Origin of the sequence: Bacillus cereus group sp. N31 (assembly GCF_016483245.1) — a bacterium.
GTDB lineage: Bacteria > Bacillota > Bacilli > Bacillales > Bacillaceae_G > Bacillus_A > Bacillus_A toyonensis.
This window is the reverse complement of record NZ_JAEHCH010000012.1, coordinates 57,672-115,342: the sequence shown is the minus strand read 5'-3', so window position 1 is coordinate 115,342 and position 57,671 is coordinate 57,672. Positions and strand designations below refer to the sequence as shown.

The window sequence follows — 57,671 nt, the reverse complement described above, 5'->3', positions numbered from 1 at the left end:
TGAAGGAGAAACTAAGAATGTCTAAATACGATGAGTTATTTCAAGATTACGTTTTTGAACTAATCAAGGCTGTTATCGAAGAAAAAGAACGATTTGAAAGAATTCGTATCATAAATCAGTATAAATTTGAATGTAAGAAAGAGTTAGAAAAATGGATTCAGGAGATATTTGGACCTATCTCTAATCAAGGACGAATTATAGCTGTCTTGAGGGAATATTGGTTGAAATGTGAAGAATTAAATATGCTAGGTGAAGGGTACGCTAATCCGAGAAATTTTGTTACAGATTGGTTATCAGGAACGCACCAAGAACTGTATGAGATTATAAAATCTATGCCATATTATCCAATTGGGATTGATGAAGAAGGAAACTATTGTTAATTTCCGCTAACCGATTTATGTGAATTAGCAATTCTTCATGCGAGGTTTATATAACCTATCATTATTGGTAGTATCCAAAAAAATCTCACTTCTTATCTTTTTTCAGATCAGAAGTGAGATTTGTCGTTTTGGGGGTAATTTGAAATCTTAGGTTGATAGCGATGTGGCGGTACCTCTTAATATAATATTTATGAATCCTTATTATAAAAACTAGTTTTCAATACAAATAAAATTGTTTACTCTCGAAAACATAACAGCCGTATCTTCTCGTTTGAGAAATACGGCTGTTTCCTTTTAATAAATCAATACAAAAAGTAGTCATTACTTAGCTATGTAAATGCGCCTCCCAATTTGTCGATTAATTAACTTAAATAAGTAATTGAATAATTCTCCTGTGTATGGAAATTTTAAGAAAGATATCGATGGTGTATTTTCTTCTTGGTATTTTGCAGACGAATGATTTTACCTTCCGAAAATCATTATTTGTTCAAAACCATTAGGTGGGAAGGTATATAAAAATTTGCTAACAAGGACTCATTAACTTTAAGGTCCAAATATAGAAAATCTACTTTTTATAAAAAACATAAACCGTTCGATAAATGGGGTAGTATGATGAAGAAACTTCGTATGATAAAGCGTTTTAAAAAAGATATTCAGGAACTTGAGAGTGCAAGTATGCTGCTCCAAAATGATCAAGATCGTGAACTTGAACAGAGTGTATCTGCGAATGAAGAAGCTTTGAAACAAGTTTTTGAAAATTGTTCCGATATTGTTTTTCGTCCAATTATAATAAATAGTCAAACTAAAATTCTTTTTATTTATATAGACGGATTAACTGACACTAAGATTTTGGAACAGGTTGTTTTGAAACCAATGATGTTCGAAGGTATGCCTGGTGGATTAAAGGGTTTGGATTCAGTAGGGGAAATCATCCAAAATCAGCTTATTGCTGTTTCTCAAGTAAAGACGGTTTCTAAACTTCGTGAAGTTATAGAGGGAGTATTGAAAGCAAATATCGTCATTTTAACAGATGGAGAGAGTCAAGCCCTGATTGCGGATTTAAAAGGGTTTGAAAAACGTAGTATTGAAGAGCCTGCTGCCGAAATCTCTGTTCGCGGTCCTCGGGACGGTTTTACAGAAACGTTAAGAGTCAATACGAGCCTTATTCGCCGAAGAATTCGGAGCCAAAAACTAAAAATGGAACCCTATACGATTGGGGAATTATCACAGACAGATGTGGTGATTACCTACATTGAGGGGATTGCTCCCTATTCGGTTTTGGACGAAGTTCGCCAAAGGGTACAGCGAATTCAAATTGATGGAGTGTTGGATTCAGCTTTCATTGAAGAGTTTATCGAGGATCAACCTTTTTCTCCCTTTCCGCAAATTCAAAATACCGAGCGGCCAGATGCAGTGTGTGCAAGTCTATTAGAAGGGAAAGTAGCCATTTTAGTGGATAACACACCTTTCGTTTTGATCGTTCCTATGACATTTTGGACAGGTCTGCAAGCAGCGGAGGATTATTATGAACGCTCCATCTACACAACTTTTATTCGATGGATACGTTTAATATTAATCAATATTTCATTATTTCTTCCGTCTCTCTATGTCGCTATTACAACCTTTCATCCGAAATTAATTCCGACAAATTTGCTTATTAGTATTGCAGCTGCGAGAGAAGGCGTTCCTTTCCCGGCTGTCATAGAAGCGCTAATGATGGAATTTATATTTGAAGGTTTGAGGGAAGCGGGCGTTCGGTTACCAAAACCTATTGGATCAGCAGTTAGCATTGTGGGAGCACTTGTTATCGGACAAGCTGCGGTGCAAGCAGGTATTGTTTCGGTACCTTTGGTCATTGTTGTTGCGACAACCGGTATTGCGTCGTTTGCGTTCCCGCGCTACAACTTAGGAACCGCTTACCGGATGTTACGCTTTCCGATGCTGTTATTGGCGGGGATGCTTGGGCTATATGGTATTGCAATAAGCACTCTTGCGATTTTGATTCATGTAACTAACATTCGTTCTTTTGGCATTCCGTATTTAAGTCCGGTTGCGCCTCAGACTCCGAGTGATTTAAAGGATGTTTTACTTCGAACACCTCGTTGGAACATGACGCACCGTCCTATAATGGTATCTGGTGAAGAAAAAGTCCGTTTTCCAGATGGACAAAAGCCAGGTGCGAAACGGGGAGGGGAAACAGAATGAGCCTGTACAAGGCATTTTGTATGATATTGGTCATTTCTTTATTTTTCTTGACGGGCTGCTGGGATCGTACGGAGTTAAATGATCTGGCAATTGAATTAGGATGGGGAATTGATCAAGCGAAGAATAATAAGGTTGAAATTAGCGCTCAGTTTATCATCCCATCAAAAATGGGAATGGGACAGAGCGGAAGAAGTAATGCAGGAAAAGCGGTTTTTATAGAATCCGGAACTGGAAGGGATACACATGAAGCTGTACAAATGATGCAAACAAAAATGTCGAGAGAAATCTTTCGAGGGCACCAGCGTGTAATATTGATTGGAGAAAAAATGGCTAAAAATGGTCTCACGCCAGTTTTAGATGCATATAGCCGCGATCCGGATATTCGATTACGAGCAGGTGCGTTTGTAATAAAGGGGAATACTGCAAAAGAATTTCTGAAAGCATCCCTCCCTTTAGAGTCTATCCCGGCACTTGGGGCACTTAAAGAGCATACGCAAATAGAGGCATTGGGAGACATGTCTTTATTAAATTTTCTTATTGCTGGTACGAGTGATGGAATCACCCCAATTTTGCCTGTTATTAAACTAAATATGTCTCATAAAAAAGGTAAAAACGAGGTCAAAGGGTTTCAAATTGTAGGGGGTGCTATATTTAACAACGATTTCAAATTGGTAGGGTATATAAACATGCAGGAATGGTTAACTACTCTTTGGATAGTGAATCGTTTAAGTAAACAGACGGTTACAGCAAGCGCCTCTAAAGGAAATGGTAGTGCAAGTTTATATATGACAAAAATCAATAGAAAAATTATACCTACTATACAAGGGGACACAATTAAGTGTGATATTGTTTTTTCTGGCGAAGGAACAATTCAGGAGAATAATACGAATTTAGATCTTTCGCAGCCAAAAAATATAACTCTTTTAGAACATGTATTGGAAAAACAATCTGAAAAGCAAGCTCTCCAAACTATTAAAAAGGTTCAAAAACAATACGGAACCGATATCTTTGGATTTGGGGAAGCCATTCATCGAAAATATCCATCCGAATGGAAAGGGCTAAAAAAGAATTGGAGTAAACAATTTCGAAAAGTGCAGGTTTCTGTTCATACAAAGCTTACTATTCGGCGAGTAGGACTGACTGGACCACCGTTGCAGTTAAAGAAAAATGAAATAAAAAAATAAGGAGGAATATAGAGTGTGAGAAATTCAATGAAAATCTCTGGCAGGCAAATCTTTTGGATGATGTTCACATTTGAAGTGGGACAATCACTCCTTCTAGTTATTCCAGCGACGATTCGCACTGCCAAACAAGATGCATGGATTTCAATCTTGATTGCAGGGGGGATAGGGGTTGCTCTTACTTTTTTGGCAACTACACTTGGTTCGCTCTATCCGAAACAAACGCTAATTGAATTTAGTCAAACCATTCTTGGTAAATGGATAGGAAAGCTACTGATGATTCCTTACTTCTTTGGATGGTACATGATAATTTGGATAACCGTCCGTGAATTTGGTGAGTTCATTATTATCGCTTTGTTTCATAATACACCTTTGTGGGTTATTGTCTTGACTGCAATGTTATTGCTCATTTTTATTATTTACCAAGGCGGGGTGGAAGGTATTGGACGTTTAAGTGAAATCATAGGGCCAATTGTACTTTTAATGATAACGTTTGTAATCATTTTGAATGTTGGCAATATGAATTGGAATTATATGCGGCCTATTTATCATGATTCTGGATGGCTTCCCATACTTAAAGGCTCCTATACTCCTGTAGCTGCATTTTTCGGGGAGGCTGTCATGATGATGATGTTTGTTTTCTTTATGGACAAACCAGAACAAGCGTCATCGCGGGCGATGTGGGGAGTAGGACTGGCCGTTTTCATGGTAACGATTGGAACATTAGCGGTCATTTTAACATTTGGTCCGAATTTGCCTTCAAGCTTTTTGTATCCGGTTTACGATTTGAGCCGGTACATATCCGTCATGGAGTTCATTCAAAATGTGGATATTTTGATTGTTATTATTTGGTTTTTTAGTATTTTTGTTAAACTGGCGTTATACATGTTTCTAGCTTGTTATGGAACAGCACAAATGTTTCATTTGAAGGATTGGCGAAAAGTAGCTTGGGTTCTTGCTCCAATTTCGTTTATCTTAGCTGTATCAGTTAAAAATATCCAGACATTTACCCATTATTACTACATATTTTTCGTAATTCCAATTGCATTTCCCGTCTATGAGCTAGGGATTCCCTTATTGTTATTGGTGGTTGGCAAAATCCGAAGAAAATATGCATAAATCCAAATGTTATTGAGTTTTAATCAAATTTTTTTATAAAAACTCAAGTTCATTCCAAAAGAAAAGAACCCATTTGAATTAATCTTAAACAGCTCCCTGTCAAGTAGACAGTGGAAATAATAAAAATACTTTAAGCGGCTTGAACCCTTTATTCCAATGGGCTTAAATCGTTTAATCTTTCTTAGAAACGTTCGTTATTGTAAAATTTTATAGTTCCCCCAGAACGAAATTTTGTGCTAACTTGTAACAAAAAAGCTCATTTTTTCGTTTTGGGGTTAATTCTGAACTCTTAAGTTGATGGGCATGTAGCCGTAACCCTATATAGAAGAAACTTATTCGAAATGGAAAAGTGGAGAAACAACAGCTATCATGTTTATGCAAATGTTGGAGCTAAAGAAAAACACGTTTTATAAAATAATGAAGGAATATAAGGAAATAAAGTAGCATCTCTACTATGAAAAACCTTACTTTTTCTATACTTGTAAGAATCTTTGATTTTTTGCATCAGAATAGTATTATGTATATCGAAAAAAATAAAAGACAACTCCAATTAAGAGTTGTCTTTTTGTGCAATAAAATTCCCAAAATATGAAGATATACAAACGAATATAATACGTTATAGTTGATATTATAACAAAAATAAATAGGATTGCGAATAAAAAGAATATTATATTTTTTTTGGGGTATAGTTAAAAATCTCTTAAAATAAACATTTTATAAAGGTTTATTTTAAATATGATTATTGTATTTGAGGGGCTCCTTATAAATCTTAGCTATATATTTTACAAAATCAATGACGGGATAGTGTATGAGTGAACGATGCTGCGCAAAACTGACCCCTTCTTTTTCCATTTCTGAAATGATTTGTTCGATTTCCAACTCTTTTTGTTGTATTCGATTATAATTTTGATATACAATGTTTTTCCATTTATAAGAAGAACCGTGAAAATAACCTTCTCCTTTTACCATATGGCTGAATATTATTTCTATTTTTTCTCTGCGTTGTTTTTCCTTCATATGCGCTTCCGTTGACTCCATGTTTATCGCCTCTTTCCTTTGTGTGATATACTGTTTCACAAAATTCGGTCTAACTTAGCCAATGTATATTAATCTTGTTGGGAATTGTCGTTTAAGGCTATCTCATCAACTTTATTTGTTTTTCAAGCGCTAAATGGATTTTACATCTAAATAAGTTGATAGTGTGTATAAAATACTATCAATCTTTATTATAAAACGATTCTTTATAGGCTTGCACCTTTTTACACTCACCAAGATTTAAAACATGACAAGTATCTTCATCCATGAATGTTATCCTCAGTATCCCTTTTTATATGAAAAAATTATATAAAAAAATAGCGCTCTTAAAGAATTTTGTTACAAATTTATTATGTTTGACTTTAAAAAAGGAACGTAATATTTATTTGTAGAAAATTTTAAGAGTAAATATAGAATGACTATTTATATGATAAGAAAAGGGGGCACTTATATGCTAACAAATGATTTAGATTTCCAATTAGAACCACGTTTAAAAGAACTGTATGAACAACATAAAATAAGAGCATAGAAGATAGACTGGGGTTATCATGAGTTTTTACCATGGGATAAGGGAATGGACTTTAAAAGAGTTCCTTGGGATGAAAGTCAAGTTACTCTTCCATCTGGTGTAATTACAGCCATTGAAACAGCTTTATTAACAGAAGTGAATTTACCATGGTTTACAACGTATTTATCTGCGACTTTTAAAGGCTCCCTTTCTGTTATTACAGACTTTATTCATACTTGGACCTCAGAAGAGGATCAACATTCGAATTTATTGGAGACATATTTGCTACTCACTCGAAGTGTGAATCCTAAACGAATACATGAATTAAGAAAATCAGTCGTTGAGGGTGGATTTGAGCCTGATTTTCATACACCAATCGAAGCCATGACGTATACGACGCTACAAGAACTTGCAACGATGGTGTTTTACAATAATGTAGCTAAGGTTGCAAGTAAGCATGATCCAGATCTTGCTACATTATTACGCCGTCTCGCCAAAGATGAGACTCTTCATTATGCGTTTTATCGAGACGTCATTCGAACACATTTGGAATTAGAACCTAATTATTGCTACCATATTGCCAATGTGATTAAGAATTTTAAAATGCCAGGTGCCGTCATGCCTGATTTTGAAAATAGAATGGCTGTGATTGCAAAAGAAGCAAACTATGGACCACTACAATATTTTGATCAAGTACTTGATGTAGTGGTTGAGTATTGGGGGTTAAAAGACTTACGACCAATTGCCCCTCTAGCAGAAAAAGCAAGAATTGAGATTTTGGAGTACCATATAAGATTGAAAAAAATACGGGATCGATTTGGCCGTTTTCAAGGAAAAACTGATCTACGTTAATGGGTAGAGATTTCAGAATATACGCGTGGGAATTCCTTTTTCTTCTATTGGAAATCAGGAACGCTCTCTATTATTTTGCGGCTGTTTTACTTGATTTAACTTCCGAAGAAAAAGTGATTGACACGAAAAATAGAGTTATGATATTATTAAATATTTGATAAAAAATAACATGTGTGTTAAGCTTGAGAAGGTTACCACATATGGAGGTGGATTATATGTTTCAAATTGGCGATAACATTGTTTATCCAATGCACGGAGCAGGTATAATTGAAGCCATAGAAGAAAAAGAATTCTCAGGGAAAAAACAACAGTATTATGTTATAAAAATGTCAATCAGTAATATGCAAGTCATGATTCCTACGGGTAAAATATTGAGTTCAAATATACGCCCAGTTATTGATATACTTGCATTAACGCACATTATACAAGTTTTTCAGCATGGAGAATCAGATGAATTACTGCCGTGGAAACAAAGGCATAAAGTAAACACGGATAAAATAAAAACGGGTGAAATACAAGAAGGTGCTGAAGTTATACGTGATTTAATCCGTATGAAGAAGGAAAAAGCACTGAATACAAGCGAAAAAAAATTGTTGGATGATGCATATAAATTTTTGGTCAGTGAGCTAGAATTAATTAAAGGAATCACTGAGAAACAAATAAAAAGTTTCTGTTAAGATTTATTATAAATAATGTATGACATCCCCCAGGAATATCCTGAACTTTCTGGGTATATGATGATTATTAAAAGTAAATTATTTCAAAGACATTCAACTTCTTCAGCTCACTTTTAGAGTAGATACCTCTTTTGTTATTACTTCAATCTAATTCATTTTTATTTTTAAATTTCTTTTACGAACGTTCGAAGTTTCATCAAATAACTCGATTAAATAGTAACTTGATTTTTGCAATCCTGATTCACACTGGCACGGACAAGGAGCCGTAAGGATGAAAGAGAGGTAGGGCTTTCATTGTTTTAGGTAATATACTATCTAAGTCATTATTTCTAGAAGAAAAAACAATCAATCTCACCGCTATCTTTTAGAGTTCCTTACATCTACTGAGACAGTGAATAGTAATTGTTTATCTTCTTTACGTAAAATTGATAAACGAACTGGTAACACCATATGGTCAACTACAAAAAATGGTTTCCAGACTAGGAAACCATTTTAAATTTTATTTACATACAAATAGAAAATTAAGCAGTAAGAAGGAGTGCACACATGAAAAAAATGTTAACAAAAGAATTAAGTAATGAATTAAAGAAGCGAGAAGGGATCATCTCTATTACAGTTGAGCCTTATGAAAAGATTGAAGTTGGTGGAATTCGTGTAGATGGACCAGCTGTTATTCTAATTAATCAAGAATAGCTAAAAATAGTTGCATGCGAGAAGAAAAGGATCAGCCTTTAAGAGAAGGGAGGATCCTTTTTGTTTGCTGCAGCTAATAATGCGATATAGATAACTTTTATCTGATGTGTTGGGGTTAATAGGAAGGAGAGGGTCGGGATTATCATGGTGGAAAGCTTAATATTGGTAGGATTTCTTTTTACGTTATATAAATTAGTTGATAAAAAAACAAACTAATTTATATAACGATATATTGTTTCCTTTTTAAGGGCGAGATTTATTTGATAGTGAAATGGATAATTTAAAGGAGGAATTTAGATGGATGCAAGGAAAGAACGCATAAAATACCAGAAGATGTCAAAGAATTATGACCGTATTTATTTAGTTTCATTTATCCTATTAATTGTGCTTGTTTGTAGTAGTGTAATTATCATAGGAGCTACAGGCGGAAAATATGGAGTGTTTTTATTGTTAGCAATTTTACTTAACGCACGTATTACGAAAGAATCTCAAAAAAAGTATGAGTACTATTCTAATAAAGGGCGTATTTAAAATGATACATATCCTGAAAGGAACAAACTAGATGTACATTCAAAATATTCCTTTATCATCACCTATTAACTAGTAAAAGTAACTTTATATAAATAATGTTTTAGCAATTTAGAAATAGAAACCGTATCTTATTAAAATGTTATTTCCGTTCCTATAATGAAGTATCCTTCTATTTATATCATATATCAGGAGAAAGAATGCAAATTGGAAAGGAGTCTTATAGAATGAGTTATTCGGAAGGAAATGACTTGAGTGAACAACATATGGTAAGTACAACTAATCCCTACGTATATCAGACATTACAATCAGTAATTGGTAAATATGTGGTTATTGAAACTGTAAGAGGTAATGTAAGAGGAAAGTTAAAAGATGATAAACCAGATCATTTGCTCATTGAAGATACGGTACCGTATATTGTACGAATTCAACAAATTGTATGGATTATGCCAAAAAAATGACTAAATTACATCTAATTTGATTTATAACAAATTGGTTTCATAGACGTCCAAATAAAAACACAGGATTTTATCTCTGTGTTTCTTCAAATTTTCTTTTTTGGATATATGCTTGAGCATGGATAATTTCTTTCTGAAGTTCTTTTAATTCTTCCGTAGATCCTGATTCAATCCTCATGTACGTAGTAACTAGACTAATCATCATATCCATCTTCTCTACTATATTTTGAATGACCTGTTCAGAATGCTCTTTTTCAGGATGTTGTATTGCTATTAATATATTTTCTATATAATTGTTTTTTCTTTGCTGGATATCATAAATAAACTGTTTTGTGTTTGAGTTCATTTGTTTTCCCTCCGTTTTGGATATATTTTCATTCTACCATATTTGAATAGAAAATATTGAATAGGCCGTTCTTAGTTGCAACATTCATCGGTCAAAGAGATTGTCACAAGTGAGTTTGGTGAAGAACTCACTTATAAATGGTATGAAGTTAAGAGGTAGCTGAAAAGAGTGATTCTAAACCGAGTCACTCTTTTGTTGTATAATTTTTTAAATCTTAATAGATTAAATGTATTGTAAAGAAGAACAAAGTGATAATAAAGTTGTAAAGAAGTTTCGTTTAAAGGGTTTAGAGGTTGTAGTACAATATCGAACATAAGTAATTGTAAATGGAATTGAATATTCAGCTTCAATCATTGGGTGTAAATCAGAATTATAAGGGGAAACGTAAGGGAACGTGAAAATGATAATAAGTATTATAGCGGGAGTATTCTACTTTGGTGGGGTAATGACAGGATTCTTGCTATGAACCGCAAAGTAAACTCTTCAAAATATATAAAAATTCATTCGATATGATTGAGCATGAATAATTTCTTTCTGAAGTTCTTTTAATTCTTCCGTAGATCCTAATTCAATCCTCATGTACGTAGTAACTAGACTAATCATCATATCCATCTTCTCTACTATATTTTTAAAAAGTAGGGTTCCCTAACGGGGGCAGATTGTTTCAACAGATAAATTTACTGTCGATGGTTCATAGTAGGAAGCAAGTGGTCTACAAACAAATAATCTCCTGAATTATTAAAAATTTTTAGTTCCAGATACAGAATTCTTATTATATAAGGATTCTTTTTTGTATCAAAAGTATACAAAGTAAAAAGATAAGATCGGCGAACACGATCTTATCTTAAGCACAAGGAGTAAACAAAAAGGATAACCATTATATTTTTATTTTGCTTAGATTTTTGCTGATTCTTAATATTAAAACCATAATCAACAATAGTATATATATTGAGAAAGTAATTACAAATTTCGCTGTAAATGTTAAAAAAACGAAAGTAAACTTTCACTTTCCTCTAAATATTGACTTAATAGAATTTTTTTATCGAATTTTTTTAATGTCTTGAACAATTTCGTCATAAGGAGTATTTTCGACACCTGAATATTTTTTTAGAACTTTTCCATTTTTGTCAATCAGATAAAAACTTGTACCATGTATAACTTGTGTGTCATTTTCTGGTTTAGTTACAAGTGATTGGAAATTTTCTTTAGCAAACTTTTCAATATCTGCTCTTTTATATCCCGTGAGGAAATGAGTCCTATTTCCATCCATTTCATAGACCTTCATAAATTCTGTTATTTTTTCTGGTGTGTCTACTTCAGGATCAACACTAAATGATACAAACTCTACATCTTTAATCCCATCCGTATTCAACATTCTCTGGATTTTTGCCATATTTGCTGTCATAGGTGGACAAACTGTTTGGCAACTTGTAAAGAAGAAATCAGCTACCCAAATTTTATCTTGTAACTCAGCTGATCCAAATTGCTTCCCATTTTGATCTGTAAATGAGAACTTTTGTACATCCCAATTTAGTGAATTGTTGAGTTCTGCATCTTTACATGCTCCTAGAGCTATAACTGTGAATATAAGTATAAGTGATCTAATGAAATTCATTTTTTTCATATGTATTTATCTCCTTTCAATTTCTATAGATTTTACGGAATGGTTATATGAACTACCCAATACTCGGTAGTATTTACTTTGGTTAATTTTTATTTTTAATAGCCTCCGAATTAATCTTAACAAAACCGAATAAATCCCCTTGTTTCAGGGTATTTATACTACTATGCGTACAGCTTCCTCTTTGATGTTTATAGTTCACAAGACTGCTTATAATTAAGATTGTTAGGTATGTTATTAGTACATATATTGTTTCTTTATTTTACGGATTATAATAAAAGGTTAAAGGTAAATTAAAACAAGAAGATATTATCTAGTACTTTGTTATACAAAGCGCGATATCTGATAAGAAGTATTATATGTAAGGAAAAATAGATAGTTCATTCAAGAACTTATTTACAATGCTGGTAATAAATTCATCTCGGTGTGATCCTTGAATTAATATCCTTCATAAGAGTGAGAAGACACCATATATTTGGATAATGTGTTAAAAATAGAATTAACTATAGTATAAATTAAAGATTAAATTATACATATTGAGAAAATATTTTAGAGATTGAATATTAAGATTTCCCCTATTAAAATTAAATTTGAAATGAAAGGATAATCTGTAAGCATGGCCTTTATGTAGAAAAGAGATAGGACTATTTCTATCTCTTTTTGTTATGCTGGCAGTTTATATATCTTTAATTAATTCTTTAGACACATGTAAAGGAATTTAGATTATACCTGATATATTCCTTTTATTAAGTTAACTAAGTTAATTGATTCTAGAATTTTATAACATTAGGAGGATAGCAAATGAAAAATTATCAACTTACACAGATTTTAAGAGAAAAAAGAAATATAGACAAAAATTATTATGAATTTTTGCATGAAACGGATCTAAGTATGGGGATTTATGAATTGAAAGCAGGATCTTTAGATATGCAACAACCACATACAGAAGATGAAGTATATTATATTATCAATGGCAGAGCACAACTTGAAGTAGAGAGTGAAAATATTTTTGTGGAATCTGGTTCTATTATTTATGTAAAGGCTAACATGAAACATAGATTTCATACTATTGAAGAAGATCTCACGGTACTAGTTTTCTTTGCACCTGCTGAATACTCTTGCGAAAAAGATTTTTAATTACAACGATAATTGCATAATAAGAAAGGTAAAAATAAATATCTTTTTATCAAGTTTGTTTAAATTAGACAACAACTAATTATAGGCAAGTATGTAATTCCATTAAAGAAAAATAAATTTTTTCAATAAATAATAATCAATAGAAAAAAACATAAATGTTAAAAATAGTAAATTTATGTTTAAAAAAGGTAAACTTTACGGCGTTTTAATGAATTCTTGTTTGTTTTTCTTAAGTAAAAATATCTAGTTGTATGACTTTTGATTTGGGAATTTTTAGTATTTTTTTACATAAAAATATATTTACGGGAAAATATTTCTAAATATTTCTAATCTATTGAACAATTAAAAGTTTTAGTATACGATTACAACGTGATATCAAGATATACAGAGAAGAAAAGGAGATTACATATGAAAAATAAAAAAATTGGAATCATCATGAGAAAAGGTTATAGCATTCATGGTGATCATATTGAAACTGCAGGAAGAATATCTGATGAACTTTACTTGTTTACGAGTGTACCAAGTAAAACAATGGATGCGCGCTTTAAAGAAGTAATTGTACTTGAAGAGGCTTCTGAAATAGATGCTGAAAATTATATTTTTGCAAAAGGAAAAGATATAGGAATTAGCTTTTTTGTCACTTGGCAAGAAACTGATATTGTCTTAACTGCTAAAATTAATGAACGCTTTGGGAATAAAGCGTTATCTGTTGAAGCTGCTACGACATCTCGAGATAAATCAAAGCAGAGAGAATTTATGTTAAAGAATTCTATTGCTAGTCCTAAATTTGCAAAAGTTAATTCTATAGAGGATGCAGAGAAAGAAATAGAAAATATTCCTTTCCCTGTAATCATTAAGCCTACTATGGCTGCTAGCAGTGAATCTGTATATTTAGTTAACAACTTAGAAGAATTGAATAATTCATTAGAAAAAATTATTAATCTTTCTAAAACAAATAAAGGATTCTACTTTAACCAAACACAACAATGTGTGGCATTAGTAGAAGAATTTCTGATTGGTGAAGAAATTACAGTTGATGGAGTCGTTTTAAATGGAGAATTTTACCTTGGTGGAATTCACAATAAAAATAAAATGATGGGTCCATATTTCGAGGAAGATGAATACACTTTACCGTATGTTGGTGTAGATGAAGACATAGTTGTTAATATTGCTAAAGAAATATGTGGAAAATTAGCTATTGAAAACAGTTTATTTAATGTAGAACTACGCCGAGATACGCAAGGGAATTTTAAAGTTGTAGAATTTAGTACTAGAATCAGTGGCGGACATGTTTATCGTAATATACGTGATGTACATGGAATTGATTTAGTAGCCGTTAATATTCTTGGTTTATTAGATTGTAAAGGGGATATTATGGAATTCTTCTTAACTAGATCTACAACACCAAAATCTTGTACTTGTATTAAATTTGTATATAGATCTGGAATTATAAAGAAAAATGAATTGGGAATTGTTGCTGAACAGCCAGAGTATAAGGCTTACTATCCTGTAGCAAAAGTAGGAGCTGAAGTATATCATGCTCCAAAAGGATTTGATATAACGGGCTTACTTTCATTAAGAGCACCATATAATGATAAATCTGATGTAGAAAAATTGCGCCAAAGAGCTAGAGTATTAGATAATCAATTAGATATAGAATTAGAAATTCCGGTACATGCATAAAAACTTAAGTAAACCTGGTTGTTATATTCCTTGTTTTTAATGAGGAATATAACCGCTAGATTTATCGATAAATTATTTAATAGTATCATTTTAAAACCTAGTAATCATATGTGTATTCTTATAGAAATGGAGTGGAAAATATTATGAATAAGAAAGTATCTATTTTGGGAGCACCTACTTACTTCGGAGCTAGTATAGGAGGGGTTGACCTTGGACCATATGTTGTAAGATATGGCGGTATGTCTAAACAATTAACTGAAATCGGAATTGATTTTGTTGATCTAGGAGACATTTCTCTTCCTTCAACCAATAATGAAAATTATGGAATTGTCAAACAAGAGTTTTCAAATGAAGTAATTGATATATGTAAAAATATTGCTTCGACAGTTGAGAACGAATTGGAAAAAGGGCATTTCCCATTAGTTTTAGGAGGAGATCATAGTATTGCAATTGGTACTGTTACTGGAATTCTTAGAAAAATACCACGATTGGGAGTAATCTGGTTTGATGCTCATGGGGATGCAAATACATTTGAAACATCGATTTCTGGTAATATTCATGGGATGTCTTTAGCAATTCTCTTAGGATACGGTAACGAAAAATTTAAAGATTTTCTAGAGAAAGAAACTAAAATTGATCCAAAGAATATCGTACAAATAGGAATTCGTGATTTAGACCCGGGGGAAGAAGAGTTTCTCAAAAATTTAGGAGTAACAATTTTTACAGCAGAAGATGTGAGAAAACAAGGAATAAAAAGTATTATGGAAAAAGCAATTAAGATTCTCAATAATAATACAGATGCAGTTCATCTAACATTTGATTTAGATGCTTTAGATCCTGAATTTGCTCCTGGAGGAGGATTGGCAGTTCCACATGGTTTAAGTTTAGATGATACAAAAGAGGCAATTGATATGCTAAGAAATAATACAAACCTAGTAGCTGCAGAGTTCACGGAAATAAACCCTATATTAGACAAGGATAATATTACTGTCAACACAACAATTGAACTTATCACTGAACTTTTAAGTAAGAAAGTTACTATGTCTAAATAAGATTTTTTCTGAAATTATTTTTAAAACTATAAAAAAACTATAAAAAAAACTATAAAAAAACTATAAAAAAACTATAAAAAAATATAAAAAATATAAAAAAGCAAAATTATATACGAGAATTTAAAAAAACGAAAAGGACGAGTCAAATGAATAATAAAATCTATGACGTTATTGGAATTGGATTTGGGCCAGCGAACCTAGCTTTAGCAACTGCTATTGAAGAAGAAAATAATTCAATGGAAAGAATTTTTCTAGAAGAAAAAACGCACTATCAATGGCATCCGGGGATGCTTTTAGATAATACAAATATTCAAATTTCATTTTTGAAAGACCTTGTAACTCTAAAAAATCCTAAAAGTAAATTCTCCTTTTTAAATTATCTACATGAAAATGAAAGACTAAGCGATTTTATTAATCTCTCAGAGTTTTATCCGTCACGACTTGAATACAATGATTACATGTCTTGGGTTGCTTCTCAATTAGAAGAACACGTTTATTATAGTCGAACAGTAATTTCAGTAGACCCTATTATGTCTGAAGATTCTGTCGAATTATTAGAAGTTATTGTGCAAAATACAAAAACTAATCAATTAGAGAGCTATATTACTAAAAATATTGTTTTGGCTACGGGTGGAACACCAAGAACGCCAATAAATATTGAAATGAATAATAGTAGAGTATTTCATTCAAGTCAATTTAAAAACAAAATTAATAACTTTGAACAAAATGATGCTCATAAGTTTTTAGTTGTAGGATCGGGACAAAGTTCAGCTGAATTATTTTTCCATCTAATCAATAATTATCCGAAATCAGATATTACGGCAACGATGAGACCTTTCTCATATAAAGCTGTAAATGAAAGTAAGCTTGTTAATCGTATATTTGACGCTAATATGATTGACTTTATTTATTCTTTACCAGAAAAAAATCGAGATGCTTTATTAAAACACCACAGTGATACTAATTATGCAGCTGCGGATGGAAGTTTAATAAGCCAAATTAATAAAGCTTTATATAACCAAAAATTTCATGGAGAAGATCGTTTTAGAATAAAGCCATTTTTAGAATTAACGGAGATAAAAACACTGTCTGATAAAGCGGTTGTTTATTACAAAGACATAGTAAAACATACAGAAGTTGTTATTGAAGCTGATGCTGTAATTCTTGCTACTGGGTACGAAAGTAAAAAGAACCATCCTTTATTAAAAAATCTTAACTCGTACATTTCAGATAATATTGAAGTTTCCCGAAATTATCGTTTAGAAACAACGGATAAATTTAAACCTGGTATTTATTTGCAGGGTGTAAATGAAAGCACTCATGGACTGAGTGACACTTTATTATCCAATTTATCTATTCGATCAAATGAGATTTTAAAAACCGTACAAGAAAATAATTCATTAACAGAAGAAAAAACTAAAAACGTGGTTTCATAATATAGGGGGTCTAAAGATGCATATTGAAAAGATAAATCCACAGATTTTCACAAATGAATATGATATTATGTGTCAACGATTATTTCCGCATTCTAATAAATTATATGATTCACCATTTGGTGCAATGTGGGGAATCATAGAACCTGGAGAAATTTCTAAAATTCATGGACATCATGAAGTTGAAACTTTTATTATCTTTAAGGGTGAAGGAATAGTTAAAGTGGGTAAAAAAGAAGAACCTGTTACGCAAGGGGACGCCATCTTTATTCCACCATTTGAAGAACATAGTTTGAAAAATACATCAGATGAAAATTTGATATTCTTCACCATATGGTGGGAAAATACTTTTAGTAAAAAAAATAGCAAGAAGTTAGATTCAGGTAAAAAGAAATATTTAATAACGGCCACACCACCAACGCCTAATGGTGATTTACATGTGGGGCACCTATCTGGTCCATATACAGGAGCTGACATTTTAACTAGATATTTAAAACTTAAAGGAAATGAAGTCTTTTATATGAGTGGAGCGGATGATCATCAAAGCTATGTGCCGTTTAAGGCGGGACAATTAGAAAAATCTCCTAGAGAAACGGCAGATCATTTTGCTAATGAAATTGAAAAAACATTAAGACTAGCAGAAATTAATCCGGATATTTTTGTAAAACCTCATTTTTCAACATTCCATATCGAGTTTGTTAAAGAGTTTTTTGAAAAACTGTGGAATGAAGGTAAATTAGTAGAAAAAGAAGTCGATATTCTATTCTGTAAGCAATGCGATAAGCACCTTTATGAAGCTTATGTGAGAGGTAATTGTCCACATTGTGATGAATTATCAGATGGCAACGCTTGTGAAAAATGTGGTAGACCTAATTTGTGTATAGATTTATTAAATCCAAGCTGTAAATGTTGTGGCAGCGAACCAGAGAAATCTAAAATTAAACAACTATTTTTCCCATTAAGTAATTATAAAACACAATTAAAACAGTACTACAAAGAATTAAAAATAGGGCCACATCTAACCGCATTATGTGAGAGAATGCTAGATGAGGATTTTCCTGATATTCCTATTTCACATGTATCTGATTGGGGAATTCCAGTTCCGGTAGAAGGATATGAAAATCAAACTATATATGTATGGTTTGAAATGGCACCTGGATATTTATCTGCAACAAACGAATTAATTCAGGATAAAAATCTTTCGTATACGTTAAGCGATTTTTGGAATAATCAAGATACAACTATCATTAATTTCTTTGGATATGATAATGGTTATTTCCATTCAGTGCTTTTCCCAGCTATTTGGCTAGCATATAGTGAAGATATAACTCTTCCTAAAACAATGATAACAAATGAATTTTATCAACTAGAGGGGCTTAAGTTTTCAACAAGCAGGGGACATGCTGTATGGGGCAAAGAATTATTAGAAAATGCTTCACATGATGTTGTAAGGTACTATTTATCTTATAGTAGACCGGAAACGGTTGAAACAAACTTCACTATGGAAGAATTTAATCATATTGTAGATACGAACTTAAACCAAGAATGGGGATCATGGTTACATGATTTAAAATGCAAGTTAGAAGCAGAGTTTCCAAATGGTGCTCCAGAATTAGAGACACTATCAGGTAACTATTTAATGTATTATCAACATGTAAATCGAATTATGAATGAAATTATGAATGCATATGAACCAAATACATTTTCACCGCAAAAGGTAGTTAGGTTATTAAATGAATTAGTCAGAATTGCTAAAAAATTCTCGGCAGGAGAAGAATTTTTAACGGTATTAAAGAATAATCAACAAAGAAGAAATACTGCTATTGCCCTAGAATTATATACTGCAAAAATTTTAGCAATATTTTCTAGCCCAATCATGCCTACATTTGGTAAAATGCTATGGGGGGATTTGGGATTTAATGTTGACATGCAGTTGGATGAGGAAGTAAGCTTTTTGCCTGCTGGACAGAAAGTGGATCTTCAAGAGAATTATTTTTCAAAAACAAACGACAGTTTTTATCTTCAGAATATTTGATAATATGAGGAGGTAGTACTTACCTCCTCATATTTCCTAATAAAAAATATGTAGGGAGCTCAAATTATGAAAGAGAAAATAAAAATTGGAGTAGTAGGCCCTTTTTCAGGTCCTAGGTCTGTATACGGACAAATGTTAATTGAGGGTGTAAATCGTGCGAAGTTAAATTATGCTGATAACATCGAATGGGTTTATCAAGATGATAAAGGAGATCCAAATACCATCAAAGATATTTCTAAAAAAATGATTGAATCAGGGGTTGTTGCTGTAATTGGACACTTTAATAGTGCATGTGCTTTAAAAGCAATACCGTTTTATTCCAAGGCGAAAATTCCATTCTTAGTTCCTGCATCAACTAATTTAGAAGTTACGCTTAATAGCGAGGAATTAGTATTTAGATTTTGTTCTAATGATTTGGTACAAGCTGAAACTGTTATTAATTTTTTGAAAACTAAAGATATTCAAACGATTATAGCAGTTTCTGATGAAACATTTTACGGGAAAAGCCTAGCAGATTTACTGTATCAAAGTGCAAATTCTTTATTTAAAGAAGTTACTAGAATTGAAGATTTTAATAGTGAAAATAATAAGCATAGCGATGCAATATTCTTTGCTGGGACACACTTTAACTCCGCAACTTATCTAAGGGAACTAAGGATGAGAGGGTATAAAGGGATTTTTATAGCTTCAGATGATTCTTATGTAGATGAATTTATAGAATTAGCCCAAGATTATTCTAACGATGCTTTTACCATAAAAGCAAAAGAGGATTATGTAGAAACATCATTTCTTGCAGCTTCGTATCTATTAGAATGTATTGAATCTAATGTAGAAAACTTAATTAGTGAATTAGCAACAGGCAATTCTACAATTAAATTTTCAAGCAATGGAGATCGTTTAGGAGCTTCATGGATAATTGCACAAGTTATTGATAAATCTTTTGTTGAGGTGAATTATCATAAAACATTCAGCTGATGTAGTTATTATTGGCGGCGGTATTATTGGTGCAGCTGTACAGTATTATTTAACCAAGCAAAATATTACAAATACAATTTTATTAGAGAAAAATTCCTTTAGTAGTGGATCAACAGGCCAATCCGGAGGTTTTATAAGGGTCTATCATAATGATCCTTATCTAACTGAAATAGCAAAAGAAGGAATAAATGATTTTTTTAGTATTAGTGAAGAGGTTAAATTTAAGCAGACTGGAATGTTATATGTTGAAAATGAAACACAACATATAAAAATGGAAAAGCAAATTGGAGAACTTGAAAAATCTGGGCATAAAATTAGTATCCTTTCACCTGAAGTATTAAAGAAAGAATTTAAATTTATAAATTTCCCTAAAAACAGCTGTGTGGCTTACGAGGAACAAGCAGGGTACATTAGCCCATCGTTAGCCACGAATACATGGATTGAAACATCTAGAACTAAAGGTGCATTAGCTTGTGAAGGAATCGAAGTGAAAGAAATTCTAATGGATAATAACTGTGTTGTAGGTGTTAAAACCTCCTATGGGACTATACATTGTAAACATGTTGTTGTTGCAGCTGGAGCCTGGAGTGGAAATATATTAGATACTATAGGCATTAAAATTCCAGTAAGAAGTAAAATTATTCAAATTCATTTCTTTGATGGAATAGGACAAACAGACCATCCAATTTTTATAGATGATAGTACTGGATTATATGGCAGACCTGATAATCTAGGTACTTCTCTAGTAGGATATCCAGTAGATAAGTATGATATTGATCCGGACAAAAAAATGTCAATTGACCCAAATGACTTTGAAGAAATGCTTCAAAACTCAAAAAATAGATTACCATATCTAAATAAAAAATTATTTATAGGTGGAAGAAGAAGCTTTGATGCATATACATCAGATAATCGAGGAATTATAGAACAATTTCCACAAGCACAAGGCTTAATCGTTGCAACTGGCTGGAGTGGTGGTGGAGTAAAGTTGGCTCCTGGTATTGGTAAGAGAATAGCGAAAATGATTACTGGAGTATAAGGGGAGAAAAGACTATGAACAATCTCGAGAATATTGAAATTTTTGAAGCGACCTATGATGATAGAGAGACTGTTATCAATTTAATTAGAATGTATATGGAATTCTATGAAAAACCTGTGCATGAAAAAAGTTCTTTAGATACATTAGTAAATACGATAATAAAAAATAAAGATTTGGGATTATTCTACGTTTGTACGGTTAATAAAGAGCCAGTAGGATTTGCTACTTTATATACCACTTTCAGTACATTAAGTATGGGAAGAGCAATGATTTTAAATGATTTATTTGTTATCCCTGATTATAGAAAATTGGGTGTTGGGGATATGTTATTTAATACTTGTAAAAAGTACGTCCAAGACAATAATTATGCATATATGGAATGGGTTACCGCAAAAGATAATATAGTTGCCCAAAATTTCTATAAAAAACAAAAAGCAAATAAGAGTGATTGGATTGTTTACAGTATTTAAATAGCAATCTAATAGTATTTAGGGCGGATATAACAGAATATTTTCAATGTGCAATTTTGTTATGTATTTTCCAAATCCCTTTCTTTAAACAAGTTAAAACAAATTTAAGGTCAAACAACCGATATAAGAAAGAAGGAATGTATAATGCCAATTCAATTTATATTTATAGTACTATTGGCGCTGACTCTTTGTGGGGAAGGTATGTTAACAGTAACTCTAACCTGGACAATTTTGGATAAAGGGGGATCAGTTACTCATTTAGGAATTATATTAACATTAATGAGTTTGTTACCATTCTTTATGCAAAAGTATTCGAAAAGTCTTAAGATGTGGTTAACAAAAAGTCCATTGTTAATTTTCTCTGGTGTCCGTTGCATCGGTATTATTCTGATTATAATAAGTCTTTTAAATAGTGAGCATATTAATGTTTTTACTTTATATATTTTTGCAGGTGTTTTTTCTATTATTTTATTTTTATCTACGCAAAGCTTGGAAACTTATATGTCTCAAATGGTATTATCAGGAGAAATTCCAGCAGGAAAGGCTTCAAATATGTTACAAACTGCAATACAAATTGGAGCATTTGGTGGGAACGCAATAGCAGGATTTATGATGAATGTAGGTGGATTTAATAATGTGCTTTATGGTTTAGCATTCTCTTTAGGTATTGGGGTATTTTTACCTCTTCTAATGCCGCTATTAAAAAGTAAAGATGTTCAGCAAAATAAAAAACCTGTATCAAATCATATTGAAAAAATAAATCCAATAGATAATTCAAAAATATTATGGATTACAATTACTGGTATTGCTGTTTTAACAATACAACTTGCATCATTTAATTTTTTAGTACCAATTTTATTTCACGATGTATATCGTTGGGATCCTATGCAGTATGGATTTGTTAGTGCTGCAGCAGGTTTAGGGGCTTTATTAGCTACACTTGTTGGGAAATTTGAAAAATTTATTCCAAGGTCAATTTTTCTATTAATTGCTGTTTTTGATATTACTTTAGGATTAGTGCATTCCTGGTATCTAGCAATTGCCGTTTCATTTATGCTTGGTTTTGTTTTTAATCGTTCACGTATCAATCAAAGAACTGTCATGTTTGACTTTATTAAAACAAAAGAAGAAACGGTTATTTGGTCTAGTCGATCTACACTAGCATTCCAGTTTACCAAAGCCGCTTTACCTTTATCATTAGCATTACCTATTCAATGGATTGGGATTATGAATGCAGGCCATCTGTTTGGAGTGATAGGTACGGTTGTTGCTGCTACTATGATGGTAATTTATCTTAACGAACTAAATCATAGAAAGAAAATAGAGGTTTTACAACAAGAAGTTGCTCCGAAATCATTTTAATAGTAGCGTATTAAATGAAAAGAATAGCTAATGAAGTGAATTTTATAACGTCGAAACAACTTATAAATAACTATGTAGAAATGAGTACTGTATTATACAGTACTCATTTCTTTTAGTTCGTCTTTAATTATAATTAAAATAGTCAATATCATTTCCTAATTCCAATTCAAATAAGCAATTAAATTTCAACTAATCTATTAATAGATTTCTCAAATGAAACAATATCAACATTAATTCCTTATATAGATATGAGAGTATTAGATCCATTTTACTATGCATTTTGTGTAGTAATGTATTTATATTATGTTTTAGAGTGGTGACTTAAATTTAATTTATATCGTCAAAAAACTACACCCAAATTGTTAGGAGTGTAGTTTTTAGTTATGGTGTTTATTATTAGGAAAAGTCGCTTATAACCTTAATTCTCTGTCAAATCATAATTAGTATTTGTTTTGAATATTATAAGATTAGATACTATTTGAGCCACAGAAATATAATTATCAACAAATTCTTCTAATTCTCTCAAATCAGCTATTATGATTTTAGCAATAAAGTCAGTCTTTCCTGTAACTCTATAACAAAATTCAATATTTGTTTCAAGCTGTATACAATCCATAAATTCCTGGAATTGTCCTTCTTTTACTTTTATTTCTAATATTGCTTGTAAAGAATTTGTAGTTGCTTCTTTATTGCTATTTTCCGTTCCAATCATGTTAGTGGATTTAGTTTGAATAACGGTATTTTTCATTTGATAAAAAATCCTTTCAAATTAGTTTCAAATAGAAAAAATATAACCTTTTTCCATTACAGGTGAAATGGTAAGTCGAAGTAGGGTTTAGTATTATAAAGGTATTCAGATATAGATATAAAATATTATATGGTAAAAAATTTTAAAAGGAGGAATTTATATTATGAAAAAAGCATCGGATGATCAAAAGTTATTGAGTATCTATTTTCAGCAAATTGTAAAAGCAATTATACTCATGAAATAGTATAACATTCTATCATTCATTAAGAAGTATATTATTGAAAAAATTTAATAGATTTTGGTAATTGTAATAGTTTTCCAAAAGATAAAGAACAATTTTATAAGACTGAAAATATTGAGAAATAAGAAAAGTTAGTCACTTGATATTGGATTTATTACGCAAAATGTTATAATACATATATAAGCATTATTTAAAAAAGCAACTCGAACCCCAATCCGAGTTGCTTTTTTATCGTTTTCCGACAGAAGACTCCTTCCTCAAAAATGTGAAGGCGTGAAACACCAATTTTTAGGTGGGAGATGAATGTCGGTTGGCATAGGCCAACATGTTTGCTATCATTTACTTGTACAGATTGCTCTTTGAAAACTGAAGATATGAGGTTGGTTGCAGAAAAACGTTGCAACCGTAAAATCTTCAACGTTCTATCGCCCACACTTGCCGAAGTTGCGAAAACCAAGCTAAAGTAGGGAGTGTGGTGAGTTAACGTACAAGATACTTATGTTCTCAACGTAGGGACTACGGGTAGAGCCTGCTAAGATAACCGGTGGATAATCGGTGTTCGCAGGAATCTCCCACTTCAAACAGTCCGTTAGGACGTTAAGTGGTGAGTAGTTCAATATCTGTTTAATTATAAAATAACAACTAATTGAGTTGTTATTTTATAATATGTGATTGTTTGAAAATTGAATTTTTATATGCAATATTGCATATAAAAGCCTTTGTTTAACATGTTATAATTTTGTTAGTAAATTATTCATCCATTAATTTACTGCTATTCATATCAATAGATATGAAAACCCTAAATTTATAAATAAAAAGAGAAGAACTATGGTGGGTTCTTCTCTTTTTATTTATAATTACTTAGTACTTTTAAAAGGTCTATAGAATCTCAGTTATTTTAAATTTGCTAATAACCATTTTCAAATCTTAGAATATTTAGCAAATTTAAATTCTAATCAAGTGTTTTTGTACAAGTAGCAGATATAACAATTCAATTAAAATATGACATGCATAGTGAGAAATTTTTAAGTTGAAGTATGTGAGAATAATGATTATACCTATGGAATAGGTTTAGATGGAACAAATACATGATTTTTATTTATTTGTTCCAAATTTAATAGATCTTTAAAAATGAAGTTTATTTTTAAGGTATTGATTATTGTGATTCTGTAAAATTAGAAAAACTAATATGCCACTTATACGTGCATTCGATTAGGAGTCTTATTTGTGTTTCTACTATTCTCCATTTGTTTATCAATATTTGATAAACAAATGGAGAATTAACAAGGCAATCATCGTAGCAGTTTAATTTTTTGCAGAAAAACGGACAAAAATCCTATAGAAATGAGAAGAAAACAATCTTGTTATTCTAAAGATTTGTGTAAAATTTTAATTTGTTCCACATTTGTGTATCTTAATTTTAATAATATATTATTAATTGTTTATATTCATATCTGGTATTTAAGACTTAGGGATTTGCTAGCTTATTAAGGTTATATCTGATTAAAGATTAGAATGAATTTGAAATAAATGGGGTGTTTATGAAAATTTAGGTGTACAAAAAACGAAACCTTTATTTCATAGCAAGTAGGAAGAATAAGCGTATAAGCATGCTCATAAAAAAGGTAGGTTTTTATGAGTTAAGAGTCTTTATAAAATAACATATGTCTATCTAGTTGAAAAATATTATCTTATTAGTGAGAAAATTAAGAAGGACCTGATGTATTAAATCAGGCCCTTCAATTAAAGCACTAGAAAACAAACTGTCACCATTATAATAGCAATAAAGAGAATTTAATTCAATATGTTAAATGTTGAGAAATAAACGATAATAATTCCATTGTACCGTAAATAAAAGAGTACTTACTTCTCGTAAGTATTGCCACAATAGGTAAAGGGGTTATACCAGCAATAATTAGACGCCTGTGAATTAGCATCACTATTTAAATTTTTACCAGAGAGCAATTTGTTTAATTGGAAGAAAAAAAGAAGGGTCCTATTTGACTCCTTCCTTTTTCTCATACATACATAACGCTTGTTGACAACTTATGAAATAATAGCATTCATCGCTATTAAAATATAACACTAAAAGTAATTAATTAGATATGTAATTATGCATAAATTGTACTATTTCATGAATGGAAATAAAACAATTTATCGCTTTCGGGTTGGTAAATAAATAGACTCAGGTATACTTAGGGTAAAAACACCTGATCATTGATTGCTGGTTAAACCATATTTCTACATATCTTAAACAAATTATTTCACTGGATTGCATGTTAAAGAGGGGCAGGGCTTTATGAAATGTAGATTGTTCCTTAGTTTCTTGCTCGTGATTTTACTAGTCGGATGCATCGGAAAAGAAGTCACGTTATATACGATTCCAAAAGGGGTATTAGTCAGTGCCCCCCAAAAACACGCTCCGTTTACGGTTTCCTATCCTACTAAATTATCATTCTAAGTAGATTCCTTCTCTTTCAAACAATTCCATTGAATAAAGTTAATTCCGCCATACGTATCGCGTGGCATGGTAAAGGGGAGCACATATATCGATGCAATCATTGAAAAAGTCAGGAAAAAATAATTGTGTTCTTAGTGAGATGTAACATAGTACCAATTTTTTTCTATTTTCTTTATATCTTTAAAGATACTATTAAAATCGTCTTCATTTGGTTTTACATCATTGGGCGCGTAAATAAATCCAGAAAAGTTGTCTATTAGGCCACGATAAGTATAGAAGAAAACTGAAGCATTTTTCTTTCCATAGTGGACAATTACATCTCCTCCCCCCTTTGAGGTAGCTTTAAATTTTGGAGGCAAATGAATTTGGTTATTATCATAGGATACATTAGGGATTAATTTTTTATGTTCTATAAGTTCTATAACTTGTTTACGATCATCTTTGTAAATTAAAAAATCTAATTTTGTATATATCTTTGTAAAGGGGGTATATATCCAAATAATTATTATGATTAATTGAATAATTAAAGGTTTCGGATTTTTATATCTAGCAAGATGTAAAATTGATAAAATTAATACTATGAAAAACCATCCATGAATTGCTATTGAAAGAAGTGGCATAACAAATGGAGTAAGGAATTGAGTTAAATACCATTTTAAAAAGTGATAGAATATTAATACAATACCGCTTATCATTGTAATTTTGGTTAAATTTTTTTTCATGTTTTGTATGTCCTTTCACTCTTAAATAATATGTGATTTTAGTGATTGATTTTTTATTTATTCCTTGAATGCCGAATATATATCAGTTTAATAATATTTTAAACTAAAAAAGAACAAGTTAAAAATAAACTTGTTCTTTTTTTTAAAATGTATATAAATTAATATCCTTTATTATAATAATCTATGCCTACTTGAATCATTTCTTGGTCTCTAGGGTCATCAAAAAACGTTTTGTAGTATTCCCATTCCCAAGTATTGGAGAGTACCTGATAAAAACCAGCTCCACCTTTAAGTTCAATGTCAGTAAAACCAATTGCTTTACCAACATATCCATAGTGGAAGTTTCCAAGATCCTCCCCAGTTAGTGTTCTGTTATCAAATGTATATGTAGTTTTAGGCCCATATTTCAATTTATAATCCCAAGGACCTCCAGATTTCACTAATTTAGTGAAAACTGTGTATCTGTATGCTCTAGATGCAACAGCACCTTCAACGGGATTACCACTACTTTTTGCAATTTTTTCAGCTGATGCATTTATAATCTTCATACGATTCTTATTTGCCTTCATTATACTAGTAAAATCATTGGTAAGATCAGTATAAGTTGGTTTAACCCCATCACTTCCTGGATTAAAGTTATATGGCTGTAACTTTAGCCTAAGTCCCAACGATGCTTCTTGTCTTAGGACATCCTGTGCAATCTCATCTGCTAATTGCTCAGCTTGATGTTCTAATTCGGGTGATAGTTTGTAATTTGTTAAATCTGGTAATTGTTGATCTGTAGCAATTGTTGTTGTAGATTTTGTTGCTGCTGAAACTGGCGTTAAAGCAAAACTAGATAAGAAAACACATGATAATCCTAAAACTGCAATACTTTTCTTCATGACTCCACTCCTATTAATCTAATTATTTACCATAAATTGTATTATATTTTAAGTTTATAATATTTTCAATATATTTATTTTAATAAAATATCTGACTATTATTTTCAATATCTATTTATTTAATAAAACAATTATGGTATATTCAGGATATTAATGTAAAATAATAGAATTTAGGGAAGAGGAACATGTATGAATAAGAATCGTTTATTTGTTTCTGTTAGCGCGCTTTTATTAGGATTTTTCTTAAGTGATCCAGTTAATTCAAGAGCAGACGAAACAGTAGAAATTGTAACAAAAGAAGATGCACAAATTAAAGCAGGGTTTTATTTAAAAGGTATAAGTAATAAATCTTATCCAGAATGGAAAGAGGCTAATTTTAGTGAAAGTAAAACTTTATATGATTTAGAGGGAAAAGTTAAAGGGTATGTATTTCAAGTAAAAAAAGATAATAAAGATTTTGGATACATTATTGTTAACAGCGATAAAAATGGTACTCCAATTATAGAGTCTACAAGGGAAGGTACTAATCCATATAAAGGGGTAGAAGAGGGAAAAGCAATATATACAGGACCTATTCAATATTTAAAGAAAGAAAAAGAGAATGTTACAAGTATTTCAGGCGATCAAACTCTAAGCATTAAAGAAGCTAAAAAAAATGGGGAAGAAAAAGAGTTACAGCATAATAATAATAATAATAATGATTCCAACAAAAAAAATAAGACCTTTATGAAATCTGCACCTGCATCCGATAATGAAGAATTCAAAAAAATAGAAGGTGTACCAGATTATAATTGGTATAAAGGATGTACACCTACAGCGCTAGCAAATTTAGTTGCTTATTGGGATAAGCATGGATATCATAATTTAGTAGCAGATAATGTAAATGTTGATCAATTGATAAGTAATTTAGCAATTGAATTAGAAACAGATGATAAAGGATCTACATACTCATCTAAAGTTGCTCCAGCAGTGTGGAAATATTTTTCTAATCTTGGATATTTCCCACAGGCTTATCAGGATAATAGTCCGTCATACGATAGATTTGTAGGAGAGATTGATATGGGAAGACCACTCTTAGTCGCTACACAATCTGACCCAATTTATAAAAATCATATGATGACTGGTGTAGGATATCAAAAAGTCTTTATTCCTGAACTGAATGAAGAGTTTAAAGAACTAATTGTTCATGATACCTGGAATACGACTCCAGTAGATGTACATATAAACTATGATCAATATTCTAAATATATTTCGAATTATCAAATTATTAATCCATTCCCAACTGGTTGGCTTACAAATTCTATTTATCAAGAGGTAAAAAAGGAACTGGAATATAATTATCTTAATGGTAGTCCGTTTGGTGTTAGAAATGATGATTTTATGGCTAAATATGATCAATCGCAGACATTACGGGCTGGAGACTATTTTTTCCAAGCTCTTGCAGATGATTATGTAAGAGTTAATTTTGATGGGAACTTAATTATCGATGGATGGAGTGATAGTTCTACTGGGGTTATTCAACGTGCATTAGTTACAAACTTAAACAAAGGGCACCATTATATTACTACAGCATTCCAAGAGAATAAGGGAATTGCAGCAATCTTTTCCCACGTTGTACCCTTTGATTCTTGGTTGGCCTATTATTATAATAATAAGGATCTCGTAGGGGCACCTTATAAGTCGAAAATAATTGCTCCACAAGGCCTAGAAAAAAGCCTTATTGAAGATAATGGAACTGGATTTCCAATTTGGGGTATTAACCCTGATAATTTCTCTGCAAAATATACAACAGTAAAGCGCTTACCTGCAGGGGATTATATAATTCGAGGGAAAGCTGACGACGGTATTCGTGTATTTGTTGATGGAAAACTTGTTATCGATCGTTTTTATGCAGCTGGTGGATTCGTTGAAGATGCTAGAAAAATTAACATTCAAGATAATGCAGCAAATGGATTATTTGGGAAGAAAAATGAGAAAGATGTACATCTTATAGAAGTACAGTATTTAGAAGAAGGCGGTAACAGTAATTTAGAGTTTAACATTGAACCATACAAAGAATCTGTGGAACACCCTACTTGGACAGCAGAATACTATAATAATACTGAATTAAGTGGTACTGCAATAGTGACTGGAGGAGAAAACTCTAATGCAAGAATTGATAAATTGAACTTTGATTGGGGGGCCAAATCACCAGGTGCAGTACAAGTAGATAATTTCTCTGCAAGATTTACAAAAACAGAGACATTTGAACAAGGAAATTATTATTTTGAAGCAATGGCAGATGATGGAGTCCGTGTATACGTAGATGATAAAAAAATTATTGATTCCTGGGGATCAATGGGCGGGAACGACGTAAGATCGGTGACAGTCCCTATTACAGCTGGGGATCATAAAGTAAAAGTAGAATATTTAGAGTTAAGTGGAAACGCTAAGTTACGCGTAGATTATAGAAAAGTAAACTAATATTTATAAGTCTTTTAATGGAAATAAAGGGGGAAGCGATTCTCTCTTTTTTCTGTGAAAGGAATTGAGTTAAAATAGCTTTAATTTTTCAAGAATTATCATTAGAAATCTTCATTGGGATAAACTTTCATATAATCAAAATGGGAAAGAAGTACTAACACATATTACTTGGGGAGGAAACAACGAAGATAAAATGGTTCATTACTCTACAGTAATACCACTTCCACCGAATTCAAAAAATGTAAAAGTCGTAGCGAGAGAATGTACAGGTCTTGCATGGGAATGGTGGAGAACCATTATTAATGAACAAAATGTTCCAGTAACAAATGAAATAAAAGTTTCAATTGGAGGAACAACTCTATACCCAACTGCTAATAGTAGTCATTAGGTAGAAATGAAGCACCCTGTAAACAGGGTGCTTTTTTACATGGTCACAAGTATATCGGGATTTTTTGCAAATATAGCATACTCATCAGATAGCGATTGAGTGTAGACTCATTTAGTAAACTTTGCAACTGAACCACTAATTTTAATTTTTATAGATTTGCAAGAATTTTGTTATATTCAAGTTAGCGTTTTTTGTATATCTATTTCTGTATCTGATGAATTACTACATATCAATACACTTCGGTATTGATATAAAATCCTGTATGTTATTCGAGGTTTTAAATAGTTTAAATAAATTTATGAGAGAACTGAGATGGAACAATGATTTTTTTAAAAGTTATTGCATATATTTTATTAATTGATACTCCTACCCCTAAAGGATCAGCTGACTAACGTCAGTGGGGTTCTTGCTACCAAAGGCGAAGTCCATTTCTGGTATCGCTGACATGCAAGATTGCGGTGTGCTATCACCTAACTAAGAAAAATCTGATATGTATCAAAGTGTGTACCTATCTTCAAAAATTATAATTGTAATCAACAAATAAGAATGATCTGTGGGAAAACTTAGGGAAAAAGGAGTGGAGAAATCTTGATACATCAATATGAATTGAATTTTTCAGTGATGTATAGTGGTAAAGTATCAAGCTCACAATCTACGGTGATTCCAGCAAGTTCTTTAGAGGAAGCAAATGAAAAATTACTATCAGAAGTAAAACGGCGATTAGGGGATTGTAGTATAGAAATTAATTCAAAAAGTTTATATGTTTCAGAAGATAGTCGATATACCATTGAATAAGATAATGAAAAAGTTCCCTAGAAAGGGAGTTTTTTTATAGCAATCTCACAAAATAGAAGTATATATTAATAGATTTTTTTATACTTCTTATAATATCTATTTGAGTATTTCACTGGAGTGGTCCTCATAACAAGAATCATTTCCGTCCCTAATAGATAAAAATTTGTTTTCTTCATCTTTTGTAGCTGTACGACCAAAGTAATATCTATTCAAGGATTACCTTAAAATAACATTTTCACATGTAATTTTAAAAATATATATAGATTTATTTATGAGTTATTTGTATAGTTTAATTGTCTGTTATTTTTTTTAATTCATTTTTTTTGAGTGCTCCAGAAATGGAGCCTTTTTTATGCAATAATCCACTCTCCTTAGGTTATTAAGTAGATCCATATGTGCTTTACTTTCTCTAATTAAGGAATCCGTCATATGTTCATCAACTTCATATTTTGAGATATTCCCAAAATCAAAAAAGAAAACTTTATAACTCTACAGTTATTTATGAGGATTCAGCTCATCTTTTACATTTTAGGGAAGAGTGTATTTCTTAGTTTGATGGCAATGCGATATATTAAATTTTATGAATAATTTAGAAGTATTTTATGAGAAGTATAAGTTGACTAAAATAACCATCTTATACTCCTTGCTACAAAAGTAATGACAATATTGAATTTCTCTTATTTTTTTATGGAATAAATTTTGTAGCTAATCAAAACTTAGAAGAAACGATAGAAAAACTCAAAAAAATAACGAGTAAATTTAAAGTATAATAACAGCTTACTTATTCTATATTTACCAAAGATCGCGTAGAAGAATTAGAGGAGTCAATGAAGAGATGAAAAAAAAGAAAAAACTATTGGACTTATGGAAGACAATCACATTATTAGTGTGTACAGTTGTAATGTTTTCTTTACTTGTGACAGACATATTAATTAGTCATAATGTAGAACGGGCAACGGAGGATAGCCAAGCAGAGAAAGCAAAAACGATTGCACGTATTGTGGCGAATGATTCAGTTGTAATCGATGGTTTAACAGGCAAATCAGATACTTCCGCAATCCAAACGTATACAAATAGGCTATTAAAAAATACAGATGTTCAATTTATTGTCGTTATGGACATGGGCGGAATAAGAAAGTCTCACCCAGATCCCCAAAAAATAGGTCATCATTTTATTGGAGGAGATGAGGGACCTGCATTGAAGGGACAAGAACATGTTTCACTTGCAGAAGGAACTTTAGGGGTTTCTATGCGAGTATTCGTACCTATTTTTGCTGAAACAGGTGAGCAACTTGGTGCGGTCGCTGTTGGCATTTCAGCTGATAATGTGAAAGAGAGTGTGAAAAAAAGTAGACATATTATTTATATAGGTGTTGGAGTAGGAATATTAGTTGGTATTATAGGGGCGATATTGCTAGCTAGACATATAAAGAAAAGTTTATTTGGTCTTGAGCCACATAGGATAGCGAAAATTCTTGAAGAAAGAAATGCAATGTTACTTTCGGTGAAAGAGGGTATTATTGCTGTAGATAAAGATGCCAATGTAACTTTAATAAATAATGAAGCAAAACGAATATTAAAGAAAGGTGGACTCACAGGAGATATTATCGGTAAAAATCTTGAATTGTATACGCCGAATTCACGTATAAAAGAAGTGTTGCAAACGGGAGAGGTACAATTAAACGAAGAACAAAATATTTATGGAATTACGATTGTGACGAATCGTGTTCCTTTATATGTAAAAGGAGAAATAGTTGGCGCGATTGCAACATTTCGTGATAAAACAGAGATTAGACAATTAGCGGAAGAACTAACTGGTATTAAGCTATATGCGGAAGCATTACGGGCACAATCTCATGAATTTATGAATAAAATGCATGTCGTCTTAGGGCTTACACATATGAAACAGTATGAAGAATTGCAGAAATATGTAAGTCGTATGGTATCAGAGCATCAATATGAAATTGGTGGGGTTATGAAAAGAATTAAAAGTCCTGTATTTGCTGGTTTTCTACTGGGTAAACTTAGCTATGCTAGGGAGAAAAATATAAAGTTAATTATAAGTGAAGAATCGGACTTACCAGATATATATGATGATTGTATCATCCATGAACTTATTACGATTGTTGGAAATTTAATCAATAATGCATTTGACGCAGTAATGAATTGTGAGAAAAAACAAGTTGAAGTTGGAATACAACATGGAGATGCCTTAATGATAACAGTACAAGATACAGGAAGTGGAATACCAGAAGATATGCTGGATAAATTGTTTACAAAAGGTTACTCCACAAAGGGAGATAATCGCGGTTATGGCTTATATCTTGTAAAAGAAAGTACACAGCGAATAAATGGAAAGATTTATATCCATTCATCGTTAGGAGAGGGAACAAAGATAACAATTGAAATACCTAATAGTAGGGATGAGGGGCAAATATGATTAAAGTTTTAATTGTAGAAGATGATCCGATGGTAGCAATGTTAAATACACATTATTTAGAACAAGTAGGAGGGTTTGAACTTGTTCAAGCAGTTAACTCAGTAAAATCGGCAATAGAAGTATTAGAGAAATCCCGAGTAGATTTAGTCTTACTTGATATTTTTATGCCTGAAGAGACTGGATTTGAGCTTTTAATGTATATTCGAAATCAAGAGAAAGAAATTGATATTATAATGATTTCAGCTGTACATGATATGGGGAGTATTAAAAAAGCATTACATTATGGCGTAGTAGATTATTTAATTAAACCCTTTACATTTGAACGATTTAAAGAGGCATTAACTATATATCGAGAAAAACTTACTTTCATGACAGAACAACAAAAAATTAGTCAATCGGAATTAGATTCATTAATTTTACAAAAGGAAAAAAGAGAGCCTATTGTCACTAAAGAGCTTCCAAAAGGATTAACGAAACAAACGTTACAATTAATTTGGGAGAAAATTGAGTCACTGAATGGACGGACGTTTACAACAGATGAAATGGCGCAATTAGTAGGGGTTTCAAGAGTTTCTATTCGAAAGTATGTCATGTTTTTGACTGAAATCGGAATATTAGAGAATAAAATGGTGTATCAGCATGTGGGAAGACCTGTGAGTCAATTGAGATGTATTGACCAAAATAAAATAAGTTTTTACGTATAAGCGACTTATGATAAGTCGCTTATATTTTTAAATTTTTTATTGATAGATGTGAGACCACTATTTTAGTACGATAAGAAAATTGTCGAAAAAAAGATATAATTGTCAAATTTTGTTGCAGTAAGATTTGTTCGATGTTAAATTCTTATTAATAAGAAAAAAAGATATGGGTTCGTTTCATTCTCATACCCTATCTTTTGTAATTATTTAGTATGAACAAGGTTGAAAATTTCTTTCTTCTGGTATGTTTTATATTTATCAAAATATAGCAATATTTACGAAAATTAATTTCTTAAATTTCTGAAAATACACCGACAGAAAATCGAAATTAATTACATTCATTTCACGAAAGAATTTTAATGGAACTAATTGAAAAAGAGAGGATTATTTATATGCAGAAAAGGAATCATTATAGATTTCAAAAACCGATGAAAGTGCTTGCGACAGCTGCTATTTTGACAACTACATTATTTACACCTATTATAACAAACAATTTAAATGTACACGCTGAAACAGTGAATCAACCAACTACAAATCAATATGAACTAAGGGAGTTTGACCTACCAGCTACAGGAAGCTATCAGGATGAAGCAACAAGAGAGAGAAGAAGTGAACAAAAAACCTATATACCAACTGGAATTTATATACAACCGAATGAAGAAGTTACAGTTGAAGTATCAGGAACGAATAAGATTAGAGCAATTATTGGAACACATGGCTATGATAAAGAATGGGGAAAAGAAATTAAACTTTCACCTGGTACGAATAAGATTTCATCTCCAAATGGTGGGTTATTAGGACTTGATAATAATCAAACAACAGGAACAGTTAAGGTGAAAGTCACACAAGGCGGGAGCCATGTCCCGTTCTTTGAATTAGGAAAGCATACGAAAGCAGACTGGATTGCGATGATGGACAAGTATCCAAATGCACATGCTGTTCAATTAAAATCAAAGAAAGCAGTGCTTACGGTTACTCAAGATAGTGCTAAGAAGCATATAGTGAATCAAGATCCTATCCCGTTATTAGAAACATATGATGAAATGATTCGAGCGCAAGATAAAATATCTGGATTATCTGAAACAGATCCTAATCCTTTACATCGTTCGACTGAACGTATTTGGGCCTTTATAGAAAATCCTAACAGACCAACATGGGGCATGTATGCAAGTCTAGATGGAGCTGCATTTACTACTGCTGGTAACGCAATTGAAAGTGCTTTAAATGTAAATAAATTTGGATGGGGACAAATGCACGAAGCGGGACATGCAAGACAACAATACCCATGGACGTGGAATGATTTAAGAGGGATGGGTGAAGTAACTGTTAATCTATATTCTTTAGCTGCACAAAAGCGATTATTCCCGAATCAACCGACGCGTTTAGAAAAATCCGGTGATTACGATAAAGCCTTTGTATACTTAAAACAAACAGATAAAGACTATAAAAATATTAATGACTTGTTTGTGAAACTTGTTATGCTTTGGCAACTTCATCTCGCATATGGTGAGGATTTTTATCCGAATCTTCACAAACTATATCGAGAGTTACCAAAGGATCAACTTCCAAAAACGGATGAAGAGAAAATTCAAGCATTTATTTACAATACATCCAAAGTAGCGAAACAAAATGTACTCCCGTTTTTTGATCAATGGGGACTGAAAGCATCGCAAGAAACGCGACAAAAAATAGAAGCTTTGAACTATCCAATATTAACCGCACCTATTTGGGAAGCCACAGATTCTAAACCTGTAATTGTAGAAGAAATTCCAGATATGGAACCGAATTTTACAGTACCTGTTGGAGCGACAGTTAATATAGGTAATTCATTCGACCCAATGTCAGGAGTGTCTGCTACTGATAAGGAAGACGGAGACCTTACTAATAAAATAACAGTTGACGGTAAAGTAGATACCTCTAAAGCAGGCACTTACGAGTTAACTTACACAGTTAAAGACTCTAAAAGTCATAAAGTAAACGCAAAACAAACGGTAACGGTTAAAGAGAAAGAAGAAATAAAAGATGAGCCGCCATTACTAAAAGTACCCTCAGAAACTACAATTTCGGAAGGGGATGAATTCGATCCAATGAGAGATGTAAGTGCTACTGATAAAGAAGATGGTGACCTTACATCAGAAGTAAAATATGAAGGTGAAGTAGATACAAATACACCTGGCACTTGCACGATTAAATACACAGTTAGAGATTCTGCAGGTCATTTGGCAACTCAAATACAAACTGTAACAGTTAAAGAAAAAGAAAAACCTATTGAGATTCAAGAGCCTGAGTTAACTGTACCTACTGAAGGGAAGATGAATGTAGAAGAAAAATTCGCACCAATGACTGGGGTTAAAGCTATTGAGAAAGAAGATGGTAATATTACTGATAAAGTAAGACATTTTGGTGAAATAGATATATTTAAAACTGGTATTTTCGAGGTAAAATTCCTTGGTCGTGACTCCGGTAGTAATGAGGTAACTACAATACAAAAAGTGGTAGTGACAGATAAAGAAAATGGTATTAATAATATCCCTAACAACAGTAATTCTGATGAAAAAGAAGATACGTATAAAGAGCTTCCAAAAGCAGGTACAAGTACAAATAACAGTGCAGCAATAGGCATATTGATGGTTCTTGTAGGTATGATAATTACTTTTGGTTGCAAATTTAAAAGGGTACTAAAATAGTTGTACCTCAGTGCATTAAATAAAAGTAAGACTGAATCAGGAGTTCGAATTGAAACAATGGAGAGATTGACACTCCCACGTCTAAAGAAGGACTAAAGTCCTGCGTGGGCTTTCTCGTATCGTAAATTCTGTAATTTTTTTGTTACCTTCAAATGAATCAGCTATATGTTAAAATGTTTATATTCCTCCTAATCAATTCATGTGATTAGGTGAGCCCTAAGGAGCCCCTATCTCCTAAGGGCTCTTTCATAATCTATTATTCTATCTTATTTACCTACTCTATAAAGCAAATTAATCTCCCTTTCATACCCACAAATTATCCTCCTCAAGATCAGATGCCTTGAAATCTCTCTTCAAGATATTAGGACTTCCATGACGAGAAGTATTAAGCCATTATTAATACTGTTTATAGGTATGTATTTTTTACACAATTAAAATTGATTAACTATCTGTTTTTCAATATTTATTCTTATAAAGATCAAGTATACATTAATTCTTCGCCAAGATTCCCTAAATGAAAATATATCCATAGGGAAGCGTGTAGAACCTTGCTATAACGATAATAAGAAAATACAGCCAATATATGTTAGCTATATGCCTACATTGCAATTGTAGGATTAGCAAAAACAAAATAATAATTTGGAAATGCTGCATAAATTGTATGAACAAATATTAATAATCCTATCTATTGTTGAAGAGAACTAAAAAAAGAAGTTGTCCCTAAAAAGTCGTTTTTTAACGAATTTTTGAGACAACTTCTTTTCTTACATATTGTAAGTTAAATTTGAGAGTAAAATAAAATTAAGCACGTTATTATTTTGTAGAAATTCCTACATACGATGAAATATCAACATTTAATGCTTCTGCTAAGCGAATACCATATTCGCGATCTGCACGGAAGAAGTTACAAATAGCTAGTAGTTTCGTACGCTCATTTACGTCTTTCAAGTCATTAGTTAAGTTTGCAATTAAGTTGTCTTGCTCTTCTTTAGAGAATGAACGATAACGCTCACCGGCTTGTTTGAAGTCGTTCGGTTTCTCATTTTTTTCACGAGATACATAGCCTCCTACTCTCATAGTTGAATCGCGGTATGTTGGGTCTTCAACTGGATTTTCAGTATGGCGGCTCGGTTCATAGTTTATTGTAGATGGGTTTTGATTTACTTGCATCGCACCATCACGTTGTTGATTACGAACAGTTGCGTATGGGCAGTTTACAGGGATTTGTAAATAATTTGCACCAAGTCGGTAACGCTGTGTATCTGGGTAAGAGAATAAACGACCTTGTAATAGTTTATCTTCAGATGGTTCAATACCAGGTATAGTTGCACTTGGTGTAAAGGCCACTTGCTCTACTTCCGCAAAAAAGTTTTGTGGGTTACGATTTAGTGTCATTGTCCCTACTTCAATGAGTGGGAAACAATTTTCTGGCCATACTTTTGTTGGATCTAATGGGTCGAAATCTAAAGAATCCATTTGATCTAATTGCATCACTTGTACGTATAGATCCCATTTTGGATGATTTCCTTTTTCAATCGCATCGAATAAATCGCGAGTTGCATGATTGAAATCTTTACCTTGTACTTGTTCCACTTCTTTTGCACTTAAATTTCGTACACCCTGCTGTGGTTTCCAATGATATTTAATGTAAACAATTTTACCTTTTGCATTAATCCATTTAAATGAATGGACCCCGAAACCTTCCATTTCACGATAGTTTGCTGGTGTACCATAATCAGAAAATACCCATGTCATCATATGAGTAGATTCTGGTGTTAACGTCATAAAATCCCAATAACGATCTGGCGTTTGAATATTTGTATCAGGTGCTGGCTTTAAAGAATGCACCATGTCAGGGAATTTAATTGCATCACGAATGAAGAAAACTGGTAAATGGTTACCTACGATATCGTAGTTTCCTTCTTCTGTATAAAATTTAACAGCGAACCCACGCGGATCACGTGCTGTCTCCGGAGAGCCTTGGCCATGAATAACTGTTGAGAAACGAACGAATACGGGCGTTTCAGTTCCTTCATTTTGTAAAAATGCTGCCTTCGTATATTGCTTCATACTGTTTTTAGTTACAAATACACCGTGAGCACCTGCACCACGTGCATGTACAACACGCTCTGGAATACGCTCACGATCAAAATGGGCAAGCTTTTCTACTAAATGATAGTCTTCTAATAATACCGACCCACGGCGACCAGCTGTACGAGAATTTTGGTTATCTCCAACTGGAGCACCTTGGTTTGTTGTTAAGCGATTATTTGGATTCATGAAGTGGAACCTCCTATTTATAAACGATAATAATTTTTTTATAATAATTATTATAATTTAATATATATTTAGTTTTATTTCTTGTCAATAATTAAAAATCGTTTTTATTTCATTTTTTGAGATAGGGTCCGTGAATCAATCTATAAATATATCTTGTATATTTACCATAGCCAACCTAAAATACTCTGCAAAAAATCCATGACTCTTTTTTATCACCTAAAATTATTCAACCGATTAGTAATCTTCTAAGCTAGAGCATACTAATCACACATCTTTTCTGCAGTTTCATTCCCCTTATATTTATATAAATTAATCCGCATAAGTACTCGTCCATCATTTTGGAATTTTTCAAAACCTCTTCAGTGGTAACTATATGCTCAACTAAGTAATTATTTCATGTTATGTAGTATGTATATTAAGTTGTAATTATTATAAATTGATAATTGATAAAAGTAAATAATTTGTCGATAAATGTCATAAAAAAACCAATATCAATTCTTTTTTTATAATTTTTATAAAAAAAGAATTGATATTGCATGGAGATTATATTAATATCATTCGAGGATATTATGTACTATTTGGGGCTACCGCCAGCATTTTGGAACAACCAAGCTTCTTAAATGAAAAGATCTCTAGCGTACGATATTCGCCTTTAGGCTAGGAAGATATTAATTTCTTAGGAGAATATAAGTTTGGGAGATTACACCCAATAAGTTTACATTGCTTATGTCTTTTGAATATTAAAGAGCCGATTTGCTCATAACGAGATAAATTGGGTTCTTTTCTTCTCTGAATTTTCTTAGCTTGGTTTTTTTCTGAAATAAACGTTAATTATGAGGAGAGAATGCCGATGCTTAGAAAATGCCGAAATATAGGGAGCTTATTATTAATTCTTACTTTGCTAATTATAGCTTGTGTATTACAGGCCTTGGGAGAGGAGAATGGGGAATGACGGATGCAATTATAGAAATTTTTATGAAATTCATTGTGATTTATTGTATAGGCTGTTTTGGTGGTAGTTTGTTATGGAAAACGAAAACAGATTGAAAGATAAGGAGATTCACTATGAGCCTTCCCACCCAAAAAAAATATTGCAGCGAGTTAAAAAAGAGGCAACGTCATACTGTAATGTTGATCCTTTGGCTTTTGCAATAGGGATTAGAAATGGATTTTTAATGGTAATGCCATTTTGGTTAGTTGTATTGTATTTAGTTATATGAAAACGCCATAACTACGAAAGGATGAAAGAAATGATTGCTTCGAATGCAATTGTAGATATCCATTCGAAAAAGCAGGCCCAAGAATTCACAATGGAAATGACAAAACAAATGCTTCATGAAACCGTTGGATTCATGTGGGGGAGAACTACATAATTATTTTTAAGTGGAACCATCTTTTATCTTAAAGCTAAGTATAAAGAACAAGCTCATTTATCCGAACTTAAGGTGTTTGTTGTACAAAGTGAGAAGAAGGACAGCTTTTTAGAATATATCACTAGCCATTTGAGATTATCCTTCCTCTCATGCTTTTTAAATCATGTTAGCTTGTAAAGAATCAATGCGTGCTCTTTGTTTCTATCCTTTCTGGATCGTATATGAGGGCAATAGAGGGGGGAATAACAAAATGAGTTTAATCACTCCACATTATTTGCTTGTAGGCGGATGTTCGAAAGACAAAGTGTTACAGGCACATAAAAAAGCAAAAGAAATATTTAATCCGAATAATGAAATGAGTAAATTGATAAGTCCGTTGAAAAGCGACTCCTTTTTTATACTTTACGACGGCAGCCATCACAGATGGAAAAATGAAGATGAATATATGAAGGCGAAAACGGCATATATTCAATACCTTGTAGAGTCTGATATTCAGTTTGTAGAAATGGCAACACAAGAATTGATTTCTTGAAAATATGCAAAAGGTCCATAAAAACTAGAACAGCACATCTATCATGTAGAAAGAAAAAAACGGCGCATCATTAATCAGCTAATCGATTGGGGAGTTTCAAGAGGCTCAACTTTATTTAGGTGAATCAGAAGAGAACTTGGATTATCTAGTCAAAGCGTTTTGAGGTGTATATAAAAACGTGGGAATTTAAGAGCAAGCGATGAAAAATATTTCGTTTTCACGTAATAAATTATGTGGTGGTAGAGTTCACAGGAGAATGAGATTAAGGACGAAAAAATCCTATCACTTAATTAATATAAGGCGAATAAACTAGGGATACCACTCCATGTCCACCAACTTAAGAATCTTTACTAGCTCCACGCTATTCTTTCTAAAAGGCTAAATAGAAAGCATGATAGTTTTTTTACTAGATTTTTAAGTTGATGGACATATATAGTGACTCCTAGGAGTTGATACATATAAAAAAAGAGCTCATGTATATACAATTTTTTAAAAATAAACTACCAGAATCTTAGAACTTATACCAAACCTATAGCCGTTTATCAACAAGAGTAAAGGAGCGGTGAGTATGACAACAATTCTAGTACTAGAAGATGATATAACCATCCGTAGTTTTATTACATTGAATATGAAGCGTGCTGGTTTCAATGTTTTAGAAACCAATACAGGTGAAAAAGCTCTTGAGCTTTTAGAACAGCATAATGTTGATATTGTAATACTTGATGTTATGTTACCAGGAATAGATGGATTTCGGGTATGCAAAAGCATACGAAAAAACAATGAAGATATTGGTATTATTATATTAACGGCACTTGTTCAAGAGAAAGATCAGGTACACGGTTTGACAATTGGGGCAGATGATTATATTAAAAAGCCATTTAGTATAATTGAATTAGTAGCGCGTGTACAATCATTGCTAAGAAGAATTCAAAAAAATAAAAAGGATTTGGAATTGATTCATTCGGGGCCATTTCAATTAAATCTTCTGCTAGGAGAATTATATAGGAATGAGATAGTAATTGATTTAACTCCAACAGAGCATATTATTTTACGATATTTAATGGAAAATTCCATGAAACCAATTTCACGTAATGAACTCTTAAATAAAATATGGGGTATAAATTGTGTAGGTAATACAAAAGTCATCGATGTGAATATCAATCGTCTTCGTCAGAAGATCGAAACTAGTCCTTCTGATCCTCAGTTCCTCCTTACAGTACGAGGGAAAGGGTATAAATGGAACGAAGGCAAACATTGCAACTAATTTGGCAGAAAATCGAATCACGTGTACTTTTTTTTAATTACAAAAGTATTTACAAAACTTACAAAAACTATTTTTACTAATGAAAGCATTTTAATATTATTTTTAAGAAAGCAAGTTTGGGCAATATAGGGAATCTTTCACATAAATGTTAAAATCGATGTTTTACCGTTATATATAGTATTGGTTGCTATTATTTCTGGGGCATCTGTATATAATAAATTATCAGTAGATATAATCAGTATATTTTCAGTTTTCCGAAAAAATAAACCCAACAAAAAACAAAGATTTTTGTAGATATCTTGTTTTCTTTCATCCTTAAATAACTGTCATTTTTATGTAAAATTATTAGATAGTTTATTTGGTTTTTAAAATTAATAATAAGATTATAAGAGCCAACAATAAAATTTTAATGATTATAGGAGTGTGTTAATAATGATCGTAACAACAACTAATACTATTCAGGGTAAAGAAATTATTGAGTATATAGACATCGTAAACGGTGAAGCAATTATGGGGGCAAATATCGTACGCGACATCTTTGCTTCGGTTCGTGATGTTGTAGGTGGCCGTTCTGGTGCTTATGAAAGTAAATTAAAAGAAGCTCGTGACATTGCGATGGAAGAAATGAAACAACTCGCAATTCAAAAAGGAGCAAATGCAATTGTTGGTATCGATGTAGACTACGAAGTAGTTCGCGATGGAATGCTAATGGTTGCGATAAGTGGTACAGCTGTAAGTGTGTAAGTAGATAAAAAACAAGACCTAATTAGTGAACTGCAACTCCAATTATTAGACATAACTAACAATTAGGGTTGCAGTTTTTTACGGAAAAATAATCTTTGAAAACGAAATTAGCTGCATAGAGGTTCTGGTGAAACATTAAAAAAGGAGCAAATAAATCAATACATTAGTTGTAGGGCTTAAATAATCTTTATTAACTGTTGTAATTCCTGGTATACCCCAAAAAGGAGTCTTACGAGAAGAGCATGAATGGACTCAATCCCCACGATAAAGGTCAAATTTCTCCTACTAGACACTACTAATTCGGTTCAGCCAATCTACCCAGTACAAGTATAGGATAAGAAAGCATCAAATTTTGCTAAATTATTGTTAGAAGGAAGAAATATTGAAATTGTATTCGAGAAAGGTGATACAAAAAATCATTTTAGACGTTACTTAGATTACGTAACTTGTGACGGAAAGTTAGTCCAATAAGAAAGTATCAAAGATACGCTTTGAACTATGTCATATGAAAAAGCCAAAAGCAACATTTTCAGATTAATTAAGGGTAGTAGAAATGCAAGAGAATAAGAGTGTCTGGAGCATACTCGGTTATGTTGACGAAACAAAACACAAATTAAATTGAAAAGATGCTACAGAATAATTTTTAATATTTTAAAAATTTATTGATTCAAAAGGAGATGTTTAGTTTGTTCAATTATGAAAAAGACGCAGAAGTTTTTAAAGCATTAGCTCATCCAGTACGAATTAAAATTTTGACAGAATTAATTAGAAGAGGGGCATGCAATGTAACACAAATTGTAGATATACTGAGTATCCCACAATCTACTGTTTCACAGCACTTATCGAAGATGAAATCTCAAAAATTAGTTATGAGTGATAGAAAAGGATTAGAGGTTTACTATAGTGCTCAAAACAAAACTATTAATTCCATTGTCGAAATACTACGAGATTAGGAACTATTTAATTGTAAGTGAAAATTAGTAATCTTTGTATCAGAACTTCTTAAGTCAACAAAAGATTCTTGGCGAGTTGATAAGGCATATTTGAAAATTAAAGGTCAATGGATGTACATTGATTTTCATGTTTCAAATCCTCGTGCTATAACAAGTAATTTATAAATTCCATATTTATACAAAAAATCGATAATATTAAAGTTATAGAAAGTCCAAGTTTTATAGATTTTTTTGCAAAAGAACCCTTTAATTACTAGTTTAAGAGAAAACGAGATACTTGTAGTAAAAGGAATAAATATTAAATAACGGCTATAACTCTCTTTTTTAACAAAGAATAATTCTAAAATATAAATGAGAACTGTTCGTATTTTTATTAATAATTAAAATTATGTAAAAAAAATTGATTATCCTGTCAACCAAATTGAAACTTAAACGTTATATATATAGAAGGAGGTAAGAGATGCGAGATGATGTTTTTCAAAAACGATTAAAGCAGTACTTAAGTTTTATTTTTAATTATTTATTAAAACTCGGAATATCTAGAGAGGATGCAGAAGACATTGTACAAGAAGCAGCTTTAAAATACATTGAAAACTTAGAAGGTATTCCCCCTGAAAAAGTGAAAAGTTGGCTGTTTAGAGTAGCAATAAACAGGAGCTATGATATTTTGAGAAGGAAAAAAAGAAAAGATAAGTTCTTAATAGAATTATGTATATTAGAAAATCTTGAATCTGATTTACCCGAGGATTGCCTTTTAAAGGAAGAGCAAAGTGGTGAAATCAAAAAAACATTAGATTTACTTCCTAAAAGATATAGAGAAGTTTTAATTCTAAAATATGTAGTGGGATTACGTTATGATGATATAGCCCTTTTGTTTGAAGTTACTACTGGAACTGTTAAAACAACTGTATTTCGAGCTAAGGAATACTTTATTAATATATATAGGAGGATTAATAATGAACATAAAGAATGATGAAAGTCAATCTGATTTTTTTCTAGATGATAAGGAATTTGAAAAAACAATGCGAAAAAGTAGAAGAAAAGCAATTATAAAAAATGTAGTTATTACGGGAAGTGTACTAATTGCATTGTATAGTGGATTGACTTTTGGGAGTAATTATTTGCTATCTGAGCGTCTGACAAAGGAACATGATGTAGAAGGGTTATGGTTATCTATTACTGAACCTAATATTGAGCAAAGTTCATCATTTTATAAATCGAATTCTTTTTCCATTGACGCAACTCATGAATATTCGAAAAAAATTGGAGATCGTATGATACCTTGGGAAACGTTATCAGGACATTATAACCTCATTCGTTCAGAAATAGGATCTTCTGGTTCGATAACTCATTATAATGAAAAAAGAAAAGCCTTTGAAATTTTTAACAACCAGAACGGACAAAGGGAGCTTATATTTTATCATCCTGAAGTTCAATATCAGCAACCCCCTAATGATTTAAACTTACTTGATGAAATAGGAATAAATAAATATGTTGAGTATGCACTATCTTTTGATCGACCTTATTCATTTAGTGAAGTTCAAAAATTGTTAGATAAACAAAATACAGACTGGCTTTGGATTGAGACAGAATCTGATGAAGAGATACATAGTATGAATCAGAAGGAACTTAAAGAAGGAGAAGAAGGCGAAACTTTTCTTCGCGGAAACATATATGGCTATCAGTATAACTCACAAAACGATTGGGCATCTCCTAAATTTTTTATTGATACATTAAAATCTCCTGAATTGTATGGAGACCATGCTGATAAAGCAAAAAAAGTATTAAAAAGATTAAAAAAAGATAATCCTAAATTAGATTCAGAAAAGGTGAAGATTGTTGGAGCTGTGGTATCTGGTACTCCTGATGAGTTAAAGAAGTATCAAAATAAAAATTTTATTAGGGCTTCTTCTCTTGGGGCTACAATAGATAAATATTAATTATTTGACACTCTCATCTCTAAGGGGCAAGCTGACATATGTCAGTGGAATTCTTGCTATCAAAGGCGAAGTCCATTTCTAGTATCGTTGACGTGCAAGAGTGGGATGTGTCATCACCAATCCCATGACAGACCGTATAGGTCACAGGCTATGGTACGGTTTATACCGTACCAGTTGTTTGGTTCTCATTATGTTTTAGCCTCTTGTACTTGACGACACATATTGTTTTACGCCCGAAATGAAATTGATTCGTGCAACCTTCTACAATATTCATTTTTTAGAGAATATCATTATTTTAGAGTATTTTGGATGATTTTGAAGTCATTTTAATATATTTTGTTACGCAAACGCGATACTGTCGGCCTATGCCTAACGGCGGACTTAAGTCTTACAGGGGCTTTCTCGTATCGTAAATCTGTAAAAAAACTTATAACACCGAAAATTTAACAGAATATTGAAACATTATAAAAAGTGTCTTTTTTAAAATTAGAAGGAGACAAGTAAGGAAGGAGATTAATAGTGTTATTTTACATAGGATTGATAGTTGGAAAGCTAGCAGGATATGGTAGTAAAAAATTTGGTTTTAATGGATCTAACATTCCAGGGAAAATTACAAATTATTTATATAAGAATGCATTACAAAAATTAGCAGCACAGGTGGAAACTGTGGTCTTGGTTACTGGTACAAATGGGAAAACAACAACTTGTAATTTAGTTTCTTCCATTTTTAAGTCCAATAAAAGTAAATATATTAGTAATACAGAAGGATCTAACTTATTAGAGGGAATCACGTCTGCTTTTATGAAAAAATGTAATATACGAGGAAAGATACAAGGGGTGAAAATAGCAGTTCTTGAAGTCGATGAATTGACAATGACTGAAGTTTTGAAACAAATAAAGCCTCAATTGATTGTTGTAACAAATATCTTTCGAGATCAGCTAGATCGTTATGGAGAAATCAACACGCTGATTTCAAAAGTACAAACAGCTATTCATTCTAGTGATGCTTCCTTGCTATTAAATGGTGATGATCCATATAGTAGACATTTTACTAAAGAAAAGAATAAAACCATGTATTTTGGTTTAAAGAAAAATGTAGGGGATTTTCATAAAAGTAATATTAGAGATTCCGTCTATTGTTGTTGTGGCCGTCTATTGAAATATATATACACTCACTATGGACACCTTGGTAAATATTATTGTTCATGCTCCATGAGTAGTCCCGTATTAGATTTGGAAGTTACTTCAATTCAATCACAAAGCGACTTAACGATTACTGTACAAAATCAATCCTATACTTCCAATTTGAAGGGTGAATACAATGCATATAATATGCTAACGGCTATAAAAATTGGAAAATTTTTAGGTTTTAGTTATGAACAAATTCACAAAGGTTTAAGAGAATATCACCCTAGCAATGGACGTATGCAACAGTTTCTCATTGCGCAAAATATATACCATCTAAACTTAGCCAAAAATCCACAAGGGATGAACTGTACGGTAGATTATTGCATACAAAATAAAGGCATAACGCAATATGTTTTTATTTTAAATGATTTACTTGCTGATGGGAAAGATATCTCTTGGATTTGGGATGTAGATTATGAACTATTAGCAAACTCCAATGTAAACCATATAATTTGTGCAGGAACACGTGCCTATGACCTTGCAGTGCGTTTAAAATATGCGGGGGTTTCTGTGAATAGGATAAAAGTTATCCCAAATATTGCTGCTGCCATAGAGAATAGCATGGGGGCAGGGAATGAAACATCCGTAATTAGTAATTACACAGGCTTAAATACTGCCCGGCAATTTTTAAGCACGCAAGGAACGCTTGCCCCTTCATAAATAAGATAGTATCTATATATGTTTAGTTTAATAACTTAATTGAGCGTATATAGATTGTAAATACAAAGAATAGAGAGTTCACAATAAAAATAACGATATACATTGGGTGCTTCTCTAGAATTTATAATAAGTCCCGATTACGTTTTAAACATCAGGAGGTACTATGAAAAAATTGATTATCTATCATTACTTTCCCAATACTCTTAATTTATATGGCGATCGTGGGAATGTAACCATTCTACAAAAGCAATTAGAATGGAGAGGAATAGAAGCAGATATTCATTATGTAGATCAAGTAAAAGATTATCCTGTATCTCAGGCTGATCTAATCTTTATTGGGGGAGGGAGTGACAGTGAACAACAAATAGTTCAAGAACAATTGCTTTCAATCCGAAAAGAATTGAAAGCAGGAATAGAGGATGGTTTAGCAGCACTTTGTATTTGTGGGGGATATCAGCTACTAGGGGAGTATTATGAAACTGCAAACAGTGATATCATACAAGGCCTAGGAGTATTACCATTTTATACATCATGTAAGAACACAGGCTCAATGAATCGATTAGTAGGGAATGTAAGAGTACAATCTGAAAAATTTGGAAAGATAACGGGTTTTGAAAACCATAGTGGCCAAACATTCCATTCTTTTGAATGTCTCGGCCAAGTGCTGCAGGGATATGGAAATAATGTAACAGAAAAAAAGGAAGGCCTTCTGTATAAAAATCTAATAGGCACATATCTACATGGGCCATTTTTAAGTAGTAATATTCATGTGGCAAACTGGTTAATATTGCAAGCGCTAAATAGAAAATATGGAATTACAAACTTAGAGGCATTAGAATGTACTTTGGAAAAGACAGCATCTGAAGTCTCATGGAATAAGAGGTAAGATTCAGTAGCAAATAGAATCAAATTTGAAAAGGGAGCGACAGATTTTCTTAAAAATCCACTGTTATGCAATACAAATGGAAAATAAGCGTCCTTTCCTAAGGAAGGGGCGCTTGTATGGTCTTTACTATTTTTTATTGGTGGGAAAGGATTCGCGGCTGATGTATATTCATCAGGAATTGGTTTCCCTTTAAATAAGGCATCGCCCTTACGCACTAAAATATTTTCACCTGACTGTGTCCCTAGAACACTATGACCGGCACCAAGCGTAATTGCAAATTGAAATTCTTTTTATTAATAACTATACTTGTTAAAACTTTAAAGACAACTCTTCTAATGACCGCATTAGATAGTTTTCATTCCATTTTATTTGCTCTCTTTTATCTTGTAATTCTTTATAAATATCATATGCCTCTTGTTTAAATTCAGCGGAAGATAATTGTGCTTCTAATAACTAACTTGAGATTTAAGTTGCTTTTTTAATTCATTCATATAACCTCCATCTTTATAGTTCTTTGGGTAACTGAAGTACCTAACTTGCATTATAGCTCATCTAACCCTGATAAAAATAAAAACATTCTGAGATACATATATCTTTTTCTTTATTACCAATTGGTTATCTATTCTTAGTTATCGGTTTAATTGGCTTTTTGTAAATATAATTTTAAAATTAATACATAAAGAAAAAAGAATCTTATTTTATTAAGATTCTTTTTTCTTTATGTGGTAGCGTTTTGAAAAGTATGTTCGAACAATGACATTTGACTAGCGTGGGGGATTCCGAAATTTTGAAGATGCCATTTAAAACACATCATAAATTCGTTTATAATCATTCCTTTTTTTACCTTAGATACATTTTTTAACTATTTTTGGTTAAGTTATTTTTAAAGGAGTTATTGCTAATTCAATGAGCATGTTTAAATATCAATATCCCTAATTTTAAAAATAGAGATTTCTTAAAAACTATATGTAACTTCTTTCTGAAAGGAAGGGTATTATCAATTGAAAACGTATGAAAAAATACCTGATGACTCTATAAAATCTTTACAGGATTTAATGCAGTTACTAAAAAATTCTAAAGATTTTATTACTTTGGAAATCGCTTCAAACAATTCCTCTATAGTCATTTCATATTTTAGAACATTAATCGATATAAATATATTTCATGAAGAGATTTTAACCTATATAAAAGAGAAGAGCTTCGATTCGTTACAAGATATTCAGTCTGTCTTACCCTTTGAAAATTCAAAAATAACAAATCAAATGGAAGATATTCAAGATAGTATTTTAAACGGTTATATACTTATTCAGTTCGATACAGATAAGTTAAATAGTTTGTTAATAAATGTGGCAAAGAAAGAAAAAAGAGATATTACAAAAGCTGAAATTGAATACAATATCGTGGGTCCACAAATCGCGTTTGTTGAAGATTTAGATGTAAACTTAAATTTAGTACGTAGAAAACTTCCAACACCTTATTTGCAAATGAAGGAATTGAAAGTAGGCTCTCTCTCTAACACAACCGTTGCAATTGTATATATTGAGGGAATTGTAAATGATCAAAATCTACAAGAAATTATAAAACGGGTGAGTCAAATAAAAACAGACCATGTTTTAGATAGTACTTATTTGATTCAATTAATTGCTGACAATCCTAATTCTATATTCCCACAATTTTTGAATACAGAACGTCCAGACCGTGTAGCAGCTGTATTGGCAGAAGGGAAAATTGCACTTTTTGTAGATGGCTCACCTTACGCTATCACCCTTCCAACAACATTAATTGACTTTTTTTCTACTACAGAAGATTACACCATGCCTTGGATTATTGCCTCATTTTTTCGACTGTTAAGGATTTTTGCTTTTATCTTTTCTGTTTTAACGACTCCATTATATGTTTCGATCTTAACATATCATTATGAGCTTATTCCAAAAGAACTTCTTGAAACGTTGATCATATCGAGAAGTAAAGTACCTTTTCCTCCATTAATTGAAGCACTTTTTTTAGAAATAACGATTGAATTACTGAGAGAAGCAGGGACACGTTTACCAACTAAAGTGGGTTTAACTGTCGGTATAGTAGGGGGTATTGTAATTGGACAAGCATCGGTGGAGGCAAGTCTTACAAGTAACGTACTTATTATCATTGTTGCACTTTCAGCTCTTAGTTCATTTACAGCACCAATATATCGAATTGGTAATACAATTCGAGTCATTCGTTTTCCTTTTATAATAGCTGCACACCTGTTGGGCTTATTAGGAATTGTTTTAACAAGTTCTTTCCTTTTAGCACGCTTATTACGTACAGAATCATTAAGTCGTCCTTATTTGTTCCCTTTTTATCCTACACGCCCTACAGATTGGAAAGACAGCATCATACGTATGCCAATCTCAGCAATGTTCCGACGTCCGATTTTTTCAAGATCTAAACAGCGTTTTCGTTTTAATCCAGAAGAGATAGAGAAAAATAAAATCGTATCACGAAATGATTTTGATGATTGAATTTAACAGGGAGGAGCATTATGAAACAGATCCCAATTGAGTATCAAGTATCTCCATATATGGTGTTTTTTTCGATTATTACTATACAGCTGGGGGTTGGTATGCTTGGTTTTGAAAGGATTGGTGCAAAGTTAGTTGGAAATGATGCGTGGATTAGCACGCTACTTTTTGGAATGTCTGTTAATCTTATGATTTGGATCATATATCAGATTTTAAATCAGGGTAATGGAGACATCATTGCAATCAATCAAAACGTACTTGGAAAATGGATTGGTGGATTGTCCAACTTCATTTTTTTATCCTATATTGTATTGTTAGGTGCAACAACACTCCATACTTATATCGAAGTAGTACATGTTTGGATGTTTCCTTCAATTTCATCTTGGGTTATAGCTGGGGTTTTTTTAGGCTTATGTTATTACATTGTGACTGGAGGATTTCGTGTAGTTGCCGGAATCGGCTTCTTTGGAATCGTTATCCCAAGCATTCTAATCTTCACATTTTTTTATCCTTTGCAGTATGCAGATTTTCGAAATTTATTTCCAATTGCACAGCATTCATTCCTAGAAATTATGAAAGGAATGAAAGGAAATATGTTTAGTTTTTTTGGATTTGAAATGTTATTGTTGTACTACCCATTTATTAGAAAGGCAAAAACGTCTCAAAAATATGCGCATTATGCAAATTTAGTAACGACTATTGTCTATACATACCTTATGATCTTAACTCTTGCGTTTTTTAGTGAAAAACAACTTGCGAGCGCGATATGGGCATATTTAAGCATGATTAAAATTATACAATTTCCCTTTATAGAGCGGTTTGAATACATTATTGTTTCTGTTTGGGCTTTTTTTATATTACCTAATGTTTCCTTTACATTATGGGGAGTAAGTCGTGGTATAAAAGAGGCACTGGGAATAAAGCAAAAATATGTTTTGCCAGTTATCATCTTATTCATCTTTGTTTTATCATTTTTCTTGAATAACCGTAATAAAATTAACTTATTAAATACTTGGACAGGTCAAATTGGCTTCGTATATATATATGTATACCTACCTGTACTATGGCTAATTCAAACCGCCAAAATAAAGTTAAGGAGATAAACATGAAGCGATGGATACTTTTCCTTATATTAAGTGTCTTCTTAATAGGTTGTGCTAAAACGAAAATTGTGGATGACATTGATTTAGTTCAAGTTGCGGCATATGATACTGAAGCAGAAGGTAAGCTAAAAGGAACCTTTGCGATTGCAGCTTATAAAGGAGGCGGGGAAGGTGAAACGAAAATCTATTCAGCATCAGGCCAGACTGGTAGAGAAGTTCTTGCAAGAGCATCCGAAAAATCTTCTGGACCTCTAGAGTTGGGGCAATTGCGTGTTATTATATTTAATGAAAAAATAATTGAAAAGGGAATGCAGGAAATTTTAGAGACTTTGAACCGAAATCCTAGTGTAGGAAATGCAATTTATTTAGCAATTACAAATGTAAAAGGGGAATCACTATTAAAGGGGAACTATTCTAAAGAAAAAGAAATTTCTTCCTATCTATCCTCTTTACTGGAGCAAAATATGAACAATGGAACGCAACCAAAAACAAATTTTTTTATGTTTTTAAACCAACTTGATGATGATGCGAGAGATTCATATTTACCGATGCTATCTAAAAAAGGTAACGTTTTGGAGTTAAATGGAATAGCACTTTTTAAAAGATGTAAAATGGTTGATACAGTGAAACCTAAAGATTTATTTGTATTTAAATTGTTGACAGATACTTTTAAACAAGGCACATACCAATTCAAACTACCTGGTTCTTCAAATAATTACGCCACGATAGAGAATATAAAGGCTAGAACAAAATATAAGATGGAGGGGAATAGTAAGCATCCATTCGTAAATGCTCATATTCAAGTTAAAGCTGAAATTCAAGAATTTACAAAAACAAAAAATCTAGATAATCCTAAAGAAATAAAAAAATTAGAAAAAATCATGGAAACAGAAATAGAAAAAAAAGCAACTACATTGATAAAGAGATTTATTAAAAAAGGCACAGATCCTATAGGACTTAGAAAACTTGGTAGAACTCACGTAAGAAAATGGAACAGTCAAGAATGGGAAGAATCCTATAAACATTTACATTTTCGTGTAACAGCTGATGTAAAGGTAACCCAATCTGGTGTTACAGAATAAATAAATCTAATAAGATACGGAAAATTTCAATAAAAAACATGGTCTCGCAGGAGATTAGGGAGAGAGAAACTAGTAACAAAGCATCTCATAAACATTAAGATGCTTTGTTACTAGTTTTTATTTATGAATTTTTACATAGTATTTTTCTAATATAAGTACAGCCAACATTTCGAAATTTTTGTATGCTAAGCGAATTTTAACCTAAAAAAGTCGAATTCCTGTACGTTAAGTGAAGTGACCTTTCATTCACATAACCCGTATTATCTGAAGTTAATAAAGTATGTTACACTCTCTTCTTTAAGAATGTTTCCATAATATCCTTCTGAAATCTTTCATAATCAAACTGAAAAGCTACATTATGTGTTTTATATCCTGGATTCGTAGCAAAACGAAAGTCTGCAATGCTTTGACCAAATCCTTCTCCTTGATCAGGAATAACTTTAATGGGTACTCTTGAAAGGCTAACAGCCTCTTGATTCAGCAAATACCACACTGTTACAAAATCATGCATAGGGCTTCCGCTTATACCAGGATTAGACTTGGAGTAGAAATTATAATAATAGTCTAACATAGGTTTGATGATGAGTCCGGCAAGATCCTGTGTATTCCGATGAAATGCATCGATTTGCTGGACCATTTCGGGTGTAACAATCGCATGTTGAGTTACATTTAATGGGATAATTGTTAAGTTCTTCGCATGCTGCAGAATTAAATTTGCTGCATAAGGATCTGCGTAAAAGTTAGCTTCAGCCACGGCAGTCACGTTACCTGGATAGAAAAAAGCTCCGCCCATGCAAATGCATTCTCTTACGTTACGCATTGTTTCTAAATTCAATACAAAGGTCGTAGCTAGCGAAGAAAGTCTTCCCAAATTGATAATTGTAAGGTCTTCTAAATTTGAATGTATAATTTGATAAATATCATTTAAAGGATAAACTGGATAAGAAATTTCAGGGGGAATGATAGGTCCTAATCCGACTTTTCCATGTACCTCAGGGAAATAGTGAACCAATATACCTGTCAACGGTACAGAAGCACCAAGGAATACAGGTATCTCTTTTTTTCCCGCTATGTACTTCAAATAGTTAATATTTCTTATTACATTTTCTCTTGATACATTTCCATAATCGGCTACAATCCCTACAAGTTGAATATCTTTACGAAAAAAAGTGTACAGCATAGCAAATGCATCATCAATTCCCAAATCTGTAAACAGGAGAACCTTTTTTTGCATATGTCTTCCTCCAAAATTTATAGAATCCTACTTTCACTAATGATGTAGTGATTAGACTAAACTTGTACGTATATATTTTATGTATTCATAAAGAGTGGATTCTATTCATTTGAAGTAGCTTTACTCATCTAAATTTGATATTATGTTCAATCGTAAAATACATAAGGGGGATTAGAAATATGGAAAGACCCGATGTTATTGAGGAGTATACACCGGATTGGGCACTATAATTTAAAGCAGAACAAAAGCAGAAAACTGCATAATCTTTAAAAATAAACCTTATCAAGGTTTATTTGGTATGCGTATTTTTAAAAACCAATAAACAAAATATCAAGTATGTAGGCAACATTAACAGAAATTCATAGAAAATCCAAACCTAGCTTGATGGGCATGTATTTTTGTAAATATTTATTTTTAGAATGTTAAATCTTTTAAGTGTCACTTTATTTCTTTTCTCTCAATCCCTTTGTTCCAAATAAATGTAAGCCTTCAAGATCAAGACTTATTTCCATATGAAATCAAGGTTAGTTGCAGTTATAAATTCCTTAGCGTACCATTTTCTCGAAGATGGTATGGTGACCCCAAATCATCTTCGAGAATCTATCGTGTAGATCTGTATACATCCTCTATATAAATCATAAGGATTGTTTGCATGTTGGCTTTAGTTTTATGTACAATAAAGGGAAAGATATAGTCTGAAACAGGAAGAGGAGAATCATGTCCAATTCATTAGTAAATTTACGTATCGATTTTGCATTTAAGCAGTTATTTGGCACAAATGGGAATGAAGATATTTTAGTTGCTTTTTTAAATGCCATATTAAAAGATTCTTTAGAATCACCTATTGTTTCCCTGCAATTAGAAGATCCACATTTGCATCGAGAATATGAAGAAGATAAATTATCAATTTTAGATATTTCGGCTACATTAAATACAGGAACAAAGGTAAATGTAGAAATACAACTGAATAACAATCATGATATGATCAAACGAAGCTTGTATTATTGGGGAAGGCTATACACCTCTCAATTGCAAAAAGGAATGCCTTATAGCTCACTTCATAAAACGATTACCATAAACTTGTTAAACTTTGTGATGTTTCCAGAATATGAAGCATTTCATACAACAGGAATCCTTTGGAATCAGCAGCAACAAAAGTTATTAAGTAACGATATAGAAGTTCATATTGTAGAGATTCCAAAGTTACTACAGCAATGGCGCGAAGAGAAAGTTAATCCGTGGGAAGATTCTTTTGTTCGTTGGTTATTATTATTACCAGCGAATGAAGATGAGTATCTCACACAAACATTGGAGGACATTGCCATGAACCAAGATCCGATTTTACAAAAAGCAATAAATAAGTGGGAACATATGAGTCAAGATTCTTCTTTCCGTCAAGCATATGAAGCAAGAGAAAAAGCCTTAATGGATGAGGCTGCAAAGTTTGCTCATGCTCGTAATGAGGGAAAAAAAGAAGGAATTCAAGAAGGGGTTCAGCAAGGAAAAATACAGATGATTAGAGGTATGCATGAGCTTGGTGTACCACTTGAAACGATTGCTAAAGCCAGTAAATTAGATATTGATGAGGTTGAACGTATTTTAGAAAAAAATAAATAACTCAAAAAGAACCTATTAACAGGTTCTTTTTTGAGTTATTTATGGGGTACCGTCACACATCCATCAACCTAAGGATTTTATAACGCCCCAAAAACAAAAAATTGTACATTTTCACCTAGAGATGCCAATTTTCTCGTTTTAGAGTATTTGTTTTTTGGGGTTGATGGGCATGGGGGATAACAACGATTCGTTCTTTTTCGGACCACTTGTAAAAAAACTTGAAATGTATTATAAAACAATGACTTTAAGGTAATTAAATTTGAAGTTTTCAAGAAGATTTTCTTTAAATGTATTCCGCCCACTTATTTTCCAGCAATATTTACAGGTGTTCTGTAAACAAATTTTGTTAAATTCATTCCAAAAGTTAACGGAACTCTAATTCTGTTACTTAAAATAATGAGTGGCCCAAAAAATAGTAATCGTTGCCGTGCCCCGAATACGGAAAAATGATTATATCTTGATTACCATCTACACAATATTTTCCTTTCGGGCCCTTTTTATTGCTTCTTCGCGGTTGTTGACGCTGAGCTTCGAATAGAGAGTGGAGCAATAATTGCGGATCGTTCCCTCCGATAAAAATAATTTTGCGGCGATCGACTTATAACGCAGTCCACCTGACAGATGCTCCAGAATCTCCATTTCACGTTTCGTAAGCCCGTACGGGAAGTTTTCCTGACTTGAGCCGATTTTCTCCAATTGCTCGCGTTGACTTTTCATCTCTTCGAAAATTCGCGTAGCGACCAATTGATCAATCCAAATTCCTCCGTTATAAATTAGTTTCAAGGCTTCCTTCATCTCTCGCGGATGAATCGACTTTAGCATGTAGCCCTCCGCACCATGTTCCAATGCAGTTGCTGCCTGCAAGGAATCCTCAAACGTTGTCATGAACACAACCTTCATATCAGGCCATCGTTGTTTCATCTCAAGTAAAGTTTCAATCCCGCTCATTCCCTGCATACTAATATCCATTAGCACGATATCGGGTTGGGAACGCT

The 57,671-nt window shown here is 32.1% G+C and carries 46 protein-coding genes and 4 pseudogenes (1 of these 50 only partly in view); 41 read left to right on the top strand and 9 right to left on the bottom strand.

What is annotated here, in order from left to right:
* The first annotated feature begins 17 nt into the window (after positions 1–17).
* The 5 genes and pseudogenes from JDS81_RS16395 to JDS81_RS30450 form a co-directional block, all read left to right on the top strand.
* Positions 18–380, top strand: coding sequence for a hypothetical protein (locus JDS81_RS16395; protein ID WP_097814493.1), 363 nt, complete (start codon positions 18–20; stop codon positions 378–380).
* A 609-nt stretch (positions 381–989) separates the two neighbouring features.
* Positions 990–2,585: a spore germination protein gene (locus JDS81_RS16390; protein ID WP_199688569.1), complete on the top strand. Its 1,596-nt coding sequence runs from the start codon at positions 990–992 to the stop codon at positions 2,583–2,585.
* Entirely contained in the window at positions 2,582–3,769 is a 1,188-nt protein-coding gene (locus tag JDS81_RS16385) for a Ger(x)C family spore germination protein (protein WP_097955214.1), read from the top strand. The genes JDS81_RS16390 and JDS81_RS16385 overlap by 4 nt, the downstream gene beginning before the upstream one ends.
* A 27-nt stretch (positions 3,770–3,796) precedes the next feature.
* Entirely contained in the window at positions 3,797–4,885 is a 1,089-nt protein-coding gene (locus JDS81_RS16380; RefSeq protein WP_098145873.1) for a GerAB/ArcD/ProY family transporter, read from the top strand.
* Positions 4,886–5,206: 321 nt separating this feature from the next.
* A pseudogene (locus tag JDS81_RS30450) lies at positions 5,207–5,329 on the top strand (recombinase family protein); the annotation flags it as partial.
* Between the two features lie 285 nt (positions 5,330–5,614).
* Here the strand turns inward: JDS81_RS30450 and JDS81_RS16375 are convergent.
* Positions 5,615–5,923: a hypothetical protein gene (locus JDS81_RS16375; RefSeq protein WP_000446158.1), complete on the bottom strand. Its 309-nt coding sequence runs from the start codon at positions 5,921–5,923 to the stop codon at positions 5,615–5,617.
* Between the two features lie 448 nt (positions 5,924–6,371).
* Here JDS81_RS16375 and JDS81_RS16370 point away from each other — a divergent pair.
* The 5 genes and pseudogenes from JDS81_RS16370 (at position 6,372) to JDS81_RS16350 (ending at position 9,639) form a co-directional block, all read left to right on the top strand.
* Positions 6,372–7,280, top strand: a pseudogene (locus JDS81_RS16370) (acyl-ACP desaturase).
* Positions 7,281–7,495: 215 nt separating this feature from the next.
* On the top strand, positions 7,496–7,957 hold the full coding sequence (locus JDS81_RS16365; RefSeq protein ID WP_179864520.1) for a CarD family transcriptional regulator: 462 nt from the start codon (positions 7,496–7,498) through the stop codon (positions 7,955–7,957).
* 546 nt (positions 7,958–8,503) lie between these two features.
* Complete coding sequence (locus tag JDS81_RS16360) at positions 8,504–8,650, top strand: BC1881 family protein (RefSeq protein ID WP_000738547.1); 147 nt, start codon at positions 8,504–8,506, stop codon at positions 8,648–8,650.
* A 297-nt stretch (positions 8,651–8,947) separates the two neighbouring features.
* Entirely contained in the window at positions 8,948–9,181 is a 234-nt protein-coding gene (locus tag JDS81_RS16355) for a hypothetical protein (RefSeq protein ID WP_097954539.1), read from the top strand.
* A 224-nt stretch (positions 9,182–9,405) separates the two neighbouring features.
* Positions 9,406–9,639: a YuzF family protein gene (locus tag JDS81_RS16350; RefSeq protein ID WP_097954575.1), complete on the top strand. Its 234-nt coding sequence runs from the start codon at positions 9,406–9,408 to the stop codon at positions 9,637–9,639.
* 67 nt (positions 9,640–9,706) lie between these two features.
* Here JDS81_RS16350 and JDS81_RS16345 read toward each other — a convergent pair whose 3' ends face one another.
* Positions 9,707–9,982, bottom strand: a complete 276-nt coding sequence (locus JDS81_RS16345) for a hypothetical protein (RefSeq protein ID WP_097954540.1) — start codon at positions 9,980–9,982, stop codon at positions 9,707–9,709.
* Positions 9,983–11,021: 1,039 nt separating this feature from the next.
* Positions 11,022–11,606, bottom strand: coding sequence for an SCO family protein (locus JDS81_RS16340; RefSeq protein ID WP_097954541.1), 585 nt, complete (start codon positions 11,604–11,606; stop codon positions 11,022–11,024).
* Between the two features lie 798 nt (positions 11,607–12,404).
* On the opposite strand from JDS81_RS16340, the gene JDS81_RS16335 reads away from it, so the two are divergent.
* The 9 genes from JDS81_RS16335 to JDS81_RS16295 all read left to right on the top strand — a co-directional run bounded on the left by JDS81_RS16335 (position 12,405) and on the right by JDS81_RS16295 (position 22,789).
* Complete coding sequence (locus JDS81_RS16335) at positions 12,405–12,740, top strand: cupin domain-containing protein (RefSeq protein ID WP_000800967.1); 336 nt, start codon at positions 12,405–12,407, stop codon at positions 12,738–12,740.
* 408 nt (positions 12,741–13,148) lie between these two features.
* A complete protein-coding gene (locus tag JDS81_RS16330) occupies positions 13,149–14,423 on the top strand; it encodes an ATP-grasp domain-containing protein (RefSeq protein WP_097954542.1) in 1,275 nt (424 codons plus the stop codon).
* Between the two features lie 143 nt (positions 14,424–14,566).
* Positions 14,567–15,475, top strand: a complete 909-nt coding sequence (gene rocF, locus JDS81_RS16325; protein WP_001036986.1) for an arginase — start codon at positions 14,567–14,569, stop codon at positions 15,473–15,475.
* 146 nt (positions 15,476–15,621) lie between these two features.
* Positions 15,622–16,911, top strand: a complete 1,290-nt coding sequence (locus JDS81_RS16320; RefSeq protein ID WP_097954543.1) for a lysine N(6)-hydroxylase/L-ornithine N(5)-oxygenase family protein — start codon at positions 15,622–15,624, stop codon at positions 16,909–16,911.
* 16 nt (positions 16,912–16,927) lie between these two features.
* On the top strand, positions 16,928–18,943 hold the full coding sequence (locus JDS81_RS16315) for a class I tRNA ligase family protein (protein WP_199688567.1): 2,016 nt from the start codon (positions 16,928–16,930) through the stop codon (positions 18,941–18,943).
* A gap of 66 nt (positions 18,944–19,009) precedes the next feature.
* Positions 19,010–19,918, top strand: coding sequence for a branched-chain amino acid ABC transporter substrate-binding protein (locus JDS81_RS16310; RefSeq protein ID WP_199688565.1), 909 nt, complete (start codon positions 19,010–19,012; stop codon positions 19,916–19,918).
* A complete protein-coding gene (locus JDS81_RS16305) occupies positions 19,896–20,957 on the top strand; it encodes an NAD(P)/FAD-dependent oxidoreductase (protein ID WP_306475193.1) in 1,062 nt (353 codons plus the stop codon). The genes JDS81_RS16310 and JDS81_RS16305 overlap by 23 nt, the downstream gene beginning before the upstream one ends.
* A gap of 14 nt (positions 20,958–20,971) precedes the next feature.
* A complete protein-coding gene (locus tag JDS81_RS16300; protein ID WP_001061014.1) occupies positions 20,972–21,427 on the top strand; it encodes a GNAT family N-acetyltransferase in 456 nt (151 codons plus the stop codon).
* Between the two features lie 144 nt (positions 21,428–21,571).
* Entirely contained in the window at positions 21,572–22,789 is a 1,218-nt protein-coding gene (locus JDS81_RS16295; RefSeq protein ID WP_001122312.1) for an MFS transporter, read from the top strand.
* Between the two features lie 418 nt (positions 22,790–23,207).
* On the opposite strand, the gene JDS81_RS16290 is transcribed toward JDS81_RS16295, so the two are convergent.
* Positions 23,208–23,537 carry an Lrp/AsnC family transcriptional regulator gene (locus tag JDS81_RS16290; protein ID WP_000799644.1) on the bottom strand — a complete coding sequence of 110 codons (330 nt, stop codon included), beginning with the start codon at positions 23,535–23,537 and terminating at the stop codon, positions 23,208–23,210.
* 2,540 nt (positions 23,538–26,077) lie between these two features.
* Here JDS81_RS16290 and JDS81_RS16285 point away from each other — a divergent pair.
* Positions 26,078–26,239: a hypothetical protein gene (locus JDS81_RS16285; protein ID WP_179864521.1), complete on the top strand. Its 162-nt coding sequence runs from the start codon at positions 26,078–26,080 to the stop codon at positions 26,237–26,239.
* A gap of 131 nt (positions 26,240–26,370) precedes the next feature.
* Here JDS81_RS16285 and JDS81_RS16280 read toward each other — a convergent pair whose 3' ends face one another.
* Together JDS81_RS16280 and JDS81_RS16275 are read right to left on the bottom strand one after the other, a co-directional pair.
* Positions 26,371–26,961, bottom strand: coding sequence for a hypothetical protein (locus JDS81_RS16280; protein ID WP_097954546.1), 591 nt, complete (start codon positions 26,959–26,961; stop codon positions 26,371–26,373).
* A gap of 158 nt (positions 26,962–27,119) precedes the next feature.
* On the bottom strand, positions 27,120–27,845 hold the full coding sequence (locus tag JDS81_RS16275) for a polymorphic toxin type 44 domain-containing protein (protein ID WP_097954547.1): 726 nt from the start codon (positions 27,843–27,845) through the stop codon (positions 27,120–27,122).
* Positions 27,846–28,034: 189 nt separating this feature from the next.
* Between JDS81_RS16275 and JDS81_RS16270 the strand changes: the two genes are divergently transcribed.
* The 6 genes and pseudogenes from JDS81_RS16270 to JDS81_RS16245 all read left to right on the top strand — a co-directional run bounded on the left by JDS81_RS16270 (position 28,035) and on the right by JDS81_RS16245 (position 37,319).
* Positions 28,035–30,308, top strand: coding sequence for a PA14 domain-containing protein (locus tag JDS81_RS16270; protein ID WP_097954548.1), 2,274 nt, complete (start codon positions 28,035–28,037; stop codon positions 30,306–30,308).
* A gap of 115 nt (positions 30,309–30,423) precedes the next feature.
* A pseudogene (locus JDS81_RS16265) lies at positions 30,424–30,696 on the top strand (thiol-activated cytolysin C-terminal domain-containing protein); the annotation flags it as partial.
* Positions 30,697–31,284: 588 nt separating this feature from the next.
* Positions 31,285–31,491 carry a hypothetical protein gene (locus JDS81_RS16260; protein WP_000581809.1) on the top strand — a complete coding sequence of 69 codons (207 nt, stop codon included), beginning with the start codon at positions 31,285–31,287 and terminating at the stop codon, positions 31,489–31,491.
* An 835-nt stretch (positions 31,492–32,326) separates the two neighbouring features.
* Positions 32,327–33,931 carry a sensor histidine kinase gene (locus JDS81_RS16255; protein WP_097954549.1) on the top strand — a complete coding sequence of 535 codons (1,605 nt, stop codon included), beginning with the start codon at positions 32,327–32,329 and terminating at the stop codon, positions 33,929–33,931.
* A complete protein-coding gene (locus JDS81_RS16250; protein WP_046958451.1) occupies positions 33,928–34,635 on the top strand; it encodes a response regulator in 708 nt (235 codons plus the stop codon). Before JDS81_RS16255 ends, JDS81_RS16250 begins: the two co-directional genes overlap by 4 nt.
* A gap of 389 nt (positions 34,636–35,024) precedes the next feature.
* Positions 35,025–37,319, top strand: a complete 2,295-nt coding sequence (locus tag JDS81_RS16245; RefSeq protein WP_097954550.1) for a M60 family metallopeptidase — start codon at positions 35,025–35,027, stop codon at positions 37,317–37,319.
* Between the two features lie 813 nt (positions 37,320–38,132).
* Here the strand turns inward: JDS81_RS16245 and JDS81_RS16240 are convergent.
* Entirely contained in the window at positions 38,133–39,599 is a 1,467-nt protein-coding gene (locus JDS81_RS16240; RefSeq protein ID WP_097954551.1) for a catalase, read from the bottom strand.
* A 1,025-nt stretch (positions 39,600–40,624) separates the two neighbouring features.
* Between JDS81_RS16240 and JDS81_RS16235 the strand changes: the two genes are divergently transcribed.
* The 14 genes and pseudogenes from JDS81_RS16235 (at position 40,625) to JDS81_RS16180 (ending at position 53,825) form a co-directional block, all read left to right on the top strand.
* Positions 40,625–40,819, top strand: coding sequence for a hypothetical protein (locus JDS81_RS16235; protein WP_097954552.1), 195 nt, complete (start codon positions 40,625–40,627; stop codon positions 40,817–40,819).
* A 30-nt stretch (positions 40,820–40,849) separates the two neighbouring features.
* On the top strand, positions 40,850–40,972 hold the full coding sequence (locus JDS81_RS30745) for a hypothetical protein (protein WP_255569968.1): 123 nt from the start codon (positions 40,850–40,852) through the stop codon (positions 40,970–40,972).
* Positions 40,973–41,222: 250 nt separating this feature from the next.
* A complete protein-coding gene (locus JDS81_RS16230) occupies positions 41,223–41,504 on the top strand; it encodes a hypothetical protein (RefSeq protein ID WP_097954553.1) in 282 nt (93 codons plus the stop codon).
* Positions 41,505–42,072: 568 nt separating this feature from the next.
* Positions 42,073–42,768, top strand: a complete 696-nt coding sequence (locus tag JDS81_RS16225; protein ID WP_097954554.1) for a response regulator transcription factor — start codon at positions 42,073–42,075, stop codon at positions 42,766–42,768.
* Positions 42,769–43,200: 432 nt separating this feature from the next.
* Entirely contained in the window at positions 43,201–43,512 is a 312-nt protein-coding gene (locus JDS81_RS16220) for a heavy metal-binding domain-containing protein (RefSeq protein ID WP_097954555.1), read from the top strand.
* Positions 43,513–44,198: 686 nt separating this feature from the next.
* The gene (locus JDS81_RS16215) at positions 44,199–44,465 is read left to right on the top strand and encodes an ArsR/SmtB family transcription factor (RefSeq protein ID WP_097954556.1); all 267 of its coding nucleotides are present in this window, start codon (positions 44,199–44,201) and stop codon (positions 44,463–44,465) included.
* Positions 44,466–44,513: 48 nt separating this feature from the next.
* Positions 44,514–44,609: pseudogene (locus JDS81_RS31075) on the top strand (IS6 family transposase); the annotation flags it as partial.
* 316 nt (positions 44,610–44,925) lie between these two features.
* Positions 44,926–45,438, top strand: a complete 513-nt coding sequence (locus JDS81_RS16210; protein ID WP_097954557.1) for an RNA polymerase sigma factor — start codon at positions 44,926–44,928, stop codon at positions 45,436–45,438.
* Entirely contained in the window at positions 45,422–46,405 is a 984-nt protein-coding gene (locus tag JDS81_RS16205; protein ID WP_097954558.1) for an anti sigma factor C-terminal domain-containing protein, read from the top strand. Before JDS81_RS16210 ends, JDS81_RS16205 begins: the two co-directional genes overlap by 17 nt.
* Before the next feature lie 519 nt (positions 46,406–46,924).
* Positions 46,925–48,253, top strand: coding sequence for a MurT ligase domain-containing protein (locus tag JDS81_RS16200; RefSeq protein WP_199688563.1), 1,329 nt, complete (start codon positions 46,925–46,927; stop codon positions 48,251–48,253).
* Between the two features lie 163 nt (positions 48,254–48,416).
* A complete protein-coding gene (locus JDS81_RS16195) occupies positions 48,417–49,139 on the top strand; it encodes a type 1 glutamine amidotransferase (RefSeq protein WP_097954560.1) in 723 nt (240 codons plus the stop codon).
* 1,001 nt (positions 49,140–50,140) lie between these two features.
* A complete protein-coding gene (locus tag JDS81_RS16190; RefSeq protein ID WP_097954561.1) occupies positions 50,141–51,640 on the top strand; it encodes a spore germination protein in 1,500 nt (499 codons plus the stop codon).
* A 20-nt stretch (positions 51,641–51,660) separates the two neighbouring features.
* Positions 51,661–52,743 carry a GerAB/ArcD/ProY family transporter gene (locus tag JDS81_RS16185; RefSeq protein WP_097954562.1) on the top strand — a complete coding sequence of 361 codons (1,083 nt, stop codon included), beginning with the start codon at positions 51,661–51,663 and terminating at the stop codon, positions 52,741–52,743.
* A 2-nt stretch (positions 52,744–52,745) separates the two neighbouring features.
* Complete coding sequence (locus JDS81_RS16180; protein WP_097954563.1) at positions 52,746–53,825, top strand: Ger(x)C family spore germination protein; 1,080 nt, start codon at positions 52,746–52,748, stop codon at positions 53,823–53,825.
* 283 nt (positions 53,826–54,108) lie between these two features.
* Here the strand turns inward: JDS81_RS16180 and JDS81_RS16175 are convergent, their stop codons facing one another.
* Positions 54,109–55,059: a nucleoside hydrolase gene (locus JDS81_RS16175; protein ID WP_001170302.1), complete on the bottom strand. Its 951-nt coding sequence runs from the start codon at positions 55,057–55,059 to the stop codon at positions 54,109–54,111.
* 717 nt (positions 55,060–55,776) lie between these two features.
* Between JDS81_RS16175 and JDS81_RS16170 the strand changes: the two genes are divergently transcribed.
* On the top strand, positions 55,777–56,676 hold the full coding sequence (locus tag JDS81_RS16170; protein WP_142316341.1) for an Rpn family recombination-promoting nuclease/putative transposase: 900 nt from the start codon (positions 55,777–55,779) through the stop codon (positions 56,674–56,676).
* A 468-nt stretch (positions 56,677–57,144) separates the two neighbouring features.
* On the opposite strand, the gene JDS81_RS16165 is transcribed toward JDS81_RS16170, so the two are convergent.
* Positions 57,145–57,671: the 3' end of a helix-turn-helix transcriptional regulator gene (locus tag JDS81_RS16165; protein WP_097954565.1), read on the bottom strand. Its footprint extends 1,267 nt past the window's final position; the window shows 527 of its 1,794 coding nt (coding positions 1,268–1,794); its start codon lies beyond the right edge, outside the window; it ends in the stop codon at positions 57,145–57,147.

Excerpts from the sequence above, each read along its gene's own strand:
- JDS81_RS16240 (WP_097954551.1), bottom strand. The coding sequence starts at position 39,599 with ATGAATCCAAATAATCGCTTAACAACAAACCAAGGTGCTCCAGTTGGA.
- JDS81_RS16180 (WP_097954563.1), top strand. The coding sequence starts at position 52,746 with ATGAAGCGATGGATACTTTTCCTTATATTAAGTGTCTTCTTAATAGGT.
- JDS81_RS16285 (WP_179864521.1), top strand. The coding sequence starts at position 26,078 with ATGAAATGTAGATTGTTCCTTAGTTTCTTGCTCGTGATTTTACTAGTC.
- JDS81_RS16220 (WP_097954555.1), top strand. The coding sequence starts at position 43,201 with ATGATCGTAACAACAACTAATACTATTCAGGGTAAAGAAATTATTGAG.
- JDS81_RS16250 (WP_046958451.1), top strand. The coding sequence starts at position 33,928 with ATGATTAAAGTTTTAATTGTAGAAGATGATCCGATGGTAGCAATGTTA.
- JDS81_RS16270 (WP_097954548.1), top strand. The coding sequence starts at position 28,035 with ATGAATAAGAATCGTTTATTTGTTTCTGTTAGCGCGCTTTTATTAGGA.
- JDS81_RS16290 (WP_000799644.1), bottom strand. The coding sequence starts at position 23,537 with ATGAAAAATACCGTTATTCAAACTAAATCCACTAACATGATTGGAACG.
- JDS81_RS16255 (WP_097954549.1), top strand. The coding sequence starts at position 32,327 with ATGAAAAAAAAGAAAAAACTATTGGACTTATGGAAGACAATCACATTA.
- JDS81_RS16395 (WP_097814493.1), top strand. The coding sequence starts at position 18 with ATGTCTAAATACGATGAGTTATTTCAAGATTACGTTTTTGAACTAATC.
- JDS81_RS16340 (WP_097954541.1), bottom strand. The coding sequence starts at position 11,606 with ATGAAAAAAATGAATTTCATTAGATCACTTATACTTATATTCACAGTT.
- JDS81_RS16225 (WP_097954554.1), top strand. The coding sequence starts at position 42,073 with ATGACAACAATTCTAGTACTAGAAGATGATATAACCATCCGTAGTTTT.
- JDS81_RS16245 (WP_097954550.1), top strand. The coding sequence starts at position 35,025 with ATGCAGAAAAGGAATCATTATAGATTTCAAAAACCGATGAAAGTGCTT.
- JDS81_RS16170 (WP_142316341.1), top strand. The coding sequence starts at position 55,777 with ATGTCCAATTCATTAGTAAATTTACGTATCGATTTTGCATTTAAGCAG.
- JDS81_RS16365 (WP_179864520.1), top strand. The coding sequence starts at position 7,496 with ATGTTTCAAATTGGCGATAACATTGTTTATCCAATGCACGGAGCAGGT.
- JDS81_RS16275 (WP_097954547.1), bottom strand. The coding sequence starts at position 27,845 with ATGAAGAAAAGTATTGCAGTTTTAGGATTATCATGTGTTTTCTTATCT.
- JDS81_RS16310 (WP_199688565.1), top strand. The coding sequence starts at position 19,010 with ATGAAAGAGAAAATAAAAATTGGAGTAGTAGGCCCTTTTTCAGGTCCT.
- JDS81_RS16175 (WP_001170302.1), bottom strand. The coding sequence starts at position 55,059 with ATGCAAAAAAAGGTTCTCCTGTTTACAGATTTGGGAATTGATGATGCA.
- JDS81_RS30745 (WP_255569968.1), top strand. The coding sequence starts at position 40,850 with ATGATTGCTTCGAATGCAATTGTAGATATCCATTCGAAAAAGCAGGCC.
- JDS81_RS16235 (WP_097954552.1), top strand. The coding sequence starts at position 40,625 with ATGGAAAACGAAAACAGATTGAAAGATAAGGAGATTCACTATGAGCCT.
- JDS81_RS16315 (WP_199688567.1), top strand. The coding sequence starts at position 16,928 with ATGCATATTGAAAAGATAAATCCACAGATTTTCACAAATGAATATGAT.
- JDS81_RS16210 (WP_097954557.1), top strand. The coding sequence starts at position 44,926 with ATGCGAGATGATGTTTTTCAAAAACGATTAAAGCAGTACTTAAGTTTT.
- JDS81_RS16350 (WP_097954575.1), top strand. The coding sequence starts at position 9,406 with ATGAGTTATTCGGAAGGAAATGACTTGAGTGAACAACATATGGTAAGT.
- JDS81_RS16385 (WP_097955214.1), top strand. The coding sequence starts at position 2,582 with ATGAGCCTGTACAAGGCATTTTGTATGATATTGGTCATTTCTTTATTT.
- JDS81_RS16390 (WP_199688569.1), top strand. The coding sequence starts at position 990 with ATGATGAAGAAACTTCGTATGATAAAGCGTTTTAAAAAAGATATTCAG.
- JDS81_RS16375 (WP_000446158.1), bottom strand. The coding sequence starts at position 5,923 with ATGGAGTCAACGGAAGCGCATATGAAGGAAAAACAACGCAGAGAAAAA.
- JDS81_RS16185 (WP_097954562.1), top strand. The coding sequence starts at position 51,661 with ATGAAACAGATCCCAATTGAGTATCAAGTATCTCCATATATGGTGTTT.
- JDS81_RS16345 (WP_097954540.1), bottom strand. The coding sequence starts at position 9,982 with ATGAACTCAAACACAAAACAGTTTATTTATGATATCCAGCAAAGAAAA.
- JDS81_RS16355 (WP_097954539.1), top strand. The coding sequence starts at position 8,948 with ATGGATGCAAGGAAAGAACGCATAAAATACCAGAAGATGTCAAAGAAT.
- JDS81_RS16205 (WP_097954558.1), top strand. The coding sequence starts at position 45,422 with ATGAACATAAAGAATGATGAAAGTCAATCTGATTTTTTTCTAGATGAT.
- rocF (WP_001036986.1), top strand. The coding sequence starts at position 14,567 with ATGAATAAGAAAGTATCTATTTTGGGAGCACCTACTTACTTCGGAGCT.
- JDS81_RS16280 (WP_097954546.1), bottom strand. The coding sequence starts at position 26,961 with ATGAAAAAAAATTTAACCAAAATTACAATGATAAGCGGTATTGTATTA.
- JDS81_RS16320 (WP_097954543.1), top strand. The coding sequence starts at position 15,622 with ATGAATAATAAAATCTATGACGTTATTGGAATTGGATTTGGGCCAGCG.
- JDS81_RS16360 (WP_000738547.1), top strand. The coding sequence starts at position 8,504 with ATGAAAAAAATGTTAACAAAAGAATTAAGTAATGAATTAAAGAAGCGA.
- JDS81_RS16230 (WP_097954553.1), top strand. The coding sequence starts at position 41,223 with ATGAGTTTAATCACTCCACATTATTTGCTTGTAGGCGGATGTTCGAAA.
- JDS81_RS16300 (WP_001061014.1), top strand. The coding sequence starts at position 20,972 with ATGAACAATCTCGAGAATATTGAAATTTTTGAAGCGACCTATGATGAT.
- JDS81_RS16195 (WP_097954560.1), top strand. The coding sequence starts at position 48,417 with ATGAAAAAATTGATTATCTATCATTACTTTCCCAATACTCTTAATTTA.
- JDS81_RS16380 (WP_098145873.1), top strand. The coding sequence starts at position 3,797 with ATGAAAATCTCTGGCAGGCAAATCTTTTGGATGATGTTCACATTTGAA.
- JDS81_RS16295 (WP_001122312.1), top strand. The coding sequence starts at position 21,572 with ATGCCAATTCAATTTATATTTATAGTACTATTGGCGCTGACTCTTTGT.
- JDS81_RS16335 (WP_000800967.1), top strand. The coding sequence starts at position 12,405 with ATGAAAAATTATCAACTTACACAGATTTTAAGAGAAAAAAGAAATATA.
- JDS81_RS16330 (WP_097954542.1), top strand. The coding sequence starts at position 13,149 with ATGAAAAATAAAAAAATTGGAATCATCATGAGAAAAGGTTATAGCATT.